Here is a 44,878-nt window from a genome sequence, read left to right on the forward strand (position 1 = left end):
AGATCAGACCGATGCGTCCGCCCGGGCGGGTCACCCGGACGAGTTCGTCGGCGGCCTGCTGGTGGTGCGGGGCGAACATCACCCCGATGCACGACAGCACGACGTCGAAGGAATCGTCGGCGTAAGGCAACGCCTCGGCGTTCGCCTCGTTCCACTCCACGTTCGCCCCGCACCACCAGCAGGCCGCCGACGAACTCGTCCGGGTGACCCGCCCGGGCGGACGCATCGGTCTGATCTCCTGGACGCCAGAGGGATTCGTCGGGCAACTGTTCGCCACGATGAAGCCGTACGTGCCGCCACCGCCCCCGGGGGTGTCGGCGCCGCCGCTGTGGGGCGACGAGGGCTACGTCCGCACCCTGCTGGGGGACCGGGTCGCCGGATTGACCTGTGATCGGCGGGAACTGGACGTCGGGGCGTACGCCGACGGCGCCGAATTCCGCGATCATTTCAAGGCCGCCTACGGTCCGACGATCGCGGCCTACCGGGCGATCGCCGAGGATGCTGACAAGGTCACCGCCCTCGATGCCGAGATCGCCGCGCTGGCCGATCGGTTCCGTCAGGGCTCGTCGATGCCGTGGGAATACTTGCTCACGGTGGCGAACCTGCGCTGATCCGAGCGGCCAACTGGCACCATGACTGCATGCCCGAGGACGTCCAGGAACTGCCGACGCTCAACGCCACCGATCAAGAGGCGATCAGCCGATGGCTGCGGGATCAACGGATCGGCACGACGCTGACCGACGTGGCGCCTTTGACCGGTGGAACGCAGAACATCGTCGTGGGCATGAACGTCGATGGCCGCCGAATGGTGTTGCGGCGTCCGCCTTTACATCCTCGGCCGACCAGTGACAAGACCATGCTGCGTGAAATCGCGGTGCTGCGTACCCTGGCCGGCTCGGCCGTACCGCATCCCGGCTTCATCGCGGCCTGTACCGATCTCGATGTGATCGGCGTGGTGTTCTACCTCATGGAGGAGGTCGACGGGTTCAACCCCGGTACCGAGGTGAGTCCGGCCTACCAGGACGATGCCGGCCTCCGTCACCGCGTCGGCTTGTCATACGCGGCGAGCCTCGCCGAACTGGGCAACGTCGCCTGGGAGAACAGCGAGTTGGCCGCCATCCGCAGGCCGGGATCGTTTCTGGCCCGCCAGGTCCCGCAGTTCCTCGGCCTGCTGGAGAGTTACCGCCACGACGCGTATCGGCCCGAATCGTTGACCGGGGTGGCGCAGCTGGCGCAATGGCTGGAAGACAATCGTCCGGCCGATGCCGAGCCCGGGATCATGCACGGCGACGCCCACCTCAACAACGTTCTGCTGCGCCGGACGACTCCCGAGTTGGCCGCCTTCATCGACTGGGAGATGTGCACGATCGGTGATCCGCTGCTCGACCTGGGCTGGATGCTGGTGTGCTGGCCGGACGATCCCAATCCCATCAACGCCGGATCGGCCCTGGCAGCGCTCGGCGGACTGGCCGACCGCGGCGAGTTGATCGAGGCGTACCGCGCGGCCGGGGGTAGGCAGACCGACCGGCTCGACTGGTATGTGGCGCTGGCCTGTTTCAAGCTCGGCATCGTCATCGAGGGCACCTGGTCGCGGTATCTGGCCGGGCGGGCCAGTCGGGAGGCCGGGGAGCAGCTGCACGCCTCGGCGGAGAATCTCCTGGCACTGGGAACTCGGGTCACCAAGGGCGACAACCCCTTCGGGTGATGGCCCAGTGCTCCGGCGACCAGACTCAGATGTACCGGAAACACCGGCGTGTCGGGGACATCTGCGACTGCTCGCGGGGGGTCAGTAGGTGTCGAGCGCGAGTTTGACGGCCAGGGCCACACCGGCCGCACCGATCAGCAGCCGCAGCGGAGTCGCCGGCGCGTGGCGGACGATCACCGGCCCGAGGCGTGAGCCGATCAGGCAGCCGACGCCCAACGGCACCACAGCCGGCCAGTACACCGGGGCGATCACCATGAAGGCCACGGCGGCAACCGAATTGGCCACGCCGAGGATCACGTTCTTGCCGGCGTTGGCGTGCGCCAGCGTCGCACCACCGGTGCGCAACAACAGCGCCAGCAGCAGCACTCCCGCCGCCGCACCGAAGTACCCGCCGTAGATCGTGATCACGAAGATGGCCCCGGCCTCCATGGCCACCTTCATGCGGTGCTCGCGATGGTCGGCCACCCGGGTCTCTTGTCGACGGCCACGCGGCAGCAGGATCGCCACCGAGGCGAACGCCAGCAGGAACGGTACGACCTTCTCGAAGCCCTCGGCCGGTGTGCACAACAGCAGCGCCGCGCCGACCGCGCCGCCGGCCACCGCGACCGGCACGATGCGCTTGATCCACGCGCTCTGCCCGGCCAGCTCAGGCCGCGACCCCAGCACCGACCCCACGCCGTTGAACACCAGCGCCACCGTGTTGGTGACGTTGGCCGTCACCGGCGGCAGCCCGATCAACAGCAGCGCGGGATAGGTGGCCACCGAGGCCAGGCCGGCGATACTGCCGGTCAGCCCGCCGCCGATGCCGGCGACGACAAGCAGAACGACCTCACCGACACTCATGAGGCTTCCACCCCGAAGAGATTACGGATCAAAAGCGTTTGCGCGATCCGACGGGCTGCGTCTAGCATCGCCAACGTGCCAAGGCGACTCGTAGTAGCAACCCGCAGCGGGGTCTGATCAGACCGACCCCCCGCTGTGGGTCGTTCGCTACCTCGTCGGTCACTTCCTCTGAGCAAGAGAAGACCGGCACATGTATCCCACTTCACCAGCACCGCAATCGGGTGATCCGATGCCATTCTCAGCGCACTTCACCACCCCGTTGCCGCGTGATCTGCGCGAAGCCGGCGCGGCGACATCCTGGGAGCAGTTCCTCGGCGAGTACGCACCGTCGGCCGGGCCGCTACGGCTCGGGCAGTTCACCTGCACCGAAGAGCGTGCGCGTGGCCGTCTCGGGCCGCAGGCCCGCACCTACCGGGCCACACTCGCCATCGGCGACACGATCGAGACCTCGACCACCGCGGCCAGTGGGCCCGTCGCGGCGTTGACCGCGATGCTGCACGACTGCGGCGTCAGCGTCGAGACGACGTCGTTTCATCAGCTGCCGACGGACGGGCAGACCGCCACCTTCATCGAGGGCTGCGATGGCCTGCACCGCTGCTGGGCGGTCGGGGTGTCCGAAGATCCCGTGCAGTCGGCGCTGTCGGCGGTGATCGCCTGTGCCAACCGCCTGATGACGGCGGCCTGACGGTGACCACCGGCCTCGGCGCGGGCCGCCAAGCAGCGTCTCCGTAGGCTGTCCGCTCAGGCGGTTGGGGTAGATCGGGGGAGGGGCTCTGGTGAGATCGGTTTGGACGCTCGTGGCGGCGACCGCGGCGAGCTGCACGGTGGTGGCGGTGGTCACGGCGGCGACACCGTGGGCGGGGCTGAGCAACCGGTACGCCGAGTTGCTGGCCAAGACGGTCCTGGCCATGGGCGGCAACGGAAACGGCACCGGGCTACTGATGGAGAACGAACTCGACGGATACATCCGGCCGGGGGACCCGAACTACGGGCTGTGCGCGACGGGCGCGGATTGCGCGGGCGACCAGTTCCAGATCGCCACGTGGAACGCGACCGCCTGGACGCCGGCATCAGACTTCGATCGCCAGCAGGCCGACGGCGTCGACAGCCTGGGCCGTCAGCTACGCCAAGCGCTGGCCGCTGAGAAGACGAAGGAGGCCGGCCCCGACGCAGACGGGGAGGCGCGCGTCGTCGTGGTCGGCTACTCATCGAGCGCCGACGTCGTCCTGAAGGAACTGCAGGCGCTACAGGCGCAGCGCGACGCCGGCGCCGCGGATGCGCTCGACCCGGACGAGGTCAGCTTCCTGGTGATGGGCAATCCCGACCGGCCCAACGGCGGGATCCTGGCCCGCTTTCCGGCGTTCACCCTGCCCATCGCGGGGGTGACGTTCGGAGGGAGCAGTCCCCACACCGACTACCAGATCACCGACATCAGCTGGGAATACGACCTCGCCTCCGATGCTCCTGCCTATCTGAATCCGCTGTCGTTCGCCAATGGCGTGCTCGGCTTCTTCTACCAGCACAGCTTCTATTTCGGGCTGGACCCCAACACCACCGACACCGACTCGGTGGTGTTCGACGGCTACGACGACAACGGAAATCGCTACATCACGATCTCTGCGCGGCACCTGGCGTTGCTGCAGCCGTTCTACGACATCGGTGTGCCCATTCGGGTTCTCGACGCTGTCGAGCCGACGCTGAAGGTGCTCATCGACCTCGGCTACGACCGCGACACCAAGCCCTGGGAAACCAAGCGGCTCGAGCTCGCACCGCCCCCCGAACAAGTTGCCGCTGCATTACCCGAATTGCAGAAGGCACTGACCGAAGGCGCCCAAATCGCATTGGGCATCAAGGAACCGCCGTCGGCCGACGACCCGGATACCGAGAACGCCACCCTGGCGGTCATCGAGAATGTGCTGGGTGGCTTCCTGAAGGAGGCGTCGTGGGACACCGTCAAGACCACGATCGAGAACACCTTCGGGATCTCGTTGCCCGATCTGCCGGGCACCCCGACGAGCCAAGCCGGCGTGCCCGCGGCCGTGACGCACCCGGCGGTCGAGCCGGCCCCGCAGGCCGGCGACGATGACGGGCCGGCCGACCTGTCGACCGGTCGACGCGTGGCTGCACCGGATGCGGCGCGGCCGATCCGCACCCAGGTCGCCGACAACGCCGCGCGCCGAATCGACGACCGTCACGACGGCGTTGTCGCGAGGCTGCAGGGTCAACGGAAGGTTGTTGCCGAGCTCGACGAGACGGCCGACGCATCGGCGGGTCGGCCGGGTCGAAGTGCGGCGAACTCAGCTCACGACGTCGTCAAGCGGCCAACGGGCGGGTCCAAGTTGGGTCCGGCGAAGAACAAGGCCACGAAGAACAACACCACGAGGCACAAGGCCGCCGCCTCGACCGACTGAGTGCAGCTCATCCCAAGGGGCGCAGCACGATCGGCATGCCGTCGATCGGCACCGGCATGCCGCCGTAGTCGTAGCTCGGCTGGTAATCCGGGCTGGCCAGCTCCAGCTTGTAGCGGCGCAGCAGTCGGTGCATCACTGTCTTGATCTCCAGCTGGCCGAACACCATGCCGATGCACTTGTGCGCTCCACCGCCGAACGGGGCGAACGCGTAGCGGTGCCTCTTGTGCTCGTTGCGCGGCTCGGCAAAGCGATCCGGGTCGAACTTCTCCGGATCGGTCCACAGCTCGGGCAGCCGGTGATTGATCGAGGGCCAGGTCACCACGCTCGTCCCGGCCGGGATGAAGTAGCCCAGCAGGTCGGTGTCGCGCACGGCCTGGCGGAAGTTGAACGGCAGCGGCGTCATCATCCGCAGCGACTCGTTGATCACCAGGTCGTAGGTCTCCAGCTTGTCGAGCGACTCGAAGTCCAGCGGCCCGTCGCCGATCCGGGCGGAGTCCTCGCGCAGCCGTTCCTGCCACTCCGGGTTGGCGGCCAGGTGATAGCACATCGTCGTCATCGTCGAGGTCGACGTGTCGTGGGCGGCCATCATCAAGAAGATCATGTGGCTGATGATCTGCTCGTCGGTGAAGCTCTGCCCGTCCTCGTCGGCGGAGTGGCACAGCACGCTGAACATGTCCGTGCTCTCCGAGCGACGCTTCTCGCTGATTCGGCTGGCGAAGTAGTCCTCAAGGGTCTTGCGGGCCTGGATGCCGCGCCACCACTTCAGCGGCGGCACCGGGGTACGCACGATTGCGTTGCCGGCCCGCGTGGTGGTGGTGAATGCGTTGTTGACCGTGGTGACCAGCGCGCGGTCGGTGCCGGCCGGCACACCCATGAAGACCTCAGAGGCGATGTCGAGCGTGAGCTCCTTCATGGCCGGGTGCAGAAGGAAGCGCGGGTCGTTGGCCACCCAGTCGTTGGCCAACACTGACGAGGCCACCGAATCGATGTGTGAGATGTAGCCGCTCAGCCTGGTGCGGGTGAACGCCTCCTGCATGATCCGGCGGTGGAACAGGTGCTCGTCGAAGTCGAGCAGCATCAGGCCGCCCTCGAAGAACGGGCCGATGACCGGGTCCCAGGCGCGCTGCGAGAAATCCTTGTTGCGGTTGAAGAACACCGCCTGGGTGGCGTCGGGGCCGAGCGCCATCACCGACGACAACGCAGGGGACTGGGCGTAGTAGATCGGACCGTGCTTGCGGTAGAGCTCGAGGATGAAGTCCGGACCGCCCCGGAAGATCTCGATCATGTGGCCGATGATCGGCAAACCCGCGTCGCCGCTGATCGGCTTGAGTCCGCTGCCGGCCGGGGGCTCGGCGAAGACGAACTGGTCCCACTGCTTGGCTTTGAGCCGCTTTTCCAACGCGCCCATTCCTGGCAGCGTGTTGGGCGTCGGAGTGAAGCGGCGCTTTGCCTGGTCGAGCAGGTAGTGCGGGGTGCTGATGGTTGCCATGGGCCGCTCCTGACCGTACAAACGCTGACGAAGTGTGGTCGATGTCACCACTTGTGGTCATCCTGACTGCCAGACTTGACGCATGTCAAGTTTTGATCTGGCGCGTCGCGAGTGCAAAGGTCTTATGCCATGACCGCCGAATCGATACCCGGGAGCTCCGGCAGCTCCACCGGGCGTCCGCAGGCCCGTCGCAGCCGGGGGGACCGGCAGCGCGAGGCCATCGTGACGGCTGTGCGGGAACTGCTCGAAGAGGAGTCGTTCGCCGATCTGTCGGTGAGCACCATCAGCGAACGTGCCGGGGTGGCCCGGTCGGGCTTCTACTTTTACTTCGACTCGAAGTACGCCGTGCTGGCTGTGATCCTGGCCGACGCAATGGAGGAACTCGCCGCGCTGACGCACGATTACGCACCCCGCGAGGCCGACGAGACCCCGGCGGCGTTCGCCGAGCGGATGGTCGGCAGTGCGGCTACCGTCTTCGCGACCAACGATCCGATCATGGCGGCGTGCACGGTGGCGCAGAACACCGACGCACAGATCCACGATCTGATGAACGATTTCGAGGACGCCGTGATCGACAAGATTGTCGGTCTCGTGGAACAGGACAAGGGCGCGCATCCGATCTCCGACGATCTTCCCGCTCTGGTTCGCACCCTGGTGGCGACCACAGCGATGACGCTGTCGCACGACTCGGCTTTCGTCGGCCGCAGCGCCGATCCTGCTCGCGCCCTCGACGTGGTGGAACGACTGTGGCTCAACGCACTGTGGGGTGGCCAGCAGGGATAGCGTCACAGGTAAGGTCAGCGCCATGGGGAGTGATACCGCGGGTAACGGTCGGGCGAAACTTCAGGAGAACTTCCAGGGGAAACGGTGTCTGATCACCGGTGCTGCGAGCGGCATTGGTCGGGCGACCGCCCTTGCTCTGGCGGCTCAGGGCGCTGAGCTGTATCTGACCGACCGCGACGAAGTCGGGTTGGCCCAGACGGTCGACGACGCCAAGGCGCTCGGCGCCGACGTGCCGGCGCACCGCGCTCTGGACATCTCCGACTACGACCAGGTGGCGGCGTTCGCCGCTGACATCCATGCGGCGCACTCGTCGATGGATGTGGTGATGAACATCGCCGGGATATCGGCCTGGGGGACCGTCGACCAACTCACCCATCAACACTGGCGTTCGATGATCGACGTCAACCTGATGGGCCCGATCCACGTGATCGAGACGTTCCTACCGCCCATGGTGCAAGCCCGCCGCGGCGGGCACCTGGTCAACGTGTCGTCGGCCGCGGGCATCGTGGCCTTGCCATGGCACAGCGCCTACAGCGCCAGCAAGTACGGGCTGCGCGGCCTGAGTGAAGTGTTGCGATTCGACCTGGCGCGCCACCGCATCGGGGTCTCGGTCGTGGTGCCGGGTGCGGTGAAAACCGGTCTGGTGCAGACGGTTCAGATCGCCGGTGTGGACCGGGAGGATCCGAACGTGCGGAAGTGGGTGGACCGGTTCGCCGGCCATGCCATCTCGCCGGAGAAGGCAGCCGACAAGATCCTGGCCGGCGTGCAGCGCAACCGGTTCCTGATCTACACGTCGGCCGATATCCGTGCGCTGTATGCCTTCAAGCGCGTCGCGTGGTGGCCCTACAGTGTGGCCATGCGTCAGGTCAACGTGCTGTTCAGCCGTGCATTGCGACCGAAATCGGTGCGGCGCTAGCGTTTTCCCCAGTGCCAGGACGGGGTGTTGAGCATGCCGAACCCGTCCACCTTCGTCTCGCCCCACTGCTTGTAGAGCGCCACCTCGATCGCGGTGCCGTGCTGCTCATCGGCGGCCGGAGTGGTGTCCAGGAAATCCAATAGCGCGCGGGAATGGGTGACGACCAGCACCTGAGATCGCCCGGCGGCCGCGCGGATCAACGACGCCAGCGGCCGGACCAGATCGGGATGCAACGACGTCTCCGGTTCGTTGAGCACCATCAGCGACGGCGGTCTCGGACTGGCCAGTGCCGTGGCCCACAGCAGAAAACGCAGTGTGCCGTCGGACAATTCGGCTGCCCGCAACGGACGGAGCATGCCACGCTGACGCAACTGCAGGTCGAAAAGCCCGTCGTTGACCGCCACCGAGATGGTGGCTCCATCGAACGCGTCGGCCACCGCGCGTGCCAGATCGTCGAACGTGGTCTCGACGATCGTCTGGACCGCGGCAGCCAGATCCGAGCCGTCGTCGGCGAGCACCGGGGTGCGGGTGCCGACGTGGGGTTGGCGGGCGGGGGCGGCCGCGTCTACCCGGAACCCGTCGTAGAACCGCCAGTCGCGCAGACGCTCCGATACCGCCGACAGTTCCGGCAGTGCCTCCGGATGCGCGTACTCGGCAAGCACGCTGCGGTAGGACGGCAGCGAACGGGTGAGCTCATCGAACCCTCGGCCGGATTGTGCGGCCACCTCGGCGTACTCGCGCGTGCGGCGCACCAGCGCCGAGGCGGGGCGCAGCACCGGCCCGGCGAACACCACCTCGCGCTTGATCTCCGGATCCCGCGAAAACGCCGACGGCTCGCCACCGGATCCGGCCATCTGCGGTAGACCCAGGTCCACCAGATAGCCGAAATCGTCTGCCGCGAAGCCGAGTTCGAGCGACACCGGCCGGTTGCGAGTGGTGCCCTGCGGGTTTTCCGACGGTTGCTCGGGACCGGCCCACAACACCGACTGCAACCCGCCTTCGCGGGCCAGCGATCCGATCACCTGACCGCGGCCGCAATCGGCCAACAACCGCAGTGCGCGGTAGATCGACGACTTGCCGGTGCCGTTGGCGCCTGTGACCACCGTGAGTTGACCGAACGGCAGGATAACCTCGCGCAGCGAGCGGTAACCCCGGATGGCGATGGTCTGCAGCATGGCTACGAGGTTATTGGTCTGATGTGACAGGGGGAATCTCGTCCATCGACAGTTCGAGGCGCACTCCCAGGAGACGGACGGGACGGTCCAGGTCGAACTGATCGAATACCGCAAGCGCGGTGTCGGTGATGAGCGCGGCGTCGGTGCTCGGCGCGCTGAGCTTGCGGATCTTGGTTTTCGTGTAGAACGTCGCGGTGCGGACGGTGACCGCCACCCGGGTGACGACGCGTCCCTGCTCGACGACCTCGTCGAGGGTGCGGCGGGTGAGTTCGCGAATCGCGTCGTCCATCTCGGCGCGCTCGGTGAGGTCTTGGGGGAAGGTGATGACGTGGCTGCGCGAGCGGGGAATCCAGGGCTCGGAGCTCACCTCCGTATCGCCACCGCCCTTGGCCAGCAGCAGGATCCACAATCCGGTGCTCGGCCCGAAGGCCGAGGTGAGGACCGTGGCATCCGTCGCCGCCAGATCGGCAACCGTGGTAATGCCCAGCGTCGCAAGTTTTTTGGTCGTCTTCGGACCGATTCCCCACAGTGCATCGGGCGGGCGGTCACCCATCACCGCCATCCAGTTGGCCTCGGTGAGCAGGTACACGCCTGGAGTCTGATCTGCTCCTCGCGTGCGCGGTGGCTTGGCCAGTCCGGTCGCCACCTTGGCCCGCTGCTTGTTGTCGCTGATCCCCACCGAGCACGACAAGCCGGTCTCGGCGGCGATGACGGTGCGGATCCGCTCGGCCAGCTCGACGGGATCGCTGACGTCGGCGCCCAGATAGGCCTCGTCCCAACCCCAGACCTCCAGTGGATGGCCGAGGTCACGCAGCAGGCCCATCACCTGTTCGGAGGCTTCGTCGTAGGCCTGTGGGTCCGAGGGCAGGAATGTTGCGTCGGGACATTTGCGCGCCGCGGTGCGCAGCGGCATGCCGGCGTGCACGCCGAACTCACGTGCCTTATACGACGCACAGGTCACGACTTTGCGAGGTTCGGTGGGATCACCGCTGCCGCCGACGATGACGGGCAGGCCTTCCAGTTCGGGGTGGCGGCGCAACTCCACCGAGGCCAGGAACTGGTCCAGGTCGACATGCAGCACCCAGGCGGCCATGGCGCTAGTGGCCGCACAACTTGCGGGCAGTGTCCTGCCATGCCGCGGCCAGATCATCGAGTTGTCGGCCCTGCGAGAGTTGGTGCGCCACATAGTCGGGATCGAGGAGCGCGATCAGGGCGTCGGCCTGGGCGTCGAGATCGCCGGTGGTGCCCGCGGTTTCGAGCAGCATCCGGACGTGGGTGCGGTGCAGCGTGAACGGGCCGGTGTAGCGCAGCGCGGGATCACGTATCGCGTCGGACAGCAGCGCCTGATGGCAATGCACGAAACGAAGTCGGTCCGCGCCGTAGGCGAGCAGCCGTTCCAACGGTGGTGCGCCGGGACCCAACGGGGGAGGGCCGAACATGAAGGCGTCCTGCTCGGCGGTCTCGTCCTCGTCGAGCAACACCATCATCAATCCGGCCCGGCTTCCGAACCTGCGGAACACCGTTCCTTTCCCGACGCCCGCCTCGACCGCGATATCGTCGGTGCTGACTGCGTCGGGGCCGCGTTCGGCGATGAGCCGGCGTGCGGCGTCGAGGATCAGGGCGCGGTTTCGGGCGGCATCCCCGCGTTCTGGTGGCGCCGGGTCGATGCCCGCGAGCCGGGTCGGGCGGTCGGAGGCTGCCACAACTGCACTTTAACTCAGCCGGAATTAATCGGACCACAGTCCGGTTGATGGTTGCGAAGATCAGGCGACGAACAAAGGAGCATAGATATGGCCGATATCAAGGTGCTGGTGTTGGTAGGAAGCTTGCGTGCAGCGTCGGTCAACCGGCAGTTGGCCGAGCTGGCGGTGGAGCAGGCGCCCGACGGTGTGACGCTGCGGCTCTTCGACCGACTGGGGGAGCTGCCCTTCTATAACGAGGACATCGACGGGGACGGGGTGGCCGAGCCCGTCGTCGCGCTGCGGGCCGCGGCCGCCGAGGCCGACGCGACGCTCGTCGTCACCCCTGAATACAACGGAAGCATCCCGGGGGTGTTGAAGAACGCCATCGACTGGCTGTCCCGGCCGTGGGGCAACGGTGCGCTCAAGGACAAGCCGCTCGCGGTGGTCGGGGCGGCGCTCGGACAGTACGGCGGGGTGTGGGCGCAGGACGAGACGCGCAAGTCGTTCGGTATCGCCGGGCCCCGCGTAATCGAGGATCTCAAACTGGCGGTGCCGACCAAGTCGCTCGACGGCAAGCATCCGCGGGAAAACGCCGAGGTGGCCGCGGCGCTGCGCGACATTGTGGGCAAGCTCACAGCGGAGGTCGGCTGAGGGTTCGTCTTGGCGTTTTGCCTTCCGGGTCGCTTCCCGGCAAAATTCCTGCCGCCGGTTGGGTCGTACGACCCGGCCGGCGGCTTTGCTATTGGGGGCTCTTGCGCTCTGCGGCGGTCGGACTTGTCGGTGGCTGCTGGTACATCTGGGGGCCGGGTGCGACACGGTCTGTCAAGTTGTGTGCGACACGCCGTGGGCGAGGTTGCTGGCACACTTACGACCTGGGAATTTCAGAAATGTTATTCAGAACATCTTGTATGGCTTCGAACTGTCGGCCACTAGGTGTAGTGTCTGAGGGGCCGACAGGCCACCACGGTTCGGGGGCCGGCCGGAGCGCAGCGAATCCGGCTGAGTCGGTTTCAAGACCAGCCGCAGAGCGGCTTCGACCGGCAGGAATTTTGGCGGCCCGAAGGTCGCTGAACTTAAGCGAAACGTAAGACCCGAGCAGTTGCCAGTCACCTGTCCAGTTTGTTCACTTTCCGCAAGAGGAGCCGTACCGAAGATGACCGTCACCGTGTACACCAAGCCCGCATGCGTGCAGTGCAACGCCACCTACAAGGCGTTGGAGAAGCAGGGCATCGAGTTCGAGAAGGTCGACATCACCCTCGACAGCGAGGCCCGCGACTACGTCATGGCGCTCGGGTACCTGCAGGCGCCGGTCGTGGTGGCCGGTAACGACCACTGGTCCGGCTTCCGGCCCGACCGGATCAAGGCGCTCAGCGCGGTCTCTGCCAGCGCATAACGGAGGTCATCAACGGGGAGAGGAGGGGGACACGATGAGTCATCTCGTCTACTTCTCCAGCGTCTCGGAGAACACCCACCGCTTCGTCCAGAAGCTGGGATGGCCCGAGGGCCAGGTCACCCGGATTCCGCTGCACGGCCGCATCGAGGTGGACGAACCCTATGTTCTGATCCTTCCCACCTACGGCGGCGGCCGTGCCACCCCTGACATCAACAACGGGGGCTACGTCCCCAAGCAGGTCATCGCTTTTCTCAACAATGAACACAACCGGTCGTTGATCCGCGGCGTCATTGCCGCGGGCAACAACAACTTCGGTGCGGAGTTCGCGTACGCGGGCAATGTGGTCTCGCGCAAATGCGGTGTGCCGTACCTCTATCGCTTCGAACTCATGGGAACCCCGGACGACGTCGAAGCAGTCCGCGCGGGGTTGAAAGACTTTTGGAAGGACCAGACGTGCCACCAACCGTCACAGCTCCAGAGCCTGTAACCGCTCCCGGGCATGCCCTGCCCGGAGAGACCGATTATCACGCGCTCAACGCGATGCTGAATCTGTACGACGCCGACGGCAAGATTCAGTTCGACAAGGATGTGCGGGCGGCGCGGGAGTACTTCCTGCAGCACGTCAACCAGAACACCGTGTTCTTCCACAGCCAGGACGAGAAGCTCGATTACCTGATCGAGAAGGAGTACTACGAGCGCGAGGTGCTCGACCAGTACAGCCGTAACTTCGTCAAGAGCCTGCTCGATCGGGCCTACGCCAAGAAGTTCCGGTTCCCGACCTTCCTCGGCGCATTCAAGTACTACACCTCCTACACGCTCAAGACCTTCGACGGAAAGCGCTATCTGGAGCGCTTCGAAGATCGTGTTGTGATGGTGGCGCTGACCCTGGCCGCCGGTGACACCGAGCTGGCCGAGAAGCTCGTCGACGAGATCATCGACGGCCGCTTCCAGCCGGCCACCCCGACGTTCCTCAACTCGGGCAAGAAGCAGCGCGGCGAGCCGGTGTCGTGCTTCCTCCTTCGCATCGAAGACAACATGGAGTCCATCGGGCGCTCCATCAACTCGGCCCTGCAGCTGTCCAAGCGTGGCGGCGGAGTCGCCTTGCTGCTGACCAACATTCGTGAGCACGGCGCGCCGATCAAGAACATCGAGAACCAGAGCTCGGGCGTCATCCCGATCATGAAGCTGCTGGAGGACTCGTTCTCCTACGCCAACCAGCTCGGCGCCCGCCAAGGTGCCGGTGCGGTGTACCTGCACGCACACCACCCCGACATCTACCGGTTCCTCGACACCAAGCGTGAGAACGCCGACGAGAAGATCCGGATCAAGACGCTCTCGCTGGGTGTGGTGATCCCGGACATCACCTTCGAGTTGGCCAAGAAGAACGAGGACATGTACCTGTTCTCGCCGTACGACGTCGAGCGGGTCTACGGCGTCCCGTTCGCCGACATCTCGGTGACCGAGAAGTACTACGAGATGGTCGACGACGCACGGATCCGCAAGACGAAGATCAAAGCGCGCGAGTTCTTCCAGACGCTGGCCGAGCTGCAGTTCGAGTCGGGCTACCCGTACATCATGTACGAGGACACGGTGAATCGGGCGAACCCGATCGCCGGCAAGATCACCCACTCCAACCTGTGCTCGGAGATCCTGCAGGTCTCGACGGCCTCCGAGTTCAACGACGATCTGTCCTACTCCAAGGTGGGCAAGGACATCTCGTGCAACCTGGGCTCGATGAACATCGCCAAGACGATGGACTCACCGGACTTCGCCCAGTCCATCGAGGTGGCCATCCGGGCGCTGACCGCGGTGAGCGATCAGACCCACATCTGGTCGGTGCCCTCGATCGAGCAGGGCAACAACAGCTCGCACGCCATCGGCCTGGGGCAGATGAACCTGCACGGCTACCTGGCCCGTGAGCGGATCCACTACGGCTCCGAAGAAGGCATCGACTTCACCAACATCTACTTCTACACCGTGCTGTTCCACGCCCTGAGGGCGTCGAATCTGATTGCGATCGAACGCGGTACGAAGTTTGGCGGCTTCGAGGACTCGAAGTACGCGTCGGGGGAGTTCTTCGACAAGTACACCGAGCAGGTGTGGGAGCCGGCCACCGACAAGGTGCGGCAGATCTTCGCCGACGCCGAGATCCACATCCCGACGCAGGACGACTGGAAGCAGTTGAAGGAGTCGGTGCAGAAGCACGGCATCTACAACCAGAACCTGCAGGCCGTCCCGCCGACCGGGTCGATCTCCTACATCAACCACTCGACCTCCTCGATCCACCCGGTGGCGAGCAAGATCGAGATCCGCAAGGAAGGCAAGATCGGTCGGGTCTACTACCCGGCGCCGTACCTGACCAACGACAACCTGGAGTACTACCAGGACGCGTATGAGATCGGCTACCAGAAGATCATCGACACCTATGCCGCGGCGACTCAGCATGTGGATCAAGGTCTTTCGTTGACGCTGTTCTTCAAGGACACTGCCGATACGCGCGAGGTCAACAAGGCGCAGATCTACGCCTGGCGCAAGGGAATCAAGACGCTGTACTACATCCGGTTGCGGCAGATGGCACTGCAAGGCACCGAGGTGGAAAATTGCGTCAGCTGCATGTTGTGAGGCTCTGACGTCGAGTGGCCAGTTATGACACGTAAAACATGAAAAAGCGTGTGATAACTGGCCGTTCGGCGTTCAGGGAAAGGCATACTGCACGACCACCGGCGCGTGGTCGGATAGCCGCGCGCCGGGCGTGGGTTCCTTGTCGACGGTCACCGACACGGCGGTCCTCGCGAGCCGCGGCGTGGCCAGATGGTGATCGATCCGCCAGCCCACGTCCTTGATGAACGACTCGCCGGCCCAACTCCACCAGGACAACGGCCCGGGACGGTCGCCGTGCACCGTCCGAACCACGTCGATGAGCGTGCGGGGCCCGATCTGTGCGCCCAGCCAGGCGCGTTCCTCCGGGAGGAAGCCCTCCATCTTCTGCGCGGGCCGCCAATTGGTCACGTCGTGCGGAAGATGGGCCAGGTTCAGGTCGCCGAGCAGCAGGAACTCGCGGCCCGCCGCGAGCGCCGCCCGACGGTTCCGCCGCAGCTCGCGTGCGAACGCCCCGAGGAAGCGCATCTTCCGGTCATACTTGGCGCCGCCGTCAGGTGTGTCGCGTATGTTGCCTGGCCGCTGAAGGTGCGCCGGCAAACCGCCCTTCGGCAGGTACAGGCACGCCACCGTGAGGGGAATGTCCACGAGGTCGACCTCGAGGTACCGGCCTTCATGCGCGTAGGTCCCAAGGCCCCGGGTGCGCGGCGGATGCGAGACCCAGGTCCGTGCGGACGACGGCGTTTCGCGTGTCAGGATCGCGACGCCGTTGCGGCCCGGTATCGAGCCGCAATCGATCGTCGCGTGATAACCGTCGAACGCGCCGACCTCTCCGGCTGGGCAGCGCAGCTCTTGCAGGGCCACCACATCGAGCCCCCGCTCGGCGAGCCAGTCGTCGAAGCCGCGACGGCGTGCCGCCCGGATCCCGTTGACGTTGAAGGTGGCGATCCCCAGGTTCGGAGTGTCAGGCATCGGGTGCGGGTGGTTAGGTTCGGAGTGCGTCATCGAGTCATCATTTTCGCCCTACCGTCACCAAAGGCAGCCAAGACGGCGACGGCTTGTGATGTCTATTTGATATGGATGGCGGTCTGTATAAATTAGCGCTGGATGTTGCGCGCGATAGTGATGCGATCGTGGATCCAGATCAATTGGGAGGGTGCGAAGGGTGTCGTATCGCACGCTGAAGTCGATATTTCATCAGCGCGACGCGGTGGGGGCCGACGCGGAGGAGCGTGCGCGTCGGGGGTCACCATCGGCGATGACCTGGGGTTTCCGTCTCGGTGGGCATCAAATGTTCTGTATGACGACACCTCGGATATCTGTGCTGACCGAGCGGGTCATGATGCTCGACGCACGTGCGCAGAGCGCCTGGGCGTCGCTGCCACTGGTTGCGCAGTCTCACTACCGGCACTCGATGATCGTCGAGGAGATTCAGGCGACCAACGACATTGAGAACGTCAGGTCTACGCGGCGCGAGATCGCCGATGCCTTGAGATCATTGCAGGACGGCTTGACGCAGAAGCGTCGATTTCGTGAGATGGTCCGCCTGTATGAGGCCCTTGGCGACCGCACGGTGTCGCCGCCGGAGACCCTCGACGACATCCGGGCCCTGTATGACTCGGTGACCGCAGGCGAGGTGGCGCCGGGCGATGAGCCGGACGGCACCCGGTTTCGCGCCGGCACGGTGTCGATCACCTCGGGTCAGAAGGTTGTTCATGTCGGGATGACGCCGGAAAGTGCGATCGATGACGCGCTGACCGTGATGCTCGCTCAACGCCGCGATGAGGATGTGCCGCGGCTGATCCGGGCTGCCGTTGCGCATCTGATCTTCGAAGTCGCCCACCCGTTTTACGATGGCAACGGCCGGACGGGGCGCTATTTGATGGCCCTCGATATCGGTGAACTGCTGTCGCCGATCTCGTGGTTCTCCTTGTCGGCGACGATCTTCGACAACAAAGACAGCTACTACCGTGCGTTTACGGAGGTCGAACACCCGCTGAACCGCGGGGATGCGACGCCGTTCGTCGAGGTGATGCTCGGGATATTCAGCGAGGCGCTGCACCGCCTTGCGACTGATCTAGATGAGCGTCGGGAAGCACTCTCTGTGCTACACCAGTGCATCCGCGACATCGGGCGCCATGTCGACGCTCCCGCTGACATTGACGACGACGGTCGCGCGATCCTCTTCGCGCTCGGGCAGGCTGCCCTTTTCGGTCTTCGCGGCGTGCTGACACTCAATGAGCTCGCCGATTCGGGAACGCGCTCTAAACAGTTCGTCCGATCCAGGGTGCAGAGTTTTGTCGATGCCCGGCTTGTCGATGTGATATCCCGAAAGCCGCTCCGCTCTCAGCTCAGTTCGGCGGGGCGAGCGCTGTGCGGCGTCGCGGTCGCTCCGTCGAATGGCTAGTTATCGCACGCGAATCGCGAAAACCCGTGCAATAACTGGCCATTCGGCGTCTAGCTGCGAGCCTGTTCCGCGCGAAGCGCCTTCAAGCGCCGCTCCTCACGCAGCACTTCCTGGTAGCTCTCCCGCTCGGCGACCAGCCACTCCGGCTTCTCCTCGAGCAGCGCATCGATCTGCTCGGTGGTGAGTGCTTTTTCGACACCGCCGCGGGTGAGACCGGCGATCGAGATACCGAGCTTGGCGGCCACGAGATTCTTCGGATGCGGGCCGTTCTTGCGGAGGTCCTTGAGCCACTGCGGTGGGTCGGCCTGCAGTGCCGCGAGCTCGTCGCGGGTGATCGGGTTTTCCTGGAACTCCGTAGGTGTCGCCGGCAAGTACACGTCCAGCTTCTTGGCCGCCGTGGCGGGTTTCATGGACTGTGTGTTCGGCCTGCTCATGACCTCCAGCTTATCGGTAGCCTGAGGCCGTGGCTTCATCCTCGCTGCCGTCCCTGACCCTCGGGTACGTCCCCGGCGGGACGCCCGCGAAGTGGGCGCGGATCTGGGCGCAACGTCACCCCGAGGTGCCGCTGCAGTTGCACGCCATCGCCGCAGCCGACGCCGCCGATGCCGTACGGGACGGCACCGTCGACGTGGCCTTGCTCCGGCTGCCGTCCGACACGTCCGGGCTGGCTGTTATTCCTCTCTACGAGGAGACGACGGTGGCCGTGGTGCCGACGGATCACATTCTGTGCGCCGTCGACGAGATCTCTGCCGCGGAACTCGACGGCGAGCCGACGCTGGTGCCACTCGATCAGGTCGTCGAATGGTCGAATGCTCCCGGCGTGCCGGTGAATCACCGACCCGAAACCACCTCCGACGCAGTAGAACTCGTCGCTGCCGGAATGGGTGCGCTCATCGTGCCGCAGTCGCTGGCGCGGCTGTATCACCGCAAGGACCTCACCTACCGACCGATCACCGACGCGCCCACCTGTCCGGTGGCACTCGCTTTCCTGGAAGGACCGCAGGCGACGCTGGTCGAGGAGTTCATCGGGATCGTGCGGGGCCGCAAGCCCGGTTCGTCGCGCGGGCAGGCCGAGCCGGCACCGAAACGCACCGCGCGGGAGAAAACTCTCGCGAAACAGGCCGCTCGCGCCGCGGCGGGCAAGGTCGCCCGTAAGCCAGGGCCCGCCAAACGCGGTCGACGCTGACTCGCGGGGTCGGGGTTCTAGGAGCCGCCGCGGGGCCGGGCGCCGCGACCATAGGTGATGTCGGCGCGCTGGGGATCCCACTGATTGCGGAACACCACGTCGGACAGTGGCCGGCGGCGAACCGGCCCATGCTTGCCGCGCGGCCAGCCGACCACGATGTGTCCGGCCAGAAACCACTCGTCGGGGATACCGATCGATTTCCGTAGCACCTTGTCGCCGTCGTAGGACGCCCAACTGGTGATGCACGCGCCGAGTCCCTGGGCCCGCGCGGCCAGGTAGAAGTTCTGCATCGCGGGGTAGATGGATCCACCCTGCAAAAACTCCGAGGAGAACTCGTTCTTGAAGGCTACAAACAGCACCGAGGTGTATTCACCGGCGCGGTCGTGAAGCTCATAGGTGGCCCGGTTGTTGCGGGCTGCCCGGCTCTGGTCGTCGGCGGTGGGCCGCGACATGCCATAGATGGATTCGATTGAGGTCAAAGCGATCTGGGCAGCCTCGGCGACCGCGGCGCGTTGTTCGGGCGCGTCGAGCACGATGAAGCGCCACAGTTGAGCATTCGCCCCGTTGGGCGCCCACGTCGCGGCCTGCAGGCAGCGGTTCAGCGTCTCGTCGTCGACCGGCTCGTCGGTGAATCGGCGGATGGACCGAGCGGTGGACAGCACTTCCCAGACATCGGTGGTTGGATCCGGCATTCCATTGGTGTACTCGACACAGCCCTCGATGTCGAGTATCTGCGAACGTCTCGCCTTCGGCCGAGAAGTGCTGTACGGTCGTATTGCATTTGGACGTGTGTACAGCGGTGGATAGGAGTCGATGCTGTGAGCGATAGGTTCTCGATGGAGGGGAAGGTCGCCGTCATCACCGGTGGCGGAACCGGAATCGGAAGGGCATCAGCGCTGGTGCTGGCCCAACACGGTGCGGATGTGGTGCTGGCTGGGCGTCGCCCGGAGCCGCTCAAGGAGACCGCTACCGAGATCGAGGCGCTTGGTCGTCGGGCGCTCGCGGTACCAACCGATGTGACGAACGCCGAGGAGTGCAATGCGCTGGTCGAGACGACGCTCGCCGAGTTCGGTCGACTCGACGTCCTGATGAACAATGCCGGTGGCGGCGAGACCAAGTCCCTGATGAAGTGGACCGACGACGAGTGGCACCAGGTCCTGGACCTGAACCTGTCCAGCGCCTGGTATCTGTCGCGGGCTGCAGCCAAGCCGATGATCGCTCAGGGCAAGGGATCGATCGTCAACATCTCCTCGGGGGCCAGCCTGCTGGCGATGCCGCAGGCACCCGTGTATGCCGCCGCCAAGGCCGGGCTGAACAACCTCACCGGGTCGATGGCGGCCGCCTGGACGCGAAAAGGAGTCCGGGTCAACTGCATCGCCTGCGGGGCCATCCGGACTCCGGGCCTGGAGGCCGATGCGGCGCGGCAGGGATTCGACATCGACATGATCGGCAAGACCAACGGGTCGGGACGGATCGCCGAACCCGACGAAATCGGCTACGGCGTCCTGTTCTTCGCCTCCGATGCGTCCAGCTACTGCTCCGGGCAGACGCTGTACATGCACGGTGGCCCCGGGCCGGCGGGTGTCTGAGATGGGCGTGAGCATCAGCCACGTCGGGCTTCGGGTCCGCGACATCGACACCGTCAAGAAGTTCTACGAGGCGCTCGGATTCACCGAGGTGCAGCGGATGACGGTCCCGGACAAGATGGCCGCAGGTCTGCTCGGCTTGGCCGAGCCGATCGGATTCGAGGCGGTCTATCTGCAGAACGACGGGTTCGTGCTGCAGTTGTTGACCTTCTCCGGCCATCCCGCCCCAGATGAGCCGCAGCGGAACATGGTTGGCGCGGGCCTCACCCATCTGTCGATCGCGGTGGACGACATGGCCGAGGCGCAAGCGTCGGTGCAGTCCTCCGGTGGCGCCGTGGTGGCCGACCCGGGCGGCGGGTTCGCCTGCATGGTCCGTGATCCCGAGGGCCAGCTGATCGAACTCATCCACGCGAAAGTGCGCCCGGTTCCGGCTGGTTGAGTATTCGAGCCCGATGCGGCGGTGGCGTGCTGTTGACGGCACACCACCGCCGCTTGCGTCTCAGCTGAGCTCGTCGACCATGGCCGCGTAGTCGTCCAGGAAGGCCAGGGTGGTCGAAGGGTCGTTGCCCTTCTTGCGGCCACCGCCCAGCACTGCTCGGTTGAATCCCAGATCGCGGTAGCCAGCCAGGGTGTCCAAAGTTGGGTTGCCCCAGGCCATAATCGTCAGATCCAGGGTCGACGGGTCGCGTCCGGCTTCTTCGGCCGTCCGGCGGAAATCGGCTAGAGCCGCACCGACATCGCGGAACGCGGCATCGCCGGGCAGCCAGCCGTCGGCCCAGGCCAGGCATTCCCGAATCGCCTTGGGTCCGGTGGCCGCAGCCAGTAGCGGCGGGCGGGGGCGTTGGCTCGGCTTCGGATACGACCACACGGGGTCGAAGTCGTAGAACTCGCCATGATGTTCAGATTCCTCGTCGTTCCACAGTGCGGTGAGGGCGGCCACCATGTCGGCCAATGCGCGGTAGCGGTTGGCCCATGTCACCGAGCCTGAAACTTCGAGTTCGGCACGCGCGCCGACGCCCACACCGAGGACCACCCGCCCCTTACTGAAATGATCGAGCGTTGCGACTTCCTTGGCAAAGGTGAACAATTCGCGTTCCAGAGGCAGCGTCACGGCGGTCCCGATGCGCAGTGTCTCGGTGACCTGCGCGGCGGACAGCAGCGACAGGAATGGATCGAGGATCTGCTTCTGCGCGGCGAGCAGGGCGGGGTGGAACTGGCCGGCGGCGGCCAGCGGGATCTGCGGATGCTCACCCACCCACAATGATTCGAAGCCGCGGGACTCCAGTTCGGGGCCCAGGGTGGCCGGTGCGAGGTCTCGCGGCGTGTTCAGCGAGACGAATCCCAAATCCATGACTCTCCTTTGGACCGACGAGGCGTGCTGTACGATCGTACTGCACTGGCCGCCTCGGCGGCGATGATCCAACCGAGGAGTGCGACGCGCATGGTGGTGACCAGCCCGCTCTATTACGACCCGTACGACGTCGAGATCGATGCCGATCCGTATCCCGTCTACAAGCGCCTTCGTGACGAATCACCGTTGTATTACAACGAGAAACGCGACTTCTGGGCATTGTCCCGAATGGCCGATGTCGAACATGCCCTGCGTGATGTAGACAATCTCAGCTCGGCCAAGGGTGACATCCTGGAGGTGGTCAAAGCCGAGCCGGTGATGCCGCTCGGCGTCTTCATCAACGAGGACCCACCGCTGCACACCGTGCATCGGCTGCTGGTGTCACGGGCCTTCACGCCCAGGAAGATGAAGGCCATCGAGGAGCAGGTCCGCGACTTCTGCGCGAAGTGCCTGGATCCGTTGACCGAGCGCTTCGACTTCGTCGAGGATCTCGGTGCGGAGATGCCGATGCGGGTGATCGGGATGTTGGTCGGCATGCCCGACGAATTGCAGCGTGACGTCCGCAAGGTGGCGGGGCGCAGGCTGCGGAACAATCCGGGTGAGCCGCTCCCGGTGAGCAAAGAAAACTATTTCAACGGCAACATGTTCCGCGAGTACGTCGAGTGGCGCAAACGGAATCCCTCCGATGATCTGGTGACCGAGCTGTTGAACGTCGAGTTCACCGATACCGAAGGCATCGAGCGCAAGCTGAGCTCCGAGGAGCTGTTGGTGTTTCTCGGGGTGATCGCCAACGCCGGCACCGAGACGGTGGGCCGGCTGTTTGGCTGGCTCGGCAAGCTACTGGGTGAACATGCCGATCAGCGCCGGGAATTGGTCGCGGACCCGTCGCTGATCCCGGCCGCCATCGAAGAGGTGCTGCGGTATGAACCGCCGGTGCACGGCATCACCCGCTACGTTGCCAAAGAGGTGACCTACCACGGAACTACGGTTCCCGTCGGCTCGGCGCTGCAGCTCGTTGCGGGAGCGGCCAACCGCGACGAACGCAAATTCGACGATCCGGACCGCTTCGACATCCACCGCAACGTCAACAACCACGTGAGCTTCGGCCGTGGAACACATTTCTGCCTCGGCGCGTCGCTGGCTCGGGTGGAGGGCCGGGTGGCGCTCGAGGAGATCCTCAAGCGGTGGCCGGATTGGACGATCGACGAGCAGAACGCGGTCCGTGCGCGCGGCGTCACGGTGCGGGGTTGGGACACCATGCCGGCAGTGCTGGGCTGAGAAATCAGCCCTCGCGGGCCAGGGTGCTGAGCAGCGCCCTGGTCCGTTGCGCCGAGGCGGACCGCTCGGCCCGATCCGTACCCACGGCGACGGGCTGGGCCCAGACGTCGGTGGCGCCGGCGTCGAGCAAAGACTGGAGCTCGCGATGGACTGCGGACTCGGAGCCGACGATGGCGACGTCGGCGGCACTCGTGCCGCCGCCGGCGCGAATGATCTGTTCGTAGTTGCGCATTCCCGCATAGGAGACCGCGTTGGCGGCGACGGCGTCTCTGGCCTCGTCGATGTCGTCGTGCACCGCCACCGGCAGACCTGCCACGATGCGGGGACTGGGGCGGCCGAACTCGTCAGTGGCCGCGGCGAGAGCCGGGGCGATTCGGGACTCCAGTGCCTGGCGTGAAGCCATCCACAGCACCACTCCGTCGGCGAACTGCGCTGCGATACGCAGCATCCGCGGCGACAGCGCGGACAACAGCAGCGGAATGGGATGGTCTGGGCGGGCGGCACGGCCGACGGTGTGTGCACTCCAGTCGGTGCCGTCGACATCGACATCCTCACCGCGCAGCAGGGGGCTGACGATCCTGAGATAGTCGGCGGTGTTGCGGGCCGAGTGGTCATAGGACAGGCCGAGCACATCCCGCACGATCGGCTCATGTGACGGGCCAAGCCCCAGGCACAGGCCCGGCCTGCCCATGGCGTTGGCGGCCGCGATCACCCGGTTGGCCTGCAACAGCGGATGGCACGGATAGGTCTGCAGCACAGCGGTTCCCAGCTCGATCGTCTGGGTGGCGCGGCCCGCCATCGCCATCGCCACCAACGGGTCGCCGGCGACCCCGCTGGCGTACCACAGGGAGGCGAACCCGTCCTCTTCGGCTTGCTGGGCCTGGCTGATCATCCGGTCAACCGATGCGGCTCCGCCGGACAGTCCGATACGCATTCGTGAGCCTCCGACTATCGCATGACGTGGGGGCACTGCTGGTGTGGATGGACGTCGAACATCGTCCGGTAGGACGGTGGTTGGCGTCCATCCTCGTCGGTGATGCCGTATTTGCTCGCCAGTTCGGCGCCGATCAGGGTCTGGCCACTGGACTCCATGAGGTCCGGGTCGTTGAACAGCGCCCAGATGACGTGGCCGGTGAGCTCGGGTGTTTCAGCGGTATCGAGGATATGGCCGAACTTGTCCGGTTTGGCGGCGATGATCGCGCGGACCCGCTGGGTCAGAAGGGAACCCATCCAGATCGACACCGCCGCGATGTTGAATTCGCGGAAGTCCACCGCCATGTCGGCGGCCATCTTGTCCACTCCCGCCTTCGGAACACCGTAGGCGGGACCGAAGGCGTAGTGCACCGCCCCGGACGACGAGGTGAAGACCACCAGTCCATTGCGCTGCGGCAGCATCAGCGGTGCACACAACACGGTGGCCGCATAGCTGCTGCGCACTCCGACATCGAGCGTGTCAAGGACGCTCAGCGGTTCCTCCCAGAACTTGGTGCGGCCCATCATCTCGTCGCGGATGATCGCGGCGTTGTTCACCAGGATGTCCACCCGGCCCTGTTCTTCGGCGATCCGGTCGAACAGGGCCTTGACCTGATCGTCGTCACCGTGGTCCACGCGCACCGCGATGCCTTTGCCGCCGGCCGCGGTCACCAACTCGGCGGTGTGGTGAATGGTGCCGTCCAGCGCCGAATCGCCTTGGTTCTCACTGCGTCCGGTGACGTACACCGTGCAGCCGTGGCTTCCCAGCGCATGCGCGATACCGGCACCTGCACCTCGGCTGGCTCCGGTGACGACGGCGACGGGTCGTTTCGTGCCCATGTAATCGACCTCTCGTTTCGTAAACAGGCTCTAGGTTGAAGATCGAAGCCACACACTGACCACTATCTTCAGCGCAAGCTCATCGTTCGATCTCCGCCGCGGTCTTCAACTCGGTGATGGGTCGGGCCAGTCCTTGCTCGTCGCAGACGCGCTGTAGTTTGGCGACGGTTTCTTCGACTCCCGGGCCGAGGCGAGGGCCTGGGGTGAAACTGGCAGGCAGATGACGCATACCCTGGATCACCCCGATGCTGTCGTAATGCACAGTGCCTTCGGCCAGACACTGGTAGTCGGGCATCCGGTCCAGGACTGCGGTCAGCATGGATTTGAACACCGTCCTGGCCACGTTCGATCCGATGCATCGATGTACGCCGAGGCCGAAGCTGAAGTGCCGGTTGTTCTTTCGATCCATCACCAGCTGGTCTGGATCATCGAACAGTGCGGGATCCCGGTTGGCCATCGCCCAAGACAACCAGAGCCGCTCACCTTCACGAAGCAGGGTGCCATCCAAATCGATGTCTTCGGAAACGGTGCGGGCATCACCGGGGGCGGGCGTGAAGTAGCGCAGGAACTCCTCGGTGGCCCGGTCGAGAAGAACATCACGCTCAGCGCTCAATTGCCTGCGCTTGTCGGGATTGTGTGACAGCCACTCCAGGGCGTGGGCAGTGAGCGCTGTCGTGGTATCGAACCCGCCGCCGATCAACAGATTCAGCATGCCGATCAACTCGATGTCGGGCGGCGCCTCGCCATCGATGCGCAGTTTGGCCAGGGCATCGATGATGCCGGGCCGCGGATTCTCCCGAACCTCAGTCAGATTGGTGAACAGGTCGATACCCATCGCCATGTAGAGCTCGCGGACCCGGGCAGCATCGGGGGAGTCCGGTGGGGTGTACACCGAGGCGTGGGCCGGCTCGTTGTAGATCGTCCACTTCTCCAGCCGCACACCGAGCATGGCCAGGGTGAGCACCGCCGGCACCACGTTGGCCAGGTCGTCGACGAAATCGATGTGTCCGGTCTCGATGCGATCGTCGATACAGGCCCGCACGATCTCGTCCACGAACGGAATCCAGCGTTTGACGGCGGCGGGGGACAGGTACGGGTTGAGCGCAGTGCGGTAGAAGCGGTGCTCGGGATCGTCCATCTCCAACATGCCGCCGCGAAAGCCCTCCGCCTCCAACATGGTCGGGATGGAGATGCCCTTGTAGCCACGGCGCTCGTTGTTCACGTCGTGGTCATTGGAGACGTGCGGACAGCGGGCCAATTCGAACACCTGGGGGCCGCCCGCGGCGACCCAATGTCCCTCGTAGGTGTCCGTCCAGGCGATCGGGCACCGCTGTTGCATCTCATGGGTGATGTCGAGGAAGTTCTCCCGGTAATCGGGACCGTGCCGGTCGAAGTGGTAGCGCGCTGCCGGGTCGGTGGGAGCATTCATCGTTCGGTCTCCGTGGTGAGGATGTGGATGGCCTGCTCCGGGCAGGAGCGCACCGCCTCGTGCACCTGCTCGTGGTACGCGGCGGGAACAATGTCGACGGCGGCATGTGCGTGGCCGTCGGTGTCATCGAGTTCGAAGATCTCCGGCGCGATCATCGCGCACAGCGTATGGCCCTGGCAGCGTGACGGGTCGACTTCTACTCTCACAGTGGCTCCTGATGGAAACGTAGGGGTCCAATGGGTTTGGGTTAGGTGACAGCCCCGCCGTTGACGCCGATGACCTGGCCGGTGACATATCCGGCATCTTCTGCGGCCAGGAAGGAGCAGACCGCGGCCACGTCCTCGGGACTGCCGAGCGCTCCGGCCGGGATCGCTTGGTTGAGGTACTTGTCCGGCGGCAGCTTCCCGGCCGCCTGTTGCTCACGCAGCATCGGCGTTTCGATGGCGAACGGCGGCACGGTGTTGGCGGTGATGCCCTTTGCGGCATAGTCGAGCGCCACCGTCTTGGTCAGTGCGATGACGCCGCCTTTCGTCGCGGAGTAATGGGCCTGGCCTTGCGCGCCTTTCTGGCCGGCGGCCGAGGAGATCGTGATGATCCGGCCCCACTGTGCGGCGACCATGTCCGGCAGGGCCGCGCGAATGCTCAAGAAGGTTCCGGTCAGGTTGACCGCCAGATACCGGTTCCACTCCTCGAGGGTGATCTTGTCGAGGCGGCTGAATCCTGAGATGGCCGCGCTGGTCACCAGGATCTCCACCGGGCCCAGTTGTGAGCGAACGACGTCGAAACCGTGCGCGACGGCATCCTCGTCGGATACGTCGACGTCCAGCGCTGTAGCACGACCGCCGCGCGCTTCGATCTCGGCGGCTACTTTGCCTGCTGCTTCGGCGTTGAGATCAAGAACCCCAACGTGTTTACCGTCGGCGGCGAGTCGGATGGCGATGGACCTGCCCAGCCCTGATCCGCCACCGGTCACCACTGCTGTTCGGCTCATCGCTTCGTCCTCCTGTGCGCCCCATCACATCCGCTATACAGATGTATAGCGGATGGCGGATGCTGACACAAGCGAAGACATTGCTGTACGAGCGTATGGCATATGTCCTACACTCGTGCTGACTTTCCAGGAGGAGAACGACTGTGAGCGACCTCTATTACGACCCGTGGGATGTGGACATCGATATCGATCCCTATCCCACCTACCGCCGGCTGCGGGACGAGGCCCCCGTGTATTACAACGAACGCCACGGCTTCTGGGGCATCAGCCGCTACGCGGATGTCGATGCGGCATTGAAAGACACCACCCGGCTCAGTTCAGCCAAGGGCGACATCCTGGAAGTCCTCCTCACCGATCCGGTGATGCCGCCGGGGATCTTCATCAACGAGGATCCGCCGCTGCACACGATTCACCGGGCGATCGTGGCGCGGGCCTTCACGCCGAAGAAGATGCGCGCCATCGAAGACAAGATCCGTGCGTTCTGCGTGGCGTGCCTGGATCCGTTGGTCGGCGGCGACCGCTTCGACTTCGTCGCAGACCTCGGCGCCGAGTTGCCGATGCGCACGATCGGCATGCTCGCCGGTATCCCCGACGCCGAGCAGCCGGCGGTACGTGAGCACGCCAACCAGGTGCTGCGCAACGAACCCGGCCAGCCGATGCGGATCGAGAAAGACCGGTACTTCACCGGGGAGATGTTCGGCGAGTACGTCGAATGGCGCGAGAAGAATCCCTCCGACGATCTGATCACCGAACTGCTCAACGTGGAGTTCGAGGACGAGACCGGCACCACCCGCAAGTTGGCCAAACAGGAACTCATCGTCTTCCTGGCCGTGGTGGCGGGGGCGGGCGTGGAGACCACCGGTCGGCTGTTCGGGTGGATGGGCAAGGTGCTGGCCGAACATCCCGACCAGCGAAAGGAATTGGCGGAGAACCACGGCCTGATCCCGACGGCGATCGAGGAATTGCTGCGCTATGAGCCGCCGGGGCCACATGTGGCGCGCTACGTCGCGACCGACGATGTGACGTTCCAGGATCAGGTGGTGCCCGCGGGCAGCGCGTTGCTGCTGATGTTGGCCTCGGCCAACCGGGACGAGCGCCATTTCGACGAGCCCGACCGATTCGACATCCACCGCAAGCCGGGTGGTCACTTGACCTTCGGTCGCGGTGCGCACTTCTGCGTCGGATCGCCGCTGGCCCGGCTGGAAGGCCGTGTCGCGCTCGAAGAAGTGCTCAAGCGCTGGCCGACCTGGGAGGTCGACATGTCCGGCGCCCGCCGGTCCCGTACCTCCACTGTGCGTGGCTGGGACACCATGCCGGCCATCGTCGGCTGACCGAAAGGAACAGCTATGACATCGACAGATCGCCAGGTCGCGGTCATCACCGGGGCGGCGCGCGGGCAGGGCCGCAGCCACGCCGTGGCGCTGGCCGAAGCCGGCGCCGACATCATCGCCATCGACCGGTGCGCCGACATCGACTCCATCCCTGACCCGTTGGCCACGAAGGAGGACCTGGACGAAACTGCCCGCCTGGTCACCGAGGCCGGCGGCCGAATCGAGACGGCTGTCGCCGACGTCCGCAATCTGACCGAGCTGCGGGCCGCGATCGACACCGGGATCAACGCGTTCGGTGACGTCAACGTCGTGGTGGCCAATGCCGGTGTGGTCGGGATCGGGCTGGACGACCCCATGGACGAAGCGGTGTATTCCGACATCGTCGACACCAACCTGCGCGGTGTCTGGAATACGATCGCGGCCACCGCACCGTCGATGATCCGCCGCGGCACTGGCGGTTCGATGATCCTGATCTCCTCGATGCAGGGCCTGGTGGGCCGTGGAGGTGACGGTAGCGCAGCAACATTCGCCTACGCGGCGTCCAAACACGGTGTGGTGGGGTTGATGCGCTCGGCGGCCTACGCCTACGCCCAGCACAGCATCCGGGTGAACTCCGTCCATCCGACCGGAGTGGCCACTCCGATGATCTTCAACGAGCACATGGCCCGGGTGTTCGAGGCCAACCCCGATTCCAGTGCCATGACGGGGAATCTGATGCCGGTGCCGTTCGTCGAACCGCTCGACGTCACCAACGCCGTCGTCTTTCTGGCGGGGGAGAAGGCCCGGTACATCACCGGTGTGGCGCTACCGGTCGACGCCGGATTCGCCATCATGTGAGATGCCGGTCAGATTGCTACGACAGGTCTTCCAGGACGAAGTCGGCAGCCCGCCAGGCCATCGCCATCATCGGTCCGTTGAGGTTGCCGGCCACCATCGTCGGCATCGCCGAACAATCGACGACACGCAACCCGTCCACGCCACGCACCCGCAGTCTGCTGTCCACCACAGCATCGTCGTGCGGTCCCATCGCGCAGGTGCCGATCGCGTGATACCCGCTGTAACCGCCGTCGAGTGCGGCATCGATGAGTTCGTCGTCGCTGACTGCGCCAGAACCCGGGTAGGTTTCGCCCTCGATCCGGTCGACAATGGGTTCTTGGCCGAAGATCTCCCGCATGGTGCGTAGCAGGTTGGCCGTCGTCTGCCGATCCTCCTCGGTACCGAGGTAATTGGGATCGATGAGAACTGGTGCGTCGGGATCGGATCCGGTGATCTCGCAACGCCCTTCGGCGGTGGGGCGCAGCGCCATCCCCAGGCAGGAGGCGCCGGCTGCGCGTTCGATCACGACCGGTTGCCCGGTGTTGTACGCCGGGATGGTCCACGGTCCGAGCATCAACTGGGCGTCGACGCGCTCGGCCTCGGGCCGGGACTTGACGAATGCAACGAGGTCGAATGACGGCGCGGCCAGTGGCCCCCTGCGGGTAGCGAGATACTTGACACCGGTTTTTGCCTGAGCCAGGTTTCCCGACAGCTGCCGGTTGTAGCCGAGGTCGGCGTTGAGCCGAAACCGCATGGCGGCACAGCGGTGTTCTCGCAGTCCACGTCCGACGCGTTCGCGGTCCACGTAGACCTGGACGCCGGCGGCCGTCAAGACTTCCTTGGGGCCGATGCCGGACAGCTGCAGCAGCTTCGGGCTGTTGAGGCTGCCCAACGAGACGATCACCTCACGGGCGGCTCGGATCTCGGTGCTACCGTGGCGGTTCCGGGTCAGGACTCCGACTGCTCGGCCCGAATCGAACAGAATGCGGTCGACCGAGGTATTGGTCAGCACGGTGAGGTTCGGCCGGGACATCGCCGGCTTCAGGAAGGCTCGCGATGCACTGACCCGGCGACCGTTCTTGATGGTCGAGGTGGCGTAGCCGATTCGCGGCTCGTCGGACTCGTTGATGTCCTGGACTTCGGTCAGGCCCGCTTTCACCCCGGCGGCCAGCATCTCCTGGCACAGCGGGTCGGGATCCCGCGGAACCGAGATGTGCAGTGGGCCGCCGGTGCCACGGGTCGGTGACGGGCCGAATTCGTTGTCCTCGAAGGACTTGAAGATCGGCAGGATGTTGTCCCAGCCCCAACCGGGATTGCCCAGCCGTTCCAGCTCGTCGTAATCGGCCCGGTGGCCGCGGTTGTAGATCATGCCGTTCACCGAACTCGACCCGCCGAGCAGCTTGCCGCGCATCCAGGTCTCGACATGTGAGTTCGGACCGAACGGAATGGTCTTGTACTGCCAGGTGTATTTCTCGTTCTCGAACACCAGTCCCGAGCCCTTCGGGATGCTGAACATCGGGCTGCGATCACCGCCGCCGGCCTCGATCAGCAAGACCGACACCGCGGGATCGGCGGACAGTCGGTTGGCGAGTACGCAGCCGGCCGAACCGGCGCCGGCGATGATGTAGTCGTAGCTGGTCATATCTTCGTCCTCGGGGTGACCGGTATGTTCAAGCGAAGGTCGGCGCCGGTGACTTCGGGGAAAGCCATTGGCCAGGCGGGCTTTCCGTGCTGAGCGACCCAGCACGATCCGGTGCTCTCCGGCGGTGCCGTGGCCGCGGTGAGTACCGCGTCGGCGATGGTCTCGGGCTCCATCACCGGAACCCCGATGCGTTCGACCAGCTTTCGCCGATCTCCCAGCACCCCGGTTTCGGTGATCCCCGGGCAGATGGTGTGCACTGCGATGCCCTCGGGCGCCAGGTTGGGTGCGATGGACCGCATGAACCCGACCACGCCGTGCTTGCCGAGGCTGTAGACGGCATCGGGATGCCAGGGCATGAGGCCGGCCAGGGAGGCCGTCGCCAGGATGGCCCGCTCGGCGGCGCCCGCCTGCAATCGCATGGTCTTGACGGCGGCCACCGCACCGTAGACCACCCCGTCGAGATTCACGCCGACCGATCTGCGGTACTGGTCCAGATCGAGCGATCCGATGTCACCGGACCAGTGAATCGTGATGCCTGCGTTGAGGAATGCCAGATCCAACCCGCCGAGTTCGGTGGCGCAGCGCGTGAAGGCCGCCTGGACCTGAGCCGGGTCGGATACGTCGCAAGCGAAACCCAACCCATCGAACGACCGGGCGACCTGCTCGGCCGCCCCGCCGTCGATGTCCACCACGCAGACCCGCATCCCTTCGGCAGCGAACCGCTGTGCCGACGCCCGGCCGATGCCCGACGCGCCGCCGGTCACGAGTGCAACCCTGCCGTTGAGTTCCATGGCGAACTACCAGCGATTGACCGGTGCGCCATCCATGGACAACGGGCGGTGATAGGACGCGTCGGTCTTGTCCCAGGCGCCTTTGATGAAGCCGGCCACGGCGCCGGAGTTCAGCAGTGAGGAGTCACCGTTCATCATCCATTCGATGGTGCACCGTCGCAGCGCGATCTTCCAGACCCCGTCCCGACGTTCCAGACGGTCGATGTAGCGACCGCCCATGAGGGAGACGATCTTGCCGCCCTTGGCGCGCATGGCGCCGATGACATAGCTCTCGGCATGGGCGACATCACCGTCGACCTCGCAGGTGTGGGTGGTGATGTTGTGCAGGTGGTCCTCGAACACCGCGGTGTGGGCGGCATTAGCCCATTCACCGTATTCCGGACCGGTCTTCACGGTTGGTCCGTGCTCGTCGATGCCGTCTTCGAAGTACACGCTGCCCATCAGTTCGGCGTCGTGACGGTCGTGACCGCGGGACTGGTTCATCACGCAGTCCAAGATCGCGGTCCGGTCTTCGAGGTACTGCACCCGCCGGCGGAGCTGCTCGAGGTCGTCGGTGTTCGTCATCGTGATGCGGTCCTTTCGGGACGTATGGGATCGATGTGTTGTACGAATGTATAGCACACGCGGCCGGTGTCGGGCAGGTGGTTGGTGCGCTGATTTCCGACCGTCCTTAGCGGTTGACGCGAGGTGGTGCACCGGGTGCACGATTTCCCCGGAGATCGAGCGCCAAGAGCCAGAAGGCGTTGGTGCGCAAGATGATCGCAGAAGGCCGCCGGGGAGCGCTTGAGGGTGATCCCGGGCTATCTGCGGGGAAGGCCGAGCACCCGCGCAGCGATGACGTTGCGCTGGATCTCCGATGTGCCACCCGCGATGGTGCCGGCGAAGCTGCGCAGGTAGCGGTCGAACCAGCTGCCGGTGTAGTGATCCTGGTGCCAGGGCTGATAGTTCGTCAGCGCAGGGTTCAGCAGGCCGGGTGCCCCGGCGGAATCGAGCGCCCTTTCGGCGATCGACTGGGCCGTTTCGGAGCCGAGGAGTTTCAGCACCGAGATCCGCCCACCGTCGTCTTCACCGCGGGCGGCTGCCGCGAGCGTCTGGGAGCCGAGGAGACGCAACGCCTCGTGGTCCATGACCAGTTGCGCATAGTGGTCTCGGTCGAGGGCATCGCTGGGGTGCCAGTCCTCGATGAACTCCTGCAGCCGCTCGGCGTAGCTGAGCCACAACAACGTTCGTTCGTGACCCAGCGATCCGTTGGCGACGGTCCAACCGCCGTTGAGTGGGCCGACCAGGTTGTCCCTCGGAACCCGGACATCGACGAAGAACACTTCGTTGAAGTCGACGTCGTCCATGCCGCAGGCCGACGGAAACGGTCGGCGGGTGATTCCCGCGGTATCGGTGGGAACCATCAAGGCGCTGATCCCCTTGTGTTTCGGGGCATCCGGATCAGTGCGGACCAAGACGAACATCACATCGGCATCGTGGGCGCCGGACGTCCAGACCTTCTGTCCGTTGACGACGAAGTCATCGCCGTCGAGAACCGCGCGGGTACGCAGGGCAGCCAGGTCCGATCCGGCGCCCGGCTCGCTCATGCCGAGGGCCGCGGTGATTTCCGCACGCAGGATCGGGATGGCCCACCGCCGTTGCTGTTCTGGTGTACCGAAGGTGATCAGGGAAGCGGCGATGATCCCGACGCCTTGCGGATTGAATGTCTGCGCGATCCGCCGGTTGCCCAGCTCTTGGAAGTACACGTACTGCTCGACGATGCCGGCATTGCGGCCACCGAACTCCGGGGCGTTGCCGGGCTGTAGCCAGCCATGGTCGAACATCGTGCGCTGCCAGTCGCGTGCCCAGTCAGGCAGGTAGGCGCTGGAGCCGATCCGCTCGGCAGTACCGGCCTCCGGGGGTAGGTGTTCATTCAGAAACGCGACGAATTGTGCTCGGAAATCCTCGATTTCAGGACCGAATGTCAGCTGCATGTCAGTCTGGCCGCATCATCGATCACAGAACATTCCGCGATAAGCGTGCGCGGGGTGGCGTTCATTGACGCCCGCATCCGGGACGTCGAAGAGCTTTTCTCGCAACGTTCCGGTTCGGTATTCCTTCTGCATCAGTCCCTTGTCCTGCAGCACCGGCACCAGGTGCTCGAAGAACTCGTCGTAGCTCTGCGGCATCAGGGCGTTCATCACCTGGACCCCATCGACGCCGGCATCCTGGTACTCCATCAGGCGGGTCGCGATGGTCTCCGGTGAACCGACGACCATCTGGGGCAGCGACAACGAGGTGAGGAAGTCCTTCACCGTCGGCTTGACGCCTTCGGGCCACGCGTTGATCACAGCGAGGAAAGCCCCACGGACGCCGGGTAATTCATCGACGATGTCTTCCAGCGGTGTGGCTGGATCGTAGCGGCCCAGGTCGGTACCGCTCAGGCTGGAGAAGTAGGCTGTCTGAGCTTCCGGGCTGCGATATTCTTCGAGTTCGCCCCACTTGCGGTAGGCCTCTTCGTCGGTCGACCCGATGACGAACATCATGCCCTGCAGGAACAGGATGTCGCCGTCGCGGCGCCCACGGGCGCGGGCCAGCTCGCGCACACTATTGACCTGTGCGGCGATGGTGTCTAGGGAGAACGCCGAGAGGAACATCAATTCGGCGTGTTTACTGGCGAACTCCAACCCTGCCGGTGAGCCACCTGCCTGGGCCAGCAGGGGGGTGCGCTGCGGGGAGGGCTCCATCAGGTTGAAACCTTCGACGCTGTACCGCTTGCCCTCGTGATGAATGTCATGGACCTTCGACGGGTCGGCGTATACCCCGCGCCCGGGGTCGTCGACGATCGCGTCGACATCCCACGACCCTTCCCACAGCTTGTAGGTGACGTCGACATACTCATCGGCCCAGCCGTAGCGCTCCTCATGCGAAAGGTTGGCCGGCATACCGAGATTGCGGAAGGCCTTCTCGTTGGCGGAGGTGACGATGTTCCAGCCGATCCGGCCGCCGGTCAAGTGGTCGAGCGTCGACGCGGCCCGGGCGAACACGAACGGATGATGCGAGATCACCGAATTCGTGTAGAGGAAGCCGAGGTTGTCCGTCGCGTGTGCCATCGCTGGAATCACCATCGTGCAATCGGCGATGGGTACGTTCATGGCCTGCTCGAAAATCACGTCACGCGAACCGTTGTACTCACCGTGAACGCCCATGACGTCGGTGAAGAAGAACGCGTCGACCTTGGCTTGCTCGGCCTTCTTGGCCAGCTCGACCCATAGGTCGAAGCGCTTGAATTCTCGGTTGCGAGCCTCCGGATGGCGCCAGATCCCATGGAAGTTATGGCCGATCGCGTCCATCAACAAGAGCGTGAAGATCAGACGTTTGGGCATTCCGCGGACTCTTCCTGCCGTGGCCGGCACTGTACTGATGTACAGCCTATACGGGTGTATAGCACCCGGAAATCGGCGCGGTCAAGGGCCGTGGAGCGGTTTCTGGGCGACGCGGAGTTCCTAGCTACCGGTCTTTTTCGTCCGACGCTTCGGCGACGATGGCCGTTTGGCCGAGGTCGTGCGGGGTTCGATGGTGTCGAGATAATCCTCGAAAACCTTGGTGAGCTCGGCGTGTGCGGTCTGCACGCCAATGCCCTTCTCGAGGTTGAGGAACTTGGGCAGGCTCGAGATCAGCAACTGCAGCGCCGGCAGGGACAGATTGCCGAAAGGGCGGGCGTCTTCGCCGAATTTGGCTATCAGCGCGTCCAACTGGACCTTGCGTGCATTCTCGGTCACCGAGGCGATCTCGGCCTGGATCGATTTGCGGTGGTTGCCCAGCGCCATGAACTCGGTCATCATCGCGCCCGTGGCCTCGTCCCAGTTGTACTCCCACAGCGCGCGTAGCGGATCCTCGGTCCGCTTGGCCAGGATCTTGTTCAGGTACTCCACATTTCGTTGCGAGTACCGGGAGATGGCGGCGATGAAGATGTCGTCCAGAACTGGAAAGTAGTACTGCACCAGGCTCGGTGTGACGCCGGCTTTGGTGGCCAACGCGCGGTAGGTGACGCTGGCATACCCGTCTTCGAGCATCATCTTCTCGACGCAGTCGAGAAGCGTATCCCTGGTTTTCGACGTCTCTGCGCCTACGCGTCGGCCCGATGCTGCCATGGTCTCCTCGATCGATCGACTGCCGACATTCTGACACCCGACCATCAGGTCTACTGCATTCGACGTGGCGCCGCTACACCACAAAAGGCGAAGCCGCCGCGAGAACGCGAGGTCCTCCGCGGCGGCCGCACATTCGCCGAACGTTATTTGACCGTGTGCTGCGGGCCCTGGGCCTTCTTGTAGAGCGCCTTGAGCATCCGGTCCCGGAATGCCGCATTGTCGATCAGCTTCACCCCGGCCTCGGCCAGTTTCGGATAGCCGATCAACTTGTGCATATAGCGGCCACGCCGGTATTCCCGGCCCCATGCGGCTTCCATCCGCTGTGCGTAGTTGGTGAAGTCGTCGGGGCCGCCGTTCTGCAGGGCGGCGATGGCGCATTCACCGGCGGCCAAGCCGGATTCGAGTGCCTTGGAGATGCCCGCACCCGAGGCCGGCTTGCCCGCGCCCAACGAGTCCCCGGTGAAGAGCACACCGGGACGCCACGGCGGCCAGGCGGTGAAGCCCATCGGCAATCGCCAGGCCCGCACACTCTTGTTCTTCTTGAGTTCTTCGATCGGCGGCAATTCCCACTCCGGCGGAAGGGTACGCAGAAATTCACCGAGGAACTGGGTGGCATTGATGGACTGCCAGTTCTTGTAGCTGTTGACGTAGCCCAGGCCGATGTTGAACATCCCGTTGCCCATCGGGAACACCCAGCCGTAACCCGGCAACTGATCGCCCTGGAACACCAGCTTGAGATAGATGTCGAGGCTGTCGGAGTCCGGTCGGTTGGCGTGCATCTCCGACCGGATCGCGATCGCCGAATAGCCGTTGTATTCCGAATCGATCTTGAGTGCGCGCTTGATCGGGGAGTAGGCGCCGTCGGCGGCGATCACCGCGTCGCCGAACACCTTTTCACCGCTCTTGAGCACCACGCCCACCACGCGCCCGGTGGCGTCGAACTCGGGTCCGGCGACCTCGGCGCCTTGGCGCACCTCGGCACCCGCGGACTCGGCGTGCTTGAGCAGGACCGTGTCCAGGTGGGTGCGGCTCACGGTGTGGCCGTGGTCGGGCATTCCGGGCCGACGAGGGAACGACAGCTCCCAGGCGCTGGGGCTGAACACCGTCACCCGATTCACCCGGTGGTAGGTGGCGACCTCGTCGGCCAGGCCCATCTTCTGCAGATAGCTCACCGCGCGGGCGGTCAGTCCGTCCCCGCAGGGCTTGTCCCGGGGGAACTCCGACTTGTCCAGCACCAACACCTTGGCGCCGGTCTGCGCGGCCTGCCATGCCGCGGCCGACCCCGATGGGCCGCCACCAGCAATGACCAGGTCGTATCGCTGCGTCATGAGCCTCGTCTCATAGGTTGACTGTCGCTGCGATACTACCGAAGCGCCGCATCGGCAGCTCGCCGGGCGAACGGCCGGGTCAGGCGGCAAAACCGCGTGTTGACCGGCGGTCTGGGCAGGTCAGCCCCGCCGGGGCGGGTACAGTAATCGGGTGCGGCGAGCGTCGAGATCACATTCCAGCGATGGCCCGGGCGTCAAGGTCGATGCCCGTAGCGAGCGCTGGCGTGAGCACCGGAAGAAGGTGCGCTCGGAGATCGTCGACGCCGCGTTCCGGGCGATCGACCGGCTGGGCCCAGAGCTCAGCCTGCGCGAGATCGCCGAAGAGGCCGGCACCGCCAAGCCCAAGATCTACCGTCACTTCGCCGACAAATCCGATTTGTTCCAGGCGATCGGTGAGCGGCTGCGCGACATGCTGTGGTCGGCGATCTTCCCGGCCATCAATCTGCGCGCCGATCCGGCCCGCGAAGTCATCCGGCGCAGCGTCGAACAGTATGTGCGCCTGGTCGACGAACACCCCAACGTGCTGCGGTTTTTGATCCAGGGCCGGTTCGCCGAACAGAGCGAATCGACCATGCGTGCGCTCAACGAAGGTCGGGGCATCACGCTGGCGATGGCCGACATGTTCTCCAACGAACTGCGCGAGATGGAGCTGGACGGCGCCGCGATCGAATTGGCGGCGTTCGCCACCTTCGGCGCGTGTGCCTCGGCCACCGACTGGTGGCTGGGCAACGACGAGGACAGCCCGCGCCGGATGCCGGCCGAGGAGTTCGTCAACCACCTGACCACGATCATGGTCGGATCCATCAACGGCACCTGTGAACTGTTGGGCATCTGGATCGACCCCGATCTTCCGCTGCACGAGGGTGTTCAGCGCCGTCAGCACGCCAGCTGACGCTCTCATTGACAGTCGCAACCGGAGTCCGGAAACTGGGAATTATCCGGTACCGCCGTTCCCAGAAAAGGACCTGAGCTATGACGGCTGCCCAACCCTCGCCGCAGGGTCAGGAACCCATCCGCACCCGCGCGCTGATCATCGGCAGCGGGTTCTCCGGCATGGGGATGGCGATCGAACTGCAGCGCCGAGGCGTCGACTTCTTGATGCTGGAGAAAGCCGACGAGTTCGGCGGCACCTGGCGTGACAACACCTACCCGGGCTGCGCCTGCGACATTCCGTCGCACATGTACTCGTTTTCCTTCGAGCCGAAGGCCGACTGGAGCCACATGTGGTCGTTCCAGCCGGAGATCCAGGATTATCTGCTCGGGGTGGCCGCCAAGTACGGGCTGCGCCGCTACACCCGGTTCAACACCCACGTCGACCGCGCGCACTGGGACGACGAGGAACTGCGCTGGCACGTCTTCAGCGACACCGGCCAGGAGTTCGTCGCCCAGTTCCTGGTCTCCGGGGCCGGCGGCCTGCACATCCCGCTGATTCCGGATATCGAAGGGCGCGAACAGTTTTCCGGCGCGGCCTTCCACTCCGCACAGTGGGATCACAGCGTCGACCTGACCGGCAAGCGCGTCGCGGTGATCGGCACCGGCGCCAGCGCCATCCAGATCGTGCCCGAGATCGTCAAGGACGTCGCCGAGCTGCACCTCTACCAGCGCACCCCGGCATGGGTCATGCCGCGAGTGAACACCAAGTTCCCGCAATGGGTTCGACGCGCGTTCAGCTTCGTGCCCGGCACCCGCGCTGCGATGCGCGCCGCCATCTACTGGATCCACGAAGGCGTCGGCTTCGCCATGACCCAACAGCCCTGGCTGCTCAAGATCGGCGAGGCGATGGGGCGCTACAACATCAACCGCAGCATCAAAGACCCGGAGCTGCGCCGCAAGCTCACCCCGCGCTACCGCGCCGGATGTAAACGAATCCTCAACTCCGACACCTACTATCGCGGCATCGCCAACCCCAAGACCCAGGTGATCACCGAGTCGATCTCCCGCATGACACCTACCGGCATCGTCACCGCCGACGGCGTCGAACATCCTGTGGATGTCGTGGTGTTCGCCACCGGGTTCCACGTCACCGACTCCTACACCTACGTCGACATCAAAGGCGCCGGCGGCGAGGATCTGGTGGACCGGTGGAACCGGGAGGGCATCCAGGCCCATCGCGGTGTCGCGGTTTCCGGCATGCCCAATCTGTTCTTCCTGCTCGGGCCCAACACCGCGCTAGGGCACAACTCGGTGGTGTTCATGATCGAATCGCAGATCCGCTACGTCGGTCAGGCGATCGCCGCGGTCGACAAGGCCGGGGCGCAAGCGTTGTCCCCGAGCCCACGCGCCCAGGCCGAGTTCAACGCCGAACTGCAACGCGATCTGGCCGGCACGGTGTTCAACACCGGAGGTTGCCGGAGTTGGTACATGGACACGCACGGCGTCAACCGCACCCTCTGGAGCGGCATGACCTGGCAGTACTGGCTGGCAACGCGCAAGCTGGATGCGGGGGAGTTCGATTTCCTCCATGCCGGACGCGACACGAAAACACTAGATGCGGGGGTCCCCGCCGGTGCGTAACCCCAGGGGTAGTGTCGTGGGTGCCGTCCGGCAAACACAACGACCTGGTGAAATGGGGTTCTGGTGAGCGAAGGCATGAAGCTGATCGACCGTGTCTCAGCGATCAACTGGAACCGGCTCCAGGATGAGAAGGACGCCGAGGTCTGGGACCGGCTCACCGGTAATTTCTGGTTGCCGGAGAAGGTGCCGGTGTCCAACGACATCCCGTCCTGGGGAACGCTGACCGACCACGAGAAGCAGCTGACCATGCGGGTGTTCACCGGCCTGACCCTGCTGGACACCATCCAGGGCACGGTCGGTGCGGTCAGCCTGATCCCCGATGCGCTCACCCCGCACGAGGAAGCCGTCTACACCAACATCGCCTTCATGGAGTCGGTGCACGCCCGCAGCTACTCCAACATCTTCTCCACGCTGTGCTCCACGAACGAGATCGACGACGCGTTCCGCTGGTCGGAGGAAAATCCGAACCTGCAGCGCAAGGCCGAGATCGTCATGCAGTACTACAAGGGTGACGAGCCGCTCAAGCGCAAAGTGGCCTCCACGCTGCTGGAGAGCTTCCTGTTCTACTCGGGCTTCTACCTGCCGATGTACTGGAGCAGCCGGGCCAAGCTGACCAACACCGCCGACATGATCCGGCTGATCATCCGCGACGAGGCCGTGCACGGCTACTACATCGGCTACAAATACCAGCGTGGCCTGGCCCTGGTTGACGAGGAAAAGCGTTCGGAGCTCAAGGATTACACCTACGAGCTGCTGTTCGAGCTCTACGACAACGAGGTCGAGTACACCCAGGACCTCTACGACGAGGTCGGGCTCACCGAGGACGTCAAGAAGTTCCTGCGCTACAACGCCAACAAGGCCCTGATGAACCTTGGTTACGAGGCGCTGTTCCCCAAGGACGAGACCGACGTCAACCCGGCGATCCTCTCGGCGCTCTCACCGAACGCCGACGAGAACCACGACTTCTTCTCGGGCTCGGGTTCCTCGTATGTCATCGGCAAGGCTGTGGTCACCGAAGACGAGGACTGGGACTTCTAAAGTAACTGGTCAGAGCGGTATTGTTGGCTGAGGGCGGACTGGAGACGGTCCGCCCTTTTTCTTGCCCGGCACTCTTGCGCGGACCATCTGCCCACATTTTGCCCACATCCCGCGCTACCGTGTGGGCATGGCAGTCGTGGCTGCATACGAGACCAAGCAGGGCAAGCGGTACCGGGTTCGCTACCGCACGCCAGACAACCGGCAGACCGACAAGCGCGGGTTCAAGACCAAGCGCGAGGCCGAGCGGTTCGCCAACACGGTCGAGGTGGCCAAGATGCGGGGTGAGTACGTCAACCCCGCCGACGCTCGCACGACCGTGGATGCCCTCGGCGAGGCCTGGCTACAACGGCAGAAGGGTCACCTCAAGCCGTCCGGGTACGCCGTGATGGAGACCTGTTGGCGCGTGAGGGTCCAACCACGGTGGGGCAACGTCGCCCTCGGCGATATTAAGCCGACCGCCGTATCGGCATGGCTTACTGAGTTGGGGCAGGGCACCGACAAGACCAAGGCGATCAAGCCCGCCACGATCAAGCGCGCCCACTATGTGCTGTCGCAGATCCTGGCTGATGCCGTGCGCGACAACCTTATGCCCCGCAATCCCGCCGCCGGTCTGGCCCTGCCGAAGACATCGCGCAAGCGGCACGTGTATCTGAACCACCGGCAGGTCGCCGCGCTGGCTGAGGCTGCGGGGGAGTACGGAACCCTGGTGTTGCTGCTGGCCTACACCGGCCTGCGCTGGGGTGAGTCGGTCGGTCTGAAGGTGGAAGACATGGACCTGCTGCGCAAGCGGGTGCTGATCCACGAGAACGCCGTGCAGGCCGGTGGCCAGATGCACGTTGGCACGCCGAAGAGCCACAAGCAGCGATCGGTGCCGCTGCCTGAGTTCCTGGTGCCACTGCTGGCGCGCCAGTGCGAGCACAAGCAGCGGGCAGACCTGTTGTTCGGCGACGGCGACCACCTGCGCCGCCCGCACCCCGTGTCCGGGTGGTTTGCGAAGGCCGTTGCAGGCTCTGGGATTCCACGGGTCACCCCGCACGACTTGCGCCACACTGCCGCGTCGCTGGCCGTCTCGGCTGGTGCGAACGTGAAGGCGGTCCAGCGGATGCTTGGGCACGCCTCGGCGGCGATGACGTTGGACCTCTACGCCGATCTGTTCGATGACGACCTGGAGGCCGTTGCCGTTGCCCTGGACAAGGCCCGCGCCGCCGCCGTGGTGCCGTGACTTGTGACCTAATCGTTATCTTAGACGTACTAGCAAATAGGTTCATTGGCAAATGCGCATCTCAGCACTGCAATATCGAAATTATCAACCTATAGCGCAGTTATAGAGACCTCAAAGAAGGTGATCTAATAACCTGTCCTGCAAGTGGTTTCATGCTTTTTCGTGCCGATTTGTGCGCGTAGCTTTCGTGTCATGCCCTGCGATTCTGCATGGCAGGGAACATGAAAGGCAGCAACGATGGCAGATGCAATTGCCTCAGACAGCCCGCCTCGTACCGGCCTGGCCAAGGCTCAGGAGGTGGCCGAGTATCTGCGGACCACGCCGAACCAGCTGACCAGGCTGCGTTTCGAGGGTCGCGGCCCTCAATTCGTTCGGCTGGGCAGGTCGATTCGGTACCGCTGGGTAGACGTACATCGCTGGGTGGACGAGAGCGTGCACACCACCGGCGCGCGGGACGGTGCCCGGTGAGCGCCACCGCAGTGACCCGCGCTACCCGCGCCCTGCTGACTCAACACAACCTGCCCACCGGCACGTCGTTGGAGGACCGCGTCACGTGGCGGTTGCACCGCTGGGGATGCCTGGGCCGCACCCAGCACCCGGTCGGTCCGTACCGGCTCGATTACGCCTGGCCCGCAGTCAGGATCGCCGTCGAGGTTGACGGCCCGCACCGCTGGCAGCCCGACATCGGGATCAAGGACGTGGCGCGTGACGCCTACCTCCGGAGTCACGGGTCGCTGGTGCTGCGCATCGACGACGGCACTGGCTCAATCGAAGAGCAACTGTGCCGCGTGGTTGTGGTGATCAAGAGCGAACTGAATCGGGGTGCCGCGTGAGCGCCGCCGGACCGCTGACCCAGGCCGACTGCGATCGGCTGGCCGATATTGGCCTGACCGACCTCGACGACCATACCGGCACCGGCGGCAGCGCTGAACATCACGACGAACTGGTGGCGTCATGAGCGACGACACGCGGAGCGACACGCCGTAGGTCCCATAGCAGAGTGGAATAACGGTGCGACACAGCCGATTTGGCGCTGTCCCATTGCGTCCCATCTGTGTACTGTGGACCTTGGTCGGCCAGACATGAGCGCCGCCCACACCCACTCACTCACACACCCGTTTGTTGAGTGGAAGGAACTCGCTCGTGAGTTCGGAATCGCCCCGGGCCGTCGACATCTTCGAAGCGGCCAAGCTCACCGGATTGCCGGTGCGCACGCTGCGCTATCGCCGCGAGCACGATCTGGCACCGCCGAGCTATCGCCTCGGTGCGCGCGTGATGTATGACGTCCGAGACCTCGATGAGTGGATGGACTCGCAGAAGGCCCAGACCCTGCGCGGTGGCAAGGCGGTTGATGCCTGATGTCCGAAATGAGCGGTCGCCCCGGCGAGGACAACGCCGAGGCGACCAGTAAGCCCGATCCAAGGACTGATAGCCACGATACCTCCGGAGGGTATATCGACACCCGGAGCTTGGAGGACGCCCACATCGGTGCACGCATTGCCGCCGAGCACTTGCAGCATCACCGCTACACCGGCCCGTTCGGCTGGATGTGGTTCGACGGACGCCGCTGGACCCCTGTCCCCGAGACCTCGGTGGCCGAGGTGGTGCGCCAGGCTCTGATTCAAATGCACGTCACCGAAGCCCAGGCCGGTGCCGACGCTGACCGGCTCAAGCGGTTGTCGAGCCTGTTCAGCGCGGCCAAGATCCGCAACGTCGTTTACATCGCCAAGTTGCGCTGCACAACGACCGAGGAGTTCGACGCTCACCCGGATCTGCTCAATGTGGGCAACGGTGTGGTGAGCCTGCGCGACGGCACTTTGTTGCCGCACGACCCGGCACTGATGCTGACCAAGCTGGCCCCCGTCGACTACGTACCCGGTGCGGTGCACGCCGATTGGGGCCAGGCCCTGGCCGCACTGCCGAACGCCGAGGCCGTGGATTGGCTGCAGGTGCGCCTGGGGCAGGGTCTGACCGGTCATCCGACGCCCGACGACCGGCTGGTGTTGTTCAAGGGGTCCGGTGCCAACGGCAAGACGACGGTGGTGGACGCCGTGCGGCACGCCGCAGGCGACGACTATGCCGTCACGATGCCCGAGCGCGTGCTACTGGCGCGAACCAGTGACCACCCCACCGAATTGATGACGTTGCGGGGTGCGCGGCTGGCGCTGATGGAGGAGTTCCCCGAACTGGGCCATCTGAACGTCAAGCGGCTCAAGGACCTCCACGGCACCGGCAGGATGAGCGCCCGGTACTGCGGCAAGGACACGGTGCACTGGAGCCCGAGCCACACCGCTTTCGTGACGACCAACTACCTGCCCCGGGTCGACGAGTCCGACATGGGCACCTGGCGGCGGTTGTCGCTGCTGGACTTTCCGTACCGGTATTGCCGCAGCAGTGACGAGATCCGCACCGCGTTCGACCGGATCGGAGATCCGAGCCTGCGCGAGCGGTTGCGCCACGGCGACGATGGCCAGCCCGAGGCCGTGCTGGCGTGGCTGGTCGCTGGAGCGGTCCGCTGGTACCGGGGTGGCCGAGTCATGCCGCAGGACCCGGACTGTGTCCGCGAGACCACCGAGAAGTGGCGCAGGACTTCGGATCTGCTCATGCGCTACCTCGATGACCGGCTGGTGTTCGATGCCGATGCCTATGTCGTCAGCGCCGAACTGTTCGAGGACTTCACCGACTGGCTCAAGTCCAGCGGTCACCGCGCCTGGAGTGACCAGAACTTCACCGCGAGGTTTGCCCAGCACAGTGAGGTGGCTGACCACGACGTGACCAAGAAAGTCGTTCGCCGGACCAGATCAGGGCACCTGTCGAGGCCACCGAGCAAGCTCGTTCCAGGGTCCACGGGGAGGCCTTTGAGCAAGCAGTTCACCGCCTGGTTGGGCGTTCGGTTCCACACCGATGGCGATTTTGAGGAAACTACCGATGAACAGGCATGACGCCGAATTTGTGAAGGGCTGTGAAGGGGTAGTTGGGAGGTTCTCGAGTATGGATTACATTCAGATCTACCAACAACCCCTTCACA

At 64.9% G+C, this 44,878-nt stretch carries 46 protein-coding genes and 2 pseudogenes; 26 read left to right on the forward strand and 22 right to left on the reverse strand.

Annotation, left to right across the window (positions count from 1 at the left end; all coding sequences use genetic code 11):
- Window positions 1-151 (reverse strand): annotated as a pseudogene (locus A5699_RS29255) (class I SAM-dependent methyltransferase); the annotation flags it as partial.
- A 10-nt stretch (window positions 152-161) separates the two neighbouring features.
- Between A5699_RS29255 and A5699_RS17470 the strand changes: the two are divergent.
- Both A5699_RS17470 and A5699_RS17475 read left to right on the forward strand, forming a co-directional pair.
- A pseudogene (locus A5699_RS17470) lies at window positions 162-611 on the forward strand (SAM-dependent methyltransferase); the annotation flags it as partial.
- Between the two features lie 29 nt (window positions 612-640).
- Complete coding sequence (locus A5699_RS17475) at window positions 641-1,705, forward strand: phosphotransferase family protein (RefSeq protein WP_067771382.1); 1,065 nt, start codon at window positions 641-643, stop codon at window positions 1,703-1,705.
- An 81-nt stretch (window positions 1,706-1,786) separates the two neighbouring features.
- Here the strand turns inward: A5699_RS17475 and A5699_RS17480 are convergent, their stop codons facing one another.
- Window positions 1,787-2,548 (reverse strand): sulfite exporter TauE/SafE family protein, encoded by a 762-nt coding sequence (locus A5699_RS17480; protein ID WP_067771384.1) that lies wholly within the window; start codon window positions 2,546-2,548, stop codon window positions 1,787-1,789.
- A gap of 229 nt (window positions 2,549-2,777) precedes the next feature.
- Between A5699_RS17480 and A5699_RS17485 the strand changes: the two genes are divergently transcribed.
- Window positions 2,778-3,233: an alpha-isopropylmalate synthase regulatory domain-containing protein gene (locus tag A5699_RS17485; protein WP_231965751.1), complete on the forward strand. Its 456-nt coding sequence runs from the start codon at window positions 2,778-2,780 to the stop codon at window positions 3,231-3,233.
- Window positions 3,234-3,324: 91 nt separating this feature from the next.
- Entirely contained in the window at window positions 3,325-4,959 is a 1,635-nt protein-coding gene (locus A5699_RS17490) for a PE-PPE domain-containing protein (protein ID WP_157561315.1), read from the forward strand.
- A 7-nt stretch (window positions 4,960-4,966) separates the two neighbouring features.
- Here the strand turns inward: A5699_RS17490 and A5699_RS17495 are convergent, their stop codons facing one another.
- The gene (locus A5699_RS17495; protein WP_067771390.1) at window positions 4,967-6,448 is read right to left on the reverse strand and encodes a cytochrome P450; all 1,482 of its coding nucleotides are present in this window, start codon (window positions 6,446-6,448) and stop codon (window positions 4,967-4,969) included.
- A 129-nt stretch (window positions 6,449-6,577) separates the two neighbouring features.
- Between A5699_RS17495 and A5699_RS17500 the strand changes: the two genes are divergently transcribed.
- Together A5699_RS17500 and A5699_RS17505 are read left to right on the forward strand one after the other, a co-directional pair.
- Window positions 6,578-7,231 (forward strand): TetR/AcrR family transcriptional regulator, encoded by a 654-nt coding sequence (locus tag A5699_RS17500; RefSeq protein ID WP_067771392.1) that lies wholly within the window; start codon window positions 6,578-6,580, stop codon window positions 7,229-7,231.
- Between the two features lie 22 nt (window positions 7,232-7,253).
- Window positions 7,254-8,147, forward strand: coding sequence for an SDR family oxidoreductase (locus A5699_RS17505; RefSeq protein WP_067771394.1), 894 nt, complete (start codon window positions 7,254-7,256; stop codon window positions 8,145-8,147).
- Here A5699_RS17505 and A5699_RS17510 read toward each other — a convergent pair.
- The 3 genes from A5699_RS17510 to A5699_RS17520 are packed head-to-tail and all read right to left on the reverse strand — an operon-like array spanning window position 8,144 to window position 11,025.
- Window positions 8,144-9,322, reverse strand: a complete 1,179-nt coding sequence (locus tag A5699_RS17510; RefSeq protein WP_067771398.1) for an AAA family ATPase — start codon at window positions 9,320-9,322, stop codon at window positions 8,144-8,146. The two genes, A5699_RS17505 and A5699_RS17510, sit on opposite strands and share 4 nt — an antisense overlap.
- 10 nt (window positions 9,323-9,332) lie before the next feature.
- Window positions 9,333-10,415, reverse strand: coding sequence for a DNA polymerase IV (locus A5699_RS17515; protein ID WP_067771400.1), 1,083 nt, complete (start codon window positions 10,413-10,415; stop codon window positions 9,333-9,335).
- A gap of 4 nt (window positions 10,416-10,419) precedes the next feature.
- Complete coding sequence (locus A5699_RS17520; protein WP_067771402.1) at window positions 10,420-11,025, reverse strand: TetR/AcrR family transcriptional regulator; 606 nt, start codon at window positions 11,023-11,025, stop codon at window positions 10,420-10,422.
- Between the two features lie 87 nt (window positions 11,026-11,112).
- Here A5699_RS17520 and A5699_RS17525 point away from each other — a divergent pair, with 87 nt between their 5' ends.
- From A5699_RS17525 to nrdE, 4 genes are all read left to right on the forward strand, one after another.
- A complete protein-coding gene (locus tag A5699_RS17525) occupies window positions 11,113-11,655 on the forward strand; it encodes an NAD(P)H-dependent oxidoreductase (protein WP_067771404.1) in 543 nt (180 codons plus the stop codon).
- A 502-nt stretch (window positions 11,656-12,157) separates the two neighbouring features.
- A complete protein-coding gene (locus tag A5699_RS17530; RefSeq protein WP_067771406.1) occupies window positions 12,158-12,397 on the forward strand; it encodes a redoxin NrdH in 240 nt (79 codons plus the stop codon).
- A 34-nt stretch (window positions 12,398-12,431) separates the two neighbouring features.
- Window positions 12,432-12,884: a class Ib ribonucleoside-diphosphate reductase assembly flavoprotein NrdI gene (gene nrdI / locus A5699_RS17535; protein WP_067771408.1), complete on the forward strand. Its 453-nt coding sequence runs from the start codon at window positions 12,432-12,434 to the stop codon at window positions 12,882-12,884.
- A 17-nt stretch (window positions 12,885-12,901) separates the two neighbouring features.
- The gene (gene nrdE, locus A5699_RS17540) at window positions 12,902-15,019 is read left to right on the forward strand and encodes a class 1b ribonucleoside-diphosphate reductase subunit alpha (protein ID WP_197508323.1); all 2,118 of its coding nucleotides are present in this window, start codon (window positions 12,902-12,904) and stop codon (window positions 15,017-15,019) included.
- 72 nt (window positions 15,020-15,091) lie between these two features.
- Here the strand turns inward: nrdE and A5699_RS17545 are convergent, their stop codons facing one another.
- A complete protein-coding gene (locus tag A5699_RS17545; protein WP_231965752.1) occupies window positions 15,092-16,000 on the reverse strand; it encodes an exodeoxyribonuclease III in 909 nt (302 codons plus the stop codon).
- A 160-nt stretch (window positions 16,001-16,160) separates the two neighbouring features.
- Here A5699_RS17545 and A5699_RS17550 point away from each other — a divergent pair, with 160 nt between their 5' ends.
- On the forward strand, window positions 16,161-17,402 hold the full coding sequence (locus tag A5699_RS17550) for a Fic family protein (RefSeq protein WP_067771416.1): 1,242 nt from the start codon (window positions 16,161-16,163) through the stop codon (window positions 17,400-17,402).
- Between the two features lie 50 nt (window positions 17,403-17,452).
- On the opposite strand, the gene A5699_RS17555 is transcribed toward A5699_RS17550, so the two are convergent.
- Window positions 17,453-17,836: a DUF5997 family protein gene (locus A5699_RS17555; RefSeq protein ID WP_082957766.1), complete on the reverse strand. Its 384-nt coding sequence runs from the start codon at window positions 17,834-17,836 to the stop codon at window positions 17,453-17,455.
- Between the two features lie 29 nt (window positions 17,837-17,865).
- Between A5699_RS17555 and A5699_RS17560 the strand changes: the two genes are divergently transcribed.
- Complete coding sequence (locus tag A5699_RS17560; RefSeq protein ID WP_067771420.1) at window positions 17,866-18,588, forward strand: LysR family transcriptional regulator substrate-binding protein; 723 nt, start codon at window positions 17,866-17,868, stop codon at window positions 18,586-18,588.
- A 17-nt stretch (window positions 18,589-18,605) separates the two neighbouring features.
- On the opposite strand, the gene A5699_RS17565 is transcribed toward A5699_RS17560, so the two are convergent.
- Window positions 18,606-19,280 carry a nitroreductase family protein gene (locus tag A5699_RS17565; protein WP_067771422.1) on the reverse strand — a complete coding sequence of 225 codons (675 nt, stop codon included), beginning with the start codon at window positions 19,278-19,280 and terminating at the stop codon, window positions 18,606-18,608.
- Window positions 19,281-19,406: 126 nt separating this feature from the next.
- Here A5699_RS17565 and A5699_RS17570 point away from each other — a divergent pair, with 126 nt between their 5' ends.
- Together A5699_RS17570 and A5699_RS17575 are read left to right on the forward strand one after the other, a co-directional pair.
- Window positions 19,407-20,177: an SDR family NAD(P)-dependent oxidoreductase gene (locus tag A5699_RS17570; protein WP_067771424.1), complete on the forward strand. Its 771-nt coding sequence runs from the start codon at window positions 19,407-19,409 to the stop codon at window positions 20,175-20,177.
- A 7-nt stretch (window positions 20,178-20,184) separates the two neighbouring features.
- Window positions 20,185-20,613, forward strand: a complete 429-nt coding sequence (locus A5699_RS17575) for a VOC family protein (RefSeq protein WP_067771472.1) — start codon at window positions 20,185-20,187, stop codon at window positions 20,611-20,613.
- Window positions 20,614-20,673: 60 nt separating this feature from the next.
- Here the strand turns inward: A5699_RS17575 and A5699_RS17580 are convergent, their stop codons facing one another.
- The gene (locus tag A5699_RS17580) at window positions 20,674-21,525 is read right to left on the reverse strand and encodes a TIGR03619 family F420-dependent LLM class oxidoreductase (protein WP_067771425.1); all 852 of its coding nucleotides are present in this window, start codon (window positions 21,523-21,525) and stop codon (window positions 20,674-20,676) included.
- A 90-nt stretch (window positions 21,526-21,615) separates the two neighbouring features.
- Between A5699_RS17580 and A5699_RS17585 the strand changes: the two genes are divergently transcribed.
- Window positions 21,616-22,803 (forward strand): cytochrome P450, encoded by a 1,188-nt coding sequence (locus tag A5699_RS17585; RefSeq protein WP_067771474.1) that lies wholly within the window; start codon window positions 21,616-21,618, stop codon window positions 22,801-22,803.
- Window positions 22,804-22,807: 4 nt separating this feature from the next.
- Here A5699_RS17585 and A5699_RS17590 read toward each other — a convergent pair whose 3' ends face one another.
- The 5 genes from A5699_RS17590 to A5699_RS17610 all read right to left on the reverse strand — a co-directional run bounded on the left by A5699_RS17590 (window position 22,808) and on the right by A5699_RS17610 (window position 27,035).
- Window positions 22,808-23,737, reverse strand: coding sequence for a TIGR03564 family F420-dependent LLM class oxidoreductase (locus A5699_RS17590; RefSeq protein WP_067771433.1), 930 nt, complete (start codon window positions 23,735-23,737; stop codon window positions 22,808-22,810).
- Window positions 23,738-23,751: 14 nt separating this feature from the next.
- On the reverse strand, window positions 23,752-24,615 hold the full coding sequence (locus A5699_RS17595; protein WP_067771435.1) for an SDR family NAD(P)-dependent oxidoreductase: 864 nt from the start codon (window positions 24,613-24,615) through the stop codon (window positions 23,752-23,754).
- Window positions 24,616-24,694: 79 nt separating this feature from the next.
- Entirely contained in the window at window positions 24,695-26,044 is a 1,350-nt protein-coding gene (locus A5699_RS17600) for a cytochrome P450 (RefSeq protein WP_067771437.1), read from the reverse strand.
- A complete protein-coding gene (locus A5699_RS17605) occupies window positions 26,041-26,250 on the reverse strand; it encodes a ferredoxin (protein ID WP_067771438.1) in 210 nt (69 codons plus the stop codon). The genes A5699_RS17600 and A5699_RS17605 overlap by 4 nt, the downstream gene beginning before the upstream one ends.
- A gap of 41 nt (window positions 26,251-26,291) precedes the next feature.
- Window positions 26,292-27,035 (reverse strand): SDR family NAD(P)-dependent oxidoreductase, encoded by a 744-nt coding sequence (locus A5699_RS17610; protein ID WP_067771440.1) that lies wholly within the window; start codon window positions 27,033-27,035, stop codon window positions 26,292-26,294.
- Window positions 27,036-27,178: 143 nt separating this feature from the next.
- On the opposite strand from A5699_RS17610, the gene A5699_RS17615 reads away from it, so the two are divergent.
- Both A5699_RS17615 and A5699_RS17620 read left to right on the forward strand, forming a co-directional pair.
- Window positions 27,179-28,366 carry a cytochrome P450 gene (locus tag A5699_RS17615; protein ID WP_067771442.1) on the forward strand — a complete coding sequence of 396 codons (1,188 nt, stop codon included), beginning with the start codon at window positions 27,179-27,181 and terminating at the stop codon, window positions 28,364-28,366.
- A 15-nt stretch (window positions 28,367-28,381) separates the two neighbouring features.
- A complete protein-coding gene (locus tag A5699_RS17620; protein ID WP_067771443.1) occupies window positions 28,382-29,203 on the forward strand; it encodes a mycofactocin-coupled SDR family oxidoreductase in 822 nt (273 codons plus the stop codon).
- A 16-nt stretch (window positions 29,204-29,219) separates the two neighbouring features.
- Here the strand turns inward: A5699_RS17620 and A5699_RS17625 are convergent, their stop codons facing one another.
- The 7 genes from A5699_RS17625 to A5699_RS17655 all read right to left on the reverse strand — a co-directional run bounded on the left by A5699_RS17625 (window position 29,220) and on the right by A5699_RS17655 (window position 37,076).
- A complete protein-coding gene (locus tag A5699_RS17625; protein WP_067771445.1) occupies window positions 29,220-30,824 on the reverse strand; it encodes a GMC family oxidoreductase in 1,605 nt (534 codons plus the stop codon).
- The gene (locus A5699_RS17630; protein WP_067771448.1) at window positions 30,821-31,615 is read right to left on the reverse strand and encodes an SDR family oxidoreductase; all 795 of its coding nucleotides are present in this window, start codon (window positions 31,613-31,615) and stop codon (window positions 30,821-30,823) included. Before A5699_RS17630 ends, A5699_RS17625 begins: the two co-directional genes overlap by 4 nt.
- Before the next feature lie 6 nt (window positions 31,616-31,621).
- Window positions 31,622-32,179: a nuclear transport factor 2 family protein gene (locus A5699_RS17635; protein ID WP_067771451.1), complete on the reverse strand. Its 558-nt coding sequence runs from the start codon at window positions 32,177-32,179 to the stop codon at window positions 31,622-31,624.
- A 236-nt stretch (window positions 32,180-32,415) separates the two neighbouring features.
- The gene (locus A5699_RS17640) at window positions 32,416-33,588 is read right to left on the reverse strand and encodes an acyl-CoA dehydrogenase family protein (protein WP_067771453.1); all 1,173 of its coding nucleotides are present in this window, start codon (window positions 33,586-33,588) and stop codon (window positions 32,416-32,418) included.
- Between the two features lie 15 nt (window positions 33,589-33,603).
- Window positions 33,604-34,980 (reverse strand): LLM class flavin-dependent oxidoreductase, encoded by a 1,377-nt coding sequence (locus A5699_RS17645; protein WP_067771454.1) that lies wholly within the window; start codon window positions 34,978-34,980, stop codon window positions 33,604-33,606.
- 120 nt (window positions 34,981-35,100) lie between these two features.
- Complete coding sequence (locus tag A5699_RS17650; protein WP_067771476.1) at window positions 35,101-35,748, reverse strand: TetR/AcrR family transcriptional regulator; 648 nt, start codon at window positions 35,746-35,748, stop codon at window positions 35,101-35,103.
- Between the two features lie 143 nt (window positions 35,749-35,891).
- Window positions 35,892-37,076 (reverse strand): NAD(P)/FAD-dependent oxidoreductase, encoded by a 1,185-nt coding sequence (locus tag A5699_RS17655; RefSeq protein WP_067771456.1) that lies wholly within the window; start codon window positions 37,074-37,076, stop codon window positions 35,892-35,894.
- A gap of 151 nt (window positions 37,077-37,227) precedes the next feature.
- Here A5699_RS17655 and A5699_RS17660 point away from each other — a divergent pair, with 151 nt between their 5' ends.
- The 9 genes from A5699_RS17660 to A5699_RS17695 all read left to right on the forward strand — a co-directional run bounded on the left by A5699_RS17660 (window position 37,228) and on the right by A5699_RS17695 (window position 44,792).
- Complete coding sequence (locus A5699_RS17660) at window positions 37,228-37,968, forward strand: TetR/AcrR family transcriptional regulator (RefSeq protein WP_067771458.1); 741 nt, start codon at window positions 37,228-37,230, stop codon at window positions 37,966-37,968.
- 80 nt (window positions 37,969-38,048) lie between these two features.
- The gene (locus A5699_RS17665) at window positions 38,049-39,590 is read left to right on the forward strand and encodes an NAD(P)/FAD-dependent oxidoreductase (protein WP_067771459.1); all 1,542 of its coding nucleotides are present in this window, start codon (window positions 38,049-38,051) and stop codon (window positions 39,588-39,590) included.
- Between the two features lie 75 nt (window positions 39,591-39,665).
- A complete protein-coding gene (nrdF, locus tag A5699_RS17670; protein WP_067771460.1) occupies window positions 39,666-40,628 on the forward strand; it encodes a class 1b ribonucleoside-diphosphate reductase subunit beta in 963 nt (320 codons plus the stop codon).
- A gap of 127 nt (window positions 40,629-40,755) precedes the next feature.
- The gene (locus tag A5699_RS17675; protein ID WP_067771462.1) at window positions 40,756-41,850 is read left to right on the forward strand and encodes a site-specific integrase; all 1,095 of its coding nucleotides are present in this window, start codon (window positions 40,756-40,758) and stop codon (window positions 41,848-41,850) included.
- Window positions 41,851-42,087: 237 nt separating this feature from the next.
- A complete protein-coding gene (locus A5699_RS17680) occupies window positions 42,088-42,318 on the forward strand; it encodes an AlpA family transcriptional regulator (protein ID WP_067771464.1) in 231 nt (76 codons plus the stop codon).
- Window positions 42,315-42,683 (forward strand): endonuclease domain-containing protein, encoded by a 369-nt coding sequence (locus tag A5699_RS17685; RefSeq protein WP_067771466.1) that lies wholly within the window; start codon window positions 42,315-42,317, stop codon window positions 42,681-42,683. Before A5699_RS17680 ends, A5699_RS17685 begins: the two co-directional genes overlap by 4 nt.
- Window positions 42,680-42,808, forward strand: coding sequence for a hypothetical protein (locus A5699_RS30175; protein WP_255378831.1), 129 nt, complete (start codon window positions 42,680-42,682; stop codon window positions 42,806-42,808). The genes A5699_RS17685 and A5699_RS30175 overlap by 4 nt, the downstream gene beginning before the upstream one ends.
- A gap of 185 nt (window positions 42,809-42,993) precedes the next feature.
- Window positions 42,994-43,209: an AlpA family transcriptional regulator gene (locus A5699_RS17690; RefSeq protein WP_082957767.1), complete on the forward strand. Its 216-nt coding sequence runs from the start codon at window positions 42,994-42,996 to the stop codon at window positions 43,207-43,209.
- Entirely contained in the window at window positions 43,209-44,792 is a 1,584-nt protein-coding gene (locus A5699_RS17695; protein WP_082957768.1) for a phage/plasmid primase, P4 family, read from the forward strand. The genes A5699_RS17690 and A5699_RS17695 overlap by 1 nt, the downstream gene beginning before the upstream one ends.
- The last annotated feature ends 86 nt before the right edge of the window (window positions 44,793-44,878 follow it).

The organism is Mycobacterium sp. E802, assembly GCF_001666875.1.
Lineage (GTDB): Bacteria > Actinomycetota > Actinomycetes > Mycobacteriales > Mycobacteriaceae > Mycobacterium.

What these genes read in the sequence shown, in the direction of transcription:
- A5699_RS17580 (WP_067771425.1), bottom strand. Translation starts at nt 21,525, where the DNA reads ATGGATTTGGGATTCGTCTCGCTGAACACGCCGCGAGACCTCGCACCG.
- nrdI (WP_067771408.1), top strand. Translation starts at nt 12,432, where the DNA reads ATGAGTCATCTCGTCTACTTCTCCAGCGTCTCGGAGAACACCCACCGC.
- nrdF (WP_067771460.1), top strand. Translation starts at nt 39,666, where the DNA reads ATGAAGCTGATCGACCGTGTCTCAGCGATCAACTGGAACCGGCTCCAG.
- A5699_RS17655 (WP_067771456.1), bottom strand. Translation starts at nt 37,076, where the DNA reads ATGACGCAGCGATACGACCTGGTCATTGCTGGTGGCGGCCCATCGGGG.
- A5699_RS17595 (WP_067771435.1), bottom strand. Translation starts at nt 24,615, where the DNA reads ATGGGCACGAAACGACCCGTCGCCGTCGTCACCGGAGCCAGCCGAGGT.
- A5699_RS17590 (WP_067771433.1), bottom strand. Translation starts at nt 23,737, where the DNA reads ATGCGTATCGGACTGTCCGGCGGAGCCGCATCGGTTGACCGGATGATC.
- A5699_RS17565 (WP_067771422.1), bottom strand. Translation starts at nt 19,280, where the DNA reads ATGCCGGATCCAACCACCGATGTCTGGGAAGTGCTGTCCACCGCTCGG.
- A5699_RS17630 (WP_067771448.1), bottom strand. Translation starts at nt 31,615, where the DNA reads ATGGAACTCAACGGCAGGGTTGCACTCGTGACCGGCGGCGCGTCGGGC.
- A5699_RS17600 (WP_067771437.1), bottom strand. Translation starts at nt 26,044, where the DNA reads ATGAATGCTCCCACCGACCCGGCAGCGCGCTACCACTTCGACCGGCAC.
- A5699_RS17610 (WP_067771440.1), bottom strand. Translation starts at nt 27,035, where the DNA reads ATGAGCCGAACAGCAGTGGTGACCGGTGGCGGATCAGGGCTGGGCAGG.
- A5699_RS17510 (WP_067771398.1), bottom strand. Translation starts at nt 9,322, where the DNA reads ATGCTGCAGACCATCGCCATCCGGGGTTACCGCTCGCTGCGCGAGGTT.
- A5699_RS17675 (WP_067771462.1), top strand. Translation starts at nt 40,756, where the DNA reads ATGGCAGTCGTGGCTGCATACGAGACCAAGCAGGGCAAGCGGTACCGG.
- A5699_RS17495 (WP_067771390.1), bottom strand. Translation starts at nt 6,448, where the DNA reads ATGGCAACCATCAGCACCCCGCACTACCTGCTCGACCAGGCAAAGCGC.
- A5699_RS17525 (WP_067771404.1), top strand. Translation starts at nt 11,113, where the DNA reads ATGGCCGATATCAAGGTGCTGGTGTTGGTAGGAAGCTTGCGTGCAGCG.
- A5699_RS17545 (WP_231965752.1), bottom strand. Translation starts at nt 16,000, where the DNA reads ATGACGCACTCCGAACCTAACCACCCGCACCCGATGCCTGACACTCCG.
- A5699_RS17650 (WP_067771476.1), bottom strand. Translation starts at nt 35,748, where the DNA reads ATGGCAGCATCGGGCCGACGCGTAGGCGCAGAGACGTCGAAAACCAGG.
- A5699_RS17665 (WP_067771459.1), top strand. Translation starts at nt 38,049, where the DNA reads ATGACGGCTGCCCAACCCTCGCCGCAGGGTCAGGAACCCATCCGCACC.
- A5699_RS17640 (WP_067771453.1), bottom strand. Translation starts at nt 33,588, where the DNA reads ATGCAGCTGACATTCGGTCCTGAAATCGAGGATTTCCGAGCACAATTC.
- A5699_RS17680 (WP_067771464.1), top strand. Translation starts at nt 42,088, where the DNA reads ATGGCAGATGCAATTGCCTCAGACAGCCCGCCTCGTACCGGCCTGGCC.
- A5699_RS17635 (WP_067771451.1), bottom strand. Translation starts at nt 32,179, where the DNA reads ATGACGAACACCGACGACCTCGAGCAGCTCCGCCGGCGGGTGCAGTAC.
- A5699_RS17500 (WP_067771392.1), top strand. Translation starts at nt 6,578, where the DNA reads ATGACCGCCGAATCGATACCCGGGAGCTCCGGCAGCTCCACCGGGCGT.
- A5699_RS17695 (WP_082957768.1), top strand. Translation starts at nt 43,209, where the DNA reads ATGTCCGAAATGAGCGGTCGCCCCGGCGAGGACAACGCCGAGGCGACC.
- A5699_RS17515 (WP_067771400.1), bottom strand. Translation starts at nt 10,415, where the DNA reads ATGGCCGCCTGGGTGCTGCATGTCGACCTGGACCAGTTCCTGGCCTCG.
- A5699_RS17485 (WP_231965751.1), top strand. Translation starts at nt 2,778, where the DNA reads ATGCCATTCTCAGCGCACTTCACCACCCCGTTGCCGCGTGATCTGCGC.
- A5699_RS17645 (WP_067771454.1), bottom strand. Translation starts at nt 34,980, where the DNA reads ATGCCCAAACGTCTGATCTTCACGCTCTTGTTGATGGACGCGATCGGC.
- A5699_RS17555 (WP_082957766.1), bottom strand. Translation starts at nt 17,836, where the DNA reads ATGAGCAGGCCGAACACACAGTCCATGAAACCCGCCACGGCGGCCAAG.
- A5699_RS17530 (WP_067771406.1), top strand. Translation starts at nt 12,158, where the DNA reads ATGACCGTCACCGTGTACACCAAGCCCGCATGCGTGCAGTGCAACGCC.
- A5699_RS17505 (WP_067771394.1), top strand. Translation starts at nt 7,254, where the DNA reads ATGGGGAGTGATACCGCGGGTAACGGTCGGGCGAAACTTCAGGAGAAC.
- A5699_RS17585 (WP_067771474.1), top strand. Translation starts at nt 21,616, where the DNA reads ATGGTGGTGACCAGCCCGCTCTATTACGACCCGTACGACGTCGAGATC.
- A5699_RS17480 (WP_067771384.1), bottom strand. Translation starts at nt 2,548, where the DNA reads ATGAGTGTCGGTGAGGTCGTTCTGCTTGTCGTCGCCGGCATCGGCGGC.
- A5699_RS17625 (WP_067771445.1), bottom strand. Translation starts at nt 30,824, where the DNA reads ATGACCAGCTACGACTACATCATCGCCGGCGCCGGTTCGGCCGGCTGC.
- A5699_RS17475 (WP_067771382.1), top strand. Translation starts at nt 641, where the DNA reads ATGCCCGAGGACGTCCAGGAACTGCCGACGCTCAACGCCACCGATCAA.
- A5699_RS17620 (WP_067771443.1), top strand. Translation starts at nt 28,382, where the DNA reads ATGACATCGACAGATCGCCAGGTCGCGGTCATCACCGGGGCGGCGCGC.